At 59.0% G+C, this 56,894-nt stretch carries 51 protein-coding genes, 1 tRNA gene and 1 other annotated feature (1 of these 53 running past the window's edge); of the genes, 30 read left to right on the forward strand and 22 right to left on the reverse strand.

What is annotated here, in order from left to right; all coding sequences use genetic code 11:
* Positions 1-162: 162 nt before the first annotated feature.
* Positions 163-1,452: an O-acetylhomoserine aminocarboxypropyltransferase/cysteine synthase family protein gene (locus tag C4N23_RS11260; protein ID WP_112146113.1), complete on the reverse strand. Its 1,290-nt coding sequence runs from the start codon at positions 1,450-1,452 to the stop codon at positions 163-165.
* A 114-nt stretch (positions 1,453-1,566) separates the two neighbouring features.
* Positions 1,567-1,695: a hypothetical protein gene (locus C4N23_RS14330; RefSeq protein ID WP_275539593.1), complete on the reverse strand. Its 129-nt coding sequence runs from the start codon at positions 1,693-1,695 to the stop codon at positions 1,567-1,569.
* Between the two features lie 281 nt (positions 1,696-1,976).
* Between C4N23_RS14330 and C4N23_RS11265 the strand changes: the two genes are divergently transcribed.
* Positions 1,977-2,666, forward strand: a complete 690-nt coding sequence (locus C4N23_RS11265; RefSeq protein WP_112146116.1) for a vitamin B12 dependent-methionine synthase activation domain-containing protein — start codon at positions 1,977-1,979, stop codon at positions 2,664-2,666.
* On the forward strand, positions 2,653-5,079 hold the full coding sequence (locus C4N23_RS11270) for a homocysteine S-methyltransferase family protein (RefSeq protein ID WP_112146118.1): 2,427 nt from the start codon (positions 2,653-2,655) through the stop codon (positions 5,077-5,079). The genes C4N23_RS11265 and C4N23_RS11270 overlap by 14 nt, the downstream gene beginning before the upstream one ends.
* 252 nt (positions 5,080-5,331) lie before the next feature.
* Here C4N23_RS11270 and C4N23_RS11280 read toward each other — a convergent pair whose 3' ends face one another.
* The 8 genes from C4N23_RS11280 to C4N23_RS11325 all read right to left on the reverse strand — a co-directional run bounded on the left by C4N23_RS11280 (position 5,332) and on the right by C4N23_RS11325 (position 11,209).
* Positions 5,332-6,240 carry a radical SAM mobile pair protein B gene (locus tag C4N23_RS11280; protein ID WP_112146121.1) on the reverse strand — a complete coding sequence of 303 codons (909 nt, stop codon included), beginning with the start codon at positions 6,238-6,240 and terminating at the stop codon, positions 5,332-5,334.
* Positions 6,228-6,917 (reverse strand): radical SAM mobile pair protein A, encoded by a 690-nt coding sequence (locus tag C4N23_RS11285; RefSeq protein ID WP_112146123.1) that lies wholly within the window; start codon positions 6,915-6,917, stop codon positions 6,228-6,230. Before C4N23_RS11285 ends, C4N23_RS11280 begins: the two co-directional genes overlap by 13 nt.
* The gene (locus tag C4N23_RS11290) at positions 6,914-7,351 is read right to left on the reverse strand and encodes a radical SAM mobile pair system MarR family transcriptional regulator (protein ID WP_004844961.1); all 438 of its coding nucleotides are present in this window, start codon (positions 7,349-7,351) and stop codon (positions 6,914-6,916) included. The genes C4N23_RS11285 and C4N23_RS11290 overlap by 4 nt, the downstream gene beginning before the upstream one ends.
* Positions 7,352-7,470: 119 nt before the next feature.
* Complete coding sequence (locus tag C4N23_RS11295) at positions 7,471-7,629, reverse strand: hypothetical protein (protein WP_055186498.1); 159 nt, start codon at positions 7,627-7,629, stop codon at positions 7,471-7,473.
* Between the two features lie 253 nt (positions 7,630-7,882).
* Entirely contained in the window at positions 7,883-9,388 is a 1,506-nt protein-coding gene (locus C4N23_RS11300) for a recombinase family protein (RefSeq protein ID WP_112146125.1), read from the reverse strand.
* A 243-nt stretch (positions 9,389-9,631) separates the two neighbouring features.
* The gene (locus C4N23_RS11310; RefSeq protein WP_242983780.1) at positions 9,632-9,916 is read right to left on the reverse strand and encodes a hypothetical protein; all 285 of its coding nucleotides are present in this window, start codon (positions 9,914-9,916) and stop codon (positions 9,632-9,634) included.
* Between the two features lie 486 nt (positions 9,917-10,402).
* Positions 10,403-10,478 (reverse strand) — tRNA-Val (locus C4N23_RS11320).
* Between the two features lie 137 nt (positions 10,479-10,615).
* Positions 10,616-11,209 (reverse strand): TetR/AcrR family transcriptional regulator, encoded by a 594-nt coding sequence (locus tag C4N23_RS11325; RefSeq protein WP_112146133.1) that lies wholly within the window; start codon positions 11,207-11,209, stop codon positions 10,616-10,618.
* A 253-nt stretch (positions 11,210-11,462) separates the two neighbouring features.
* On the opposite strand from C4N23_RS11325, the gene C4N23_RS11330 reads away from it, so the two are divergent.
* The 12 genes from C4N23_RS11330 to C4N23_RS11385 all read left to right on the forward strand — a co-directional run bounded on the left by C4N23_RS11330 (position 11,463) and on the right by C4N23_RS11385 (position 28,663).
* On the forward strand, positions 11,463-13,562 hold the full coding sequence (locus tag C4N23_RS11330) for an efflux RND transporter permease subunit (RefSeq protein ID WP_112146135.1): 2,100 nt from the start codon (positions 11,463-11,465) through the stop codon (positions 13,560-13,562).
* A gap of 5 nt (positions 13,563-13,567) precedes the next feature.
* A complete protein-coding gene (locus tag C4N23_RS11335; protein WP_112146137.1) occupies positions 13,568-15,478 on the forward strand; it encodes a hypothetical protein in 1,911 nt (636 codons plus the stop codon).
* A 119-nt stretch (positions 15,479-15,597) separates the two neighbouring features.
* Entirely contained in the window at positions 15,598-16,602 is a 1,005-nt protein-coding gene (locus C4N23_RS11340; protein WP_112146139.1) for a D-2-hydroxyacid dehydrogenase, read from the forward strand.
* 280 nt (positions 16,603-16,882) lie between these two features.
* A complete protein-coding gene (locus C4N23_RS11345; RefSeq protein ID WP_146746486.1) occupies positions 16,883-18,661 on the forward strand; it encodes an NAD-dependent epimerase/dehydratase family protein in 1,779 nt (592 codons plus the stop codon).
* Positions 18,658-19,395 (forward strand): hypothetical protein, encoded by a 738-nt coding sequence (locus C4N23_RS11350; RefSeq protein ID WP_055187599.1) that lies wholly within the window; start codon positions 18,658-18,660, stop codon positions 19,393-19,395. Before C4N23_RS11345 ends, C4N23_RS11350 begins: the two co-directional genes overlap by 4 nt.
* Positions 19,392-21,239, forward strand: a complete 1,848-nt coding sequence (locus tag C4N23_RS11355) for a DUF2194 domain-containing protein (protein ID WP_112146144.1) — start codon at positions 19,392-19,394, stop codon at positions 21,237-21,239. The genes C4N23_RS11350 and C4N23_RS11355 overlap by 4 nt, the downstream gene beginning before the upstream one ends.
* A 3-nt stretch (positions 21,240-21,242) precedes the next feature.
* On the forward strand, positions 21,243-22,703 hold the full coding sequence (gene pelF / locus C4N23_RS11360) for a GT4 family glycosyltransferase PelF (RefSeq protein WP_112146147.1): 1,461 nt from the start codon (positions 21,243-21,245) through the stop codon (positions 22,701-22,703).
* Complete coding sequence (gene pelG / locus C4N23_RS11365) at positions 22,679-24,094, forward strand: exopolysaccharide Pel transporter PelG (protein WP_112146149.1); 1,416 nt, start codon at positions 22,679-22,681, stop codon at positions 24,092-24,094. Before pelF ends, pelG begins: the two co-directional genes overlap by 25 nt.
* Positions 24,095-24,097: 3 nt before the next feature.
* On the forward strand, positions 24,098-25,876 hold the full coding sequence (locus C4N23_RS11370; RefSeq protein WP_112146151.1) for a CotH kinase family protein: 1,779 nt from the start codon (positions 24,098-24,100) through the stop codon (positions 25,874-25,876).
* Complete coding sequence (locus tag C4N23_RS11375) at positions 25,869-26,639, forward strand: polyphosphate polymerase domain-containing protein (protein WP_112146153.1); 771 nt, start codon at positions 25,869-25,871, stop codon at positions 26,637-26,639. Before C4N23_RS11370 ends, C4N23_RS11375 begins: the two co-directional genes overlap by 8 nt.
* A gap of 19 nt (positions 26,640-26,658) precedes the next feature.
* Positions 26,659-27,324, forward strand: a complete 666-nt coding sequence (locus C4N23_RS11380; protein WP_055187589.1) for a DUF4956 domain-containing protein — start codon at positions 26,659-26,661, stop codon at positions 27,322-27,324.
* Complete coding sequence (locus tag C4N23_RS11385; protein ID WP_181567124.1) at positions 27,317-28,663, forward strand: DUF4832 domain-containing protein; 1,347 nt, start codon at positions 27,317-27,319, stop codon at positions 28,661-28,663. Before C4N23_RS11380 ends, C4N23_RS11385 begins: the two co-directional genes overlap by 8 nt.
* 96 nt (positions 28,664-28,759) lie before the next feature.
* Here C4N23_RS11385 and C4N23_RS11390 read toward each other — a convergent pair whose 3' ends face one another.
* Together C4N23_RS11390 and serC are read right to left on the reverse strand one after the other, a co-directional pair.
* Entirely contained in the window at positions 28,760-29,920 is a 1,161-nt protein-coding gene (locus C4N23_RS11390) for a phosphoglycerate dehydrogenase (protein ID WP_112146157.1), read from the reverse strand.
* Positions 29,920-31,002 (reverse strand): 3-phosphoserine/phosphohydroxythreonine transaminase, encoded by a 1,083-nt coding sequence (gene serC / locus C4N23_RS11395; protein ID WP_097839971.1) that lies wholly within the window; start codon positions 31,000-31,002, stop codon positions 29,920-29,922. The genes C4N23_RS11390 and serC overlap by 1 nt, the downstream gene beginning before the upstream one ends.
* A 310-nt stretch (positions 31,003-31,312) precedes the next feature.
* Here serC and C4N23_RS11400 point away from each other — a divergent pair, with 310 nt between their 5' ends.
* The 4 genes from C4N23_RS11400 to C4N23_RS11415 all read left to right on the forward strand — a co-directional run bounded on the left by C4N23_RS11400 (position 31,313) and on the right by C4N23_RS11415 (position 34,511).
* The gene (locus C4N23_RS11400) at positions 31,313-31,741 is read left to right on the forward strand and encodes a BlaI/MecI/CopY family transcriptional regulator (RefSeq protein ID WP_242983781.1); all 429 of its coding nucleotides are present in this window, start codon (positions 31,313-31,315) and stop codon (positions 31,739-31,741) included.
* 137 nt (positions 31,742-31,878) lie between these two features.
* Positions 31,879-33,054 carry a 23S rRNA (uracil(1939)-C(5))-methyltransferase RlmD gene (rlmD, locus tag C4N23_RS11405; protein WP_112146159.1) on the forward strand — a complete coding sequence of 392 codons (1,176 nt, stop codon included), beginning with the start codon at positions 31,879-31,881 and terminating at the stop codon, positions 33,052-33,054.
* Positions 33,055-33,188: 134 nt separating this feature from the next.
* On the forward strand, positions 33,189-34,292 hold the full coding sequence (locus C4N23_RS11410; protein ID WP_112146161.1) for a GGDEF domain-containing protein: 1,104 nt from the start codon (positions 33,189-33,191) through the stop codon (positions 34,290-34,292).
* A gap of 30 nt (positions 34,293-34,322) precedes the next feature.
* Positions 34,323-34,511, forward strand: coding sequence for a FadR/GntR family transcriptional regulator (locus C4N23_RS11415; protein WP_425349593.1), 189 nt, complete (start codon positions 34,323-34,325; stop codon positions 34,509-34,511).
* A 58-nt stretch (positions 34,512-34,569) separates the two neighbouring features.
* On the opposite strand, the gene C4N23_RS11420 is transcribed toward C4N23_RS11415, so the two are convergent.
* Both C4N23_RS11420 and C4N23_RS11425 read right to left on the reverse strand, forming a co-directional pair.
* A complete protein-coding gene (locus C4N23_RS11420) occupies positions 34,570-34,890 on the reverse strand; it encodes a type II toxin-antitoxin system RelE/ParE family toxin (RefSeq protein WP_015537812.1) in 321 nt (106 codons plus the stop codon).
* Entirely contained in the window at positions 34,887-35,180 is a 294-nt protein-coding gene (locus C4N23_RS11425) for a type II toxin-antitoxin system RelB/DinJ family antitoxin (protein ID WP_120120645.1), read from the reverse strand. Before C4N23_RS11425 ends, C4N23_RS11420 begins: the two co-directional genes overlap by 4 nt.
* Positions 35,181-35,615: 435 nt before the next feature.
* Here C4N23_RS11425 and C4N23_RS11430 point away from each other — a divergent pair, with 435 nt between their 5' ends.
* A complete protein-coding gene (locus C4N23_RS11430) occupies positions 35,616-36,590 on the forward strand; it encodes a ParA family protein (RefSeq protein ID WP_112146163.1) in 975 nt (324 codons plus the stop codon).
* Positions 36,591-36,737: 147 nt separating this feature from the next.
* On the opposite strand, the gene C4N23_RS11435 is transcribed toward C4N23_RS11430, so the two are convergent.
* Complete coding sequence (locus C4N23_RS11435) at positions 36,738-38,471, reverse strand: restriction endonuclease (protein ID WP_112146165.1); 1,734 nt, start codon at positions 38,469-38,471, stop codon at positions 36,738-36,740.
* 231 nt (positions 38,472-38,702) lie between these two features.
* Between C4N23_RS11435 and C4N23_RS11440 the strand changes: the two genes are divergently transcribed.
* Positions 38,703-39,056, forward strand: a complete 354-nt coding sequence (locus tag C4N23_RS11440; protein ID WP_112146167.1) for a hypothetical protein — start codon at positions 38,703-38,705, stop codon at positions 39,054-39,056.
* A gap of 347 nt (positions 39,057-39,403) precedes the next feature.
* On the opposite strand, the gene C4N23_RS11445 is transcribed toward C4N23_RS11440, so the two are convergent.
* Positions 39,404-39,931: a YcxB family protein gene (locus C4N23_RS11445; RefSeq protein ID WP_112146168.1), complete on the reverse strand. Its 528-nt coding sequence runs from the start codon at positions 39,929-39,931 to the stop codon at positions 39,404-39,406.
* Positions 39,932-40,064: 133 nt separating this feature from the next.
* Here C4N23_RS11445 and C4N23_RS11450 point away from each other — a divergent pair, with 133 nt between their 5' ends.
* The 6 genes from C4N23_RS11450 (at position 40,065) to C4N23_RS11475 (ending at position 46,709) form a co-directional block, all read left to right on the forward strand.
* The gene (locus C4N23_RS11450) at positions 40,065-41,597 is read left to right on the forward strand and encodes a sensor histidine kinase (RefSeq protein WP_242983782.1); all 1,533 of its coding nucleotides are present in this window, start codon (positions 40,065-40,067) and stop codon (positions 41,595-41,597) included.
* Positions 41,569-42,402: a response regulator transcription factor gene (locus tag C4N23_RS11455; protein WP_242983783.1), complete on the forward strand. Its 834-nt coding sequence runs from the start codon at positions 41,569-41,571 to the stop codon at positions 42,400-42,402. The genes C4N23_RS11450 and C4N23_RS11455 overlap by 29 nt, the downstream gene beginning before the upstream one ends.
* Complete coding sequence (locus C4N23_RS11460; RefSeq protein WP_242983784.1) at positions 42,399-43,412, forward strand: TRAP transporter substrate-binding protein; 1,014 nt, start codon at positions 42,399-42,401, stop codon at positions 43,410-43,412. The genes C4N23_RS11455 and C4N23_RS11460 overlap by 4 nt, the downstream gene beginning before the upstream one ends.
* 250 nt (positions 43,413-43,662) lie before the next feature.
* Positions 43,663-44,748 (forward strand): TRAP transporter substrate-binding protein, encoded by a 1,086-nt coding sequence (locus C4N23_RS11465; RefSeq protein WP_097839981.1) that lies wholly within the window; start codon positions 43,663-43,665, stop codon positions 44,746-44,748.
* 97 nt (positions 44,749-44,845) lie between these two features.
* Entirely contained in the window at positions 44,846-45,367 is a 522-nt protein-coding gene (locus tag C4N23_RS11470) for a TRAP transporter small permease (protein ID WP_055192031.1), read from the forward strand.
* A 1-nt stretch (position 45,368) separates the two neighbouring features.
* A complete protein-coding gene (locus tag C4N23_RS11475; RefSeq protein WP_097839982.1) occupies positions 45,369-46,709 on the forward strand; it encodes a TRAP transporter large permease in 1,341 nt (446 codons plus the stop codon).
* Between the two features lie 84 nt (positions 46,710-46,793).
* Here C4N23_RS11475 and C4N23_RS11480 read toward each other — a convergent pair whose 3' ends face one another.
* Positions 46,794-47,618, reverse strand: coding sequence for a PfkB family carbohydrate kinase (locus C4N23_RS11480; RefSeq protein WP_112146174.1), 825 nt, complete (start codon positions 47,616-47,618; stop codon positions 46,794-46,796).
* A gap of 144 nt (positions 47,619-47,762) precedes the next feature.
* Here C4N23_RS11480 and C4N23_RS11485 point away from each other — a divergent pair, with 144 nt between their 5' ends.
* Positions 47,763-49,067, forward strand: a complete 1,305-nt coding sequence (locus tag C4N23_RS11485) for an MATE family efflux transporter (RefSeq protein ID WP_112146176.1) — start codon at positions 47,763-47,765, stop codon at positions 49,065-49,067.
* 6 nt (positions 49,068-49,073) lie between these two features.
* On the opposite strand, the gene C4N23_RS11490 is transcribed toward C4N23_RS11485, so the two are convergent.
* Positions 49,074-49,931 carry a helix-turn-helix transcriptional regulator gene (locus C4N23_RS11490; RefSeq protein ID WP_112146178.1) on the reverse strand — a complete coding sequence of 286 codons (858 nt, stop codon included), beginning with the start codon at positions 49,929-49,931 and terminating at the stop codon, positions 49,074-49,076.
* 127 nt (positions 49,932-50,058) lie between these two features.
* Here C4N23_RS11490 and C4N23_RS11495 point away from each other — a divergent pair, with 127 nt between their 5' ends.
* Positions 50,059-51,174, forward strand: coding sequence for an ABC transporter ATP-binding protein (locus tag C4N23_RS11495; RefSeq protein ID WP_055192019.1), 1,116 nt, complete (start codon positions 50,059-50,061; stop codon positions 51,172-51,174).
* An 89-nt stretch (positions 51,175-51,263) separates the two neighbouring features.
* Here C4N23_RS11495 and hflX read toward each other — a convergent pair whose 3' ends face one another.
* From hflX to C4N23_RS11515, 4 genes are all read right to left on the reverse strand, one after another.
* Positions 51,264-52,529, reverse strand: coding sequence for a GTPase HflX (hflX, locus tag C4N23_RS11500; protein ID WP_112146180.1), 1,266 nt, complete (start codon positions 52,527-52,529; stop codon positions 51,264-51,266).
* 2 nt (positions 52,530-52,531) lie between these two features.
* The gene (locus C4N23_RS11505) at positions 52,532-53,134 is read right to left on the reverse strand and encodes a GNAT family N-acetyltransferase (protein ID WP_112146182.1); all 603 of its coding nucleotides are present in this window, start codon (positions 53,132-53,134) and stop codon (positions 52,532-52,534) included.
* A gap of 167 nt (positions 53,135-53,301) precedes the next feature.
* A complete protein-coding gene (locus tag C4N23_RS11510; RefSeq protein WP_055192013.1) occupies positions 53,302-53,634 on the reverse strand; it encodes a type II toxin-antitoxin system RelE/ParE family toxin in 333 nt (110 codons plus the stop codon).
* Positions 53,635-53,898, reverse strand: coding sequence for a type II toxin-antitoxin system prevent-host-death family antitoxin (locus C4N23_RS11515; protein WP_055192011.1), 264 nt, complete (start codon positions 53,896-53,898; stop codon positions 53,635-53,637).
* A gap of 80 nt (positions 53,899-53,978) precedes the next feature.
* On the opposite strand from C4N23_RS11515, the gene C4N23_RS11520 reads away from it, so the two are divergent.
* Both C4N23_RS11520 and C4N23_RS11525 read left to right on the forward strand, forming a co-directional pair.
* Complete coding sequence (locus tag C4N23_RS11520; RefSeq protein ID WP_112146184.1) at positions 53,979-55,772, forward strand: bifunctional homocysteine S-methyltransferase/methylenetetrahydrofolate reductase; 1,794 nt, start codon at positions 53,979-53,981, stop codon at positions 55,770-55,772.
* Positions 55,773-55,900: 128 nt separating this feature from the next.
* Positions 55,901-56,136, forward strand: a binding site (T-box leader).
* Positions 56,137-56,196: 60 nt separating this feature from the next.
* On the forward strand, positions 56,197-56,894 hold the 5' end (the start) of the coding sequence (locus C4N23_RS11525) for a valine--tRNA ligase (protein WP_112146186.1). The gene runs 2,008 nt beyond the window's last position; 698 of the gene's 2,706 nt are visible here — the first part of the coding sequence; the start codon lies at positions 56,197-56,199; its stop codon lies off the right edge, out of view.

Genomic DNA, 56,894 nt, shown 5'->3' on the forward strand with positions numbered 1-56,894 from the left:
GAGCCCTGTGCAGTACAGGATTCAGACCGTTGGGGCCGCTTAATTTGATTTTTGTCTAACTTTTGGGGTTCATTTCACTGGAGGGCAGAAGTTCTTCTGGTTTTTACACACACAGGAAGGAGAGTTGGTTGTCAGAGCATGGGGGTACGGAACCCGGCACGATCACTCGCCGCGGACGGCTGCGAAACCGGCTTCGAGGTCGGCGATGATATCGTCGATGTGCTCGGTGCCGATGGACAGGCGGATGGTGTTCTGATAGATCTGCTGCTCGGCCAGCTCCTCGTCGTTCAACTGGCTGTGGGTGGTGGAAGCCGGGTGGATGACAAGGCTCTTTACGTCGGCGACATTGGCCAGAAGGGAGAAGACCTTCAGGTTGTCGATGAACTGAAAGGCTTCCTCACGACCGCCCTTGATATTAAAGGTAAAGATGGAAGCGCCGCCGTTGGGGAAATACTTCTCGTACAGCGCGTGATCGGGGTGGTCGGGCAGGGACGGATGGTTGACCTTTTCGACCTGCGGATGGTTGGCGAGGAACTGGACGACCTTCTTGGTGTTCTCCACATGGCGCTCGATGCGGAGGCTCAGGGTCTCGGTGCCCTGCAGCAGCAGGAAGGCGTTGAACGGGGAGATGGTCGCACCGGTATCACGCAGCAGGATGGCGCGGATGTAGGTGACGAAGGCAGCGGGGCCGGCAGCCTCGGCGAAGGAAACGCCGTGGTAGCTGGGGTTGGGCGCGGCGATGTTGGGATAGCGGCCGCTGGCCTTCCAGTCGAAGTTGCCGCTGTCCACGATGATGCCGCCCAGCGTGGTGCCGTGGCCGCCAATGAACTTGGTAGCGGAGTGGACCACGATGTCTGCGCCGTGCTCGATGGGACGGATCAGGTACGGGGTGCCGAAGGTGTTATCAATGACCAACGGCAGACCGTGCTTATGGGCGAGGGCTGCAATGGCGTCGATGTCGGGGATGTCGCTGTTGGGGTTGCCCAGCGTCTCCAGATAGACGGCCTTGGTGTTGGGCTGGATGGCGTTCTCCACCTCGGCGAGGTCGTGTGCATTGACGAAGGTGGTGGTGACGCCGAACTGGGTCAGGGTGTGCTCCAGCAGGTTGTAGCTGCCGCCGTAGATGGTCTTTTGGGCAACGATGTGGTCACCAGCCTGTGCCAGCGCCTCGATGGTGTAGGTGATGGCTGCGGCACCGGAAGCAGTTGCCAGAGCGGCCACGCCGCCTTCCAGCGCGGCGATGCGCTTCTCGAAGACGTCCTGCGTGGAGTTGGTCAGGCGGCCGTAGATGTTGCCCGCGTCAGCCAGACCGAAGCGGTCTGCGGCGTGCTGGCTGTTGCGGAAGACGTAGGAAGTGGTCTGATAAATGGGCACTGCGCGGGAATCGGTGGCGGGGTCGGCCTGCTCCTGACCGACGTGGAGCTGAAGGGTCTCGAATTTATAGTTAGACATGTTATTTACCTCTCTATTTGTACTAATAGTATTATTTTTGCTTACAAAAAATCCCGGTCGCTGCGGTCTCAAGACAGCGTACCGGGCAAGAAGTTCGACATTGCGCTTGCAGCATTACACTTCGGGACACATTCGTCCACCGGAGGGCAAAGCACAGCAGCTCGTCAGATTTTCTGCCCGGCCTGAGTACATTCGCCCACAACGGAAGTTCGCGTGCAGCAGATTTTTCCAGATCAGCGTCATTGTAGTGCCCTCCTTTCTCTGAAATCCCACCAAGTTGGTGGATTGGATGGCTGCATTATATCCCTATTTACCTAGATTGTCAATAGGTTAATGAAAAAATGTTTGGAAAAATTTTGGAGAGGGGAAGGACGCTGGCGGCGAAGCAGGGCCTTTGTTTGGCACTGCGTAAGGTGGGGCCGGGTAAGCCCGGCATCGTGAAATGCGGAGGGCACTTTTCGTTGACGGAACTCTTTCCCTGTTGTATACTGATGCTATTATCGAAAAAAGAGGGGGGAGCGGCGATGTCCATCGGGCCAAGCCGGCCGCTGGCGCTGGAAAAGCCGGAGACCATTGATCTGAAACAGGCTGCGCGGTATTTCGGCCAGCGGGGCGAACCGGATGCGGCAACGGCCTCTTTGTTAGAGAGGTGTGCCGTGCCCATCTTGGCGGCGGCAGCGCCCCACGCCGTCTGGCTGGAAAGCGATGTGGACAGCCTTGCGGAAGCGGGCCTTTTGCAGGGGGAAGATGTGTACCGCCACCTGACCGGCTGTGACCGGGCCATCCTGCTGGCTGTGACCCTTGGCCCCGGCGTGGATGCACAGATCCGCCGGGCCGGGGTGGGGGACATCGCGGCGGGCGTGGCGTCGGATGCGCTGGGTTCCGCGCTGGCAGAGCAGATGGTCGATGCCGCCGAAGCCGAACTGCGCAATGCGGCAGCAGGGCAGGGCCGCTATCTGACCGGCCGCTACTCGCCGGGCTACGGCGATTGGCCCATCACGGTACAGCCGCTGGTGGCGGCGGCGCTGGATACTGCCCGGCGGGCCGGTCTGTGCGTGACGGACACCAACCTCATGACCCCCCGCAAGAGCGTCACCGCGCTGCTGGGCGTCAGCGAACACCCGGTCAAGGGCCATCTCGCAGGGTGCGGCCACTGTGTGCTGCACACCCGCTGCGAATATCGAAAGAGGGGGATCACCTGTGCAAGCGAATGAACTGTTTACCCAACCGAATACCATCCTGCTGGACGGCGGCATGGGCACCATGCTGCAGGCGGCGGGCCTGAAGCTGGGGGCCAAGCCGGAGGAGCTGAACATCACCGACCCGGCGCTCATCGAGGGCATCCACGCAAAATATGCCGCAGCGGGCAGCCGCATCATCAACGCCAACACCTTCGGCGCGTCGGCACACAAGCTGGCGGGCAGCGCCTATACGCTGGAAGAGATCATTGCGGCGGGCATTGCCAACTGCAAGCGGGCGTGCGCCCCCTACGGCGCACTGGCGGCGCTGGACGTCGGCCCGCTGGGGGAGCTGCTGGAGCCCAACGGCACGCTGGCCTTTGAGGACGCTGTGACCGAGTATGGCCGCATCGTCCGGGCCGGTGTGGCAGCGGGGGCTGACCTCATCTTCTTTGAAACGTTTACCGACCTGTACGAGCTGAAAGCGGCTCTGTTGGCGGCCAAGGAGAACAGCACCCTGCCCATTCTGGCCAGCATGAGCTTTGAGGCGGGGGGGCGCACCTTCACCGGCTGTACGGTGGAGAGCTTCGCCGCCACCGCGCGGGGTCTGGGTGCGGATGCCATCGGCATCAACTGCTCGCTGGGCCCCAAGGAGATCTTCCCGATGGCGAAGCGGCTGGCTGAGGCCGTGCCCGGCAGCTTCCCGGTCTTCGTCAAGCCCAACGCGGGTCTGCCCCGCGCCGACGGCTCCGGCTACGACATCACCCCGCAGCTCTATGCAATGCAGATGAAGCCTTACCGGGAGCTGAACCTGTTCGCGGCGGGCGGCTGCTGCGGCACCACGCCGGAGTTCATCCAACTGCTGAACGGTGTCTTTGCCGGCTGCAAGCCCGGCCGCCCCGACCACCCCATGAAGTCGGTCATCTGCTCGCCGGTGAGCTGCGTCAATGTGGACGGCATCACGGTGGTGGGCGAGCGGATCAACCCCACCGGCAAAAAGCGGTTCCAACAGGCCCTGCGGGAAAATGACATGAACTACGTCCTCGAACAGGCCGTCAGTCAGGTGGAAGCCGGGGCGCAGATCCTCGACGTCAACGTGGGTGCCCCCGGCGTGGACGAGCCCGCGCTGATGGAACAGGTGGTCAAAGCGCTGCAGAGCGTGGTCAGTCTGCCCTTGCAGCTGGATTCTTCCCACGCCGAGGCACTGGAGCGGGGTCTGCGGGTCTACAACGGCAAGCCCATCGTCAACTCGGTGAACGGCGAGCCGGAGGTGCTGGAAAAGATCCTGCCGCTGTGCAAAAAGTACGGCGCGGCCGTGGTCGGCCTTGCCATTGACAAGCGGGGCATCCAGCCCAAAGCCGAGGACCGCGTGGCCGTGGCCCGCCGCATCAAGGAAGCTGCGCTGGCCGTCGGCATCCCGCAGGAGGATATCTACATCGACTGCCTGACCCTGACCGCCAGCGCCCAGCAGCAGGACGTTCTGGCCACCGTGGAAGCCCTCCACACCTGCAAAACAGAACTGGGCGTCCGGACCATTCTGGGCGTGTCGAACATCAGCTTCGGCTTGCCCTGCCGCACCTACCTGAACACCACCTTCCTCACCATGGCCATGTACGCGGGGCTGGATCTCGCCATCATGAACCCGTCCAGCGAGGAGATGATGGCGGCGGTCTACGCCTACAATGTACTCATCAACCGCGACCCCCAGAGCACGAAGTACATCGAGCGGTACGCGAACCGGGTGCCCGCCTCCGCCGCGCTGGCCAAGGCTGCCCAAGCGGCCACGGTGGCCCAGTCCGGCGGCGAAGCGGAGTTGTCCGGCCCTTATGCCCCCCTGATGAAGGCCGTGGAAAAGGGCCTGAAGGGCGAAGCTGCGGCCCAGACCCGCGCCCTGCTGGAAACGAAGGAGCCGCTGGAACTAGTGGATGAAGCCCTCATCCCGGCGCTGGACATCGTGGGCAGCAAGTACGAAAAGGGCACCCTCTTCCTGCCCCAGCTGCTCCAAGCAGCCAGCGCCGCCCAGAGCGCCTTTGAGGAGATCAAGACCGCCATCGCAAAGAAGGGCGCGGCCAACGAGAGCAAGGGCCGCATCGTCATCGCGACGGTGAAGGGCGATGTCCACGACATCGGCAAGAACATCGTGAAGGTCATCCTCGAAAACTACGGCTTTGAGGTCATCGACCTTGGCCGCGACGTGCCGGTGGAGACGGTGGTGAACACGGTGCGGGAGAAGAATGTGCATCTGGTGGGCCTCTCCGCCCTGATGACCACCACCCTCAAGAGCATGGAGGAGACCATCGCGGCCCTCCACGAAGCAAAGCTCGACTGCAAGATCATGGTCGGCGGTGCAGTGCTCACCCCCGAATACGCAAAGAAGATCGGCGCGGACTGGTATGCGAAGGATGCCAAGCGCAGCGCAGATATCGCAAAAGAATTTTTTGGGGTATAAATAAAAAGCCGGAGTTGCTCCCCCAGTCGCCTGACGGCGCCAGCCCCCTCGGAGAGGGAGGCGGCGCTTGATCGCCCTATTCCGCCCTTGCGTTATACGCGCTTATAAACAATGGGTTCGTCATGTTTTTTACCTCCGCAAACGGGAACTTGTCGGGGCGAGGCCCCTCCATCTTGCTGCCGCAAGACCGTTCTGTCGCTTAAAAGCCCCACTGGGGCTTTCATTGCTGCGCTGCGCTCCGCAAACGCGAAGTTAGCGATTTCTTTTTCCGGTATTCTCTGTCCCACGGATTTCCTCATGATAGAAATAATCTACGATCACCGGATGCCCCTGCGGGACTCTGCCATAAGGCATTTCATTATCCACAAAGGCACAATCGTACTTTTTAGCCATTTTCTCAGCTTTTACTTCAAGTGCTTCAAAGTAGCTGCGGTTATGCTTGTTATAGATCTCGTCGTAAAGTGGTACAAGATCAGGATGTTTTTCGGCAATATAATCCATAATTGTCTTTTTGAAACCGCCTCGAAGATTGAGATTTTCGAGCCAGAACAGATCGCACTGATCCTTTACCCGCTCAAAGATTGCTTCAAAATCCGTGATACCGGGGAATACCGGGGATACGAAACAGACTGTACGGATACCTGCTTCGTATACCTGCTTCATAGCAGAGATACGGCGCTCAATGCTCGAAGCAGAGTCCATATCGTTCTTGAAATTTTCATCCAGTGTGTTGATCGACCATGAAACGGTTACACGTCCAAGCTTCTTCAGCAGATCAATATCCCGTACCACAAGATCCGACTTTGTGCAGATCAGAATATCTGCGTCACTGCCGATCAGTTGCTCCAGAAGTTTTCTGGTATTCCCGAATTGCTCCTCCTGTGGATTGTAGCCATCTGTCACAGAACCGATGACCACCCGCTGTCCGGCATATTTCTTCGGATTCTTAATTTCCGGCCAATGCTTCACATCAAGGAAAGTGCCCCATTCTTCCGTGTGCCCGGTAAAGCGCTTCATAAAAGAAGCATAGCAATACTTGCAGGCATGTGTACAGCCCACATAGGGATTGACCGAGTAACCGCCTACCGGCAGACTGGACTTGGTCATGATGTTCTTTGTTTCCACCTCACGAATGAGGATTCCATTTATTACTTCTTCCATGATTTCTGTGCCTCTAACACTTTATTAAATTCTTCCGGCATTTCCTGAATCATATTTTCATCCCCTATGATAGGGACAAGGTCTTCCTTCATAAACACCGGAATGCCGAGCTTATGGGCTTGGTCCGCCAGAGACCATGCCCATTCCGGCTCCGTATGAATCTTCCTGCTCTGAGCTCCGGTCATGGTGCCCACAACGATCCAGTTGATTCCGGAAAGGTCAACTGTGCCGGGATCGTCGAATAACGGCTCAAAGGTAACATGGTAATGTTTTGCTCTGACGTTTTTCCGAAGGGCGTCGATACGCCACAGGTCTGCTTTCCTCGTCACCGTAACGCCAAACCATGCGTTTTCCAGATCGGTATCAAAATCCAGCAGATCGGGGCGCTTGGTAAGGAACAGGAACTGATGCTGTGGATTTTCACGGATCTTTGCAAATACCTCGTCTCTCCATTCCGGCTTCCATCCGGAGAGATCGCTCATGCCGGTAAGAAGAAAGTTCTGTGGACGTTTCTTTTCCATCATCTTGAGCTTACTCGGAAAGAATTCAGGGTCAGCGAAGTCATCCATCATATGCCAGCGTTTCACGTTGTTGCGGGCATAGCAATATGTACACCCCACTGTGCAGCCAATGACGATATTCATGTTCTGAATCTGATCCTTGATACAAATACTCATGACTTCTGCCACTCCTCAAGATTCTTTCTGATGCGGTCGAGGCATTCCTCAAACCGGGTAATTTCTTCCTCTGAAAAACCTTTGTAGTAAATACTGCCCATCTCATCAGATACAGAATCGTACTCGCCTTTTAAGGCATGTGCTTTCTCAGTCAGAAACAAGAGTGTTTTCCTTTTGTCCGTTTCAGACTGAACACGGCTTATCAGCCCTTGATTTTCCATTCTTTCCAGCATCGTAGTAAGAGATGTTATCGCTAATCCGCATTTAGTCGAGAGTGACCTGATTGAAATACCATCCTTCTGCCACAGCACATAAAGAATACGCCCTTGGGCTCCATTAAACGCATCAATATTCTTTTCACTGAGAATCTTCTCGAAAATCCGGTCTCCAAGCTGTTTTATTTTGGTGACAAGAAATCCTCCATTCATTTCCATGCAAAAACTCCTATATAGTAGTTTATTAAAAACATACTATATAGGAGTTTTATTGTCAAGAGTTTATATGTCTTGATAGGTAAATTCCGCTTTTTTCAATTCTCCAAACGGGAATCGTCTTACTTCTTGTCATTGAAGTAGATGATAAAAGCACCCATTACTGCAATAGCAATGAGCAATCCAAACTCAACCCAATTACCTAAAAGTTCAAGTCCTACGACCATACCTAAATAACCAACAATCAATGTAACGATTGCTGCCAAAATCGCTTTACCCATATAATCACACTCCTTACGCGGTTAAAAATAGCAAAAGGCAGGATACCATCGCTATGATGATACCCTGCCTTTGGTCATTATTGTTCGGGTTCGACGCTCTGACTGGTGTCGGTTGGAAAGGTGCTCCGGCAGCGGCATCTTTCTTGGTAGACATTCCTAGGGGTCTAGGAACCGCGCACTAATCAAAGCCCCACTGGGGCTTTGATTGCCTTCGCTGCGCTTCGGCACGTGCTTTTCGAGTCCTGTACCGCCACTAACAAAAAATCCCCAGACGAATGTCTGAGGATTTTTGTGGTGGAGCATTGTCCACAGCACTCGAACCCAACACTTCCTCACGGGTGACCGTTTTGGCATCATCCGTGAAGTTGAAATTGAGTACGACCCGGTCATCAAAGACGTAGACCGAGTTGACAAAGGTATCAATGATCTGCCGCTGGTGCTCCGTGCTGCCCACGTCACCCTTGCGGAATTTTTCAAGCCAGAACCGAATCCACTCACGGGTCAGGACGGGCTTTTTCAGCTCTTCTTCCAGAATGCTGGTGTTCAGGGCTTCTTTCCGGGCTTCCAGCTCGTCCAACCGCTGCTTGGTAGTCGGGGTCAGGATGCCCTGTTCAATGGCTTCCAGAAGGTTTGCCAGCCGCTTCTCCGTGTCCCGGAGCTGCTCTTTCAGGACAGGCAGCCGGGTGTTCTCCTTCTGCTGGGCATCCATGACCAAATCTATCAGCCGTTCGATGATTTCATCGCTGAAAATCACCTTAATGGCGGTATCCACCACGAACCGTTCCAGCGGCTCCTTGCGGATGGCTTTCAGGTCGCAGTGCGCCTTGCCGTGGCGTTTGGCGTTGCCGCACTTATAATAATAGTAGGTGTTCCCCATGTGGCTGGTGCCGCTTTCGCCACCCATCAGGGTACCGCACTTGCCACAGAACAGCTTGGTGGTCAACAAATAGCTCACATCCTCTTTTGCAGGCCGACCATGGGCGATCCTGTTCTGCTCAAAACGCTGCTGCACCCGGTCAAACAGATCCTGGTCAACAATGGCCGGAATGCCGCCCGGCGTCACAATGTCCTTGTAGCGGTATTCGCCGATGTAGCGGCGGTTGCGGAAGATCTGGAAGAAGCTGTTCTTCACGAACGGCTTCCCGGTGCGGGTACGCAGGCCGCGCTCGTTCAGGGAGGCGGCAATCTTCTCAGCCGGTTCGCCGTCGGCATACCGGGTGAAGATCTCTTGCACGATGGGAGCCGTTTCCGGGTCGATATGGTACAGCCTGTCCTCCTTGCCGATGGTGAAGCCCAGCGGCACCACACCGCCGTTGTACTTGCACTGGAGGGCGTTTTCGCGCTCACCGCGCGCCACTTTCAGGGCGAGTTCGGCGGAATAGTATTCCGCCATGCCAATCAGCATACTCTCCACCATAATGCCTTCAGGCCCCTGCGAGATGGGTTCCATGGCAGACACCAGATGGACACCGTTCTTTTCCAGCTGGTACTTGTAGTTCACGGCATCGAACCGATTCCGGGCAAAGCGGTCGAGTTTCCAGACCAGAACCACATCGAAGATTTTCTTTGCGCTGTCCTTAATCATCCGCTGGAAGTCCGGGCGGTCATCCGTCTTGGCAGAGTAGGCACGGTCGATGTAGGTGCCGACCACGGTGATACCGTTCTTCTCGGCGTAGTCCTTGCAGTCGTGCAGCTGTCCTTCAATGGACGCTTCTCTCTGGCTGTCGGATGAATAGCGGGCATAAATCACGGCGGTCATAGTTGCACCTCCTTGGCAGCGTGTTCGGGTTGTCTTTATAGTATCGGGGCAAGCGCAGCTTGTCAACAATCTGCGAACAGATTGAAATGTGAAAATTGCGAAACGCAGCGAAAAAGGTGAGAGCAAGAATCGTCCCGTGGCCACAAATTTTCAATTCTTGAAAATTTTCTGCCCCTTGGGACAGCTTCTTGTTGGGGCGTGCCTGCCCCAAACCCTGCTGGAACGAGTACGGCAAACTGGAATTTATATCCGGTACTTGTCTCGATTTATAGTCATATCAACCAAATGAAATACAAGTAAGATAATAAAAAAAACGGAAACTATTATTATTCCTGCGCCCGGCTTGATAAAATCAATTATACCGCCAAGACAAAAGAGCATTGCCCATGTCTTAATCCGTTTTCCAGTAACTCTGCATATTTTCTCTGTGTTTAATCCAGTATAATCTCCTGATAAAAACAGCACACTTCTTTCTGTATTCCTTGATTTGATAAAAAATCTTCCAACAAAAAAGAGAACAGTTGCCATCAGTAAATCAATAAATATAATTATTATTTTCATTTTCAACACCTCTAATTCTAAGTTCACAACTTCCAATTTACTGGGCTAAGCCGAGTATACCACACTCCTCCATGAAAGAACACCCCGATATAGTGAAATTTTTCCATTTTTCTGCGTACGTGCGTACACGCTCCGCAGGGATTCTAAGGGGGCTGCCCCCTTAGCACACGGACTTTGGAACAAAGTCTAGTGTGTTACACCTTGTCAGAGGTGTACAGGCTCCCGGTATGCACGTATGCAGCGACTACCCCCAAACGCGCCATATAGGGGGACGACCAAGTTCGCACAAAGCGAACTTGATTCCGCAAAGCAAAAGGCAGGATACCACCGTTATAGTGATACCCTGCCTTTGCTCGTTTAACGCTCTGTGTAGTCCTTCCGCAGAATCTCCGATAAACAAAAAACGTACCCGAACCCTTTTTCATAAAGAATCGGGTTCGAGTACGAACTGTATGGTGGACGGTACAGGACTCGAACCTGTGACCTCCTGCACGTCAAGCAGATGCTCTACCAGCTGAGCTAACCGTCCAGATGTCGTATCGACTCAGATATCTTACCACATCTTCCGGGAAAAAGCAAGCTCTTTTTTGCAAAAAACAAATTTTTTCGCAGGGGGCAGCAAATCAGGAAAAATCGAGCGGTCCTTTTTGCCGCGTCTGCGGCTTTTCAGCCGAACGCTTTCCGTATAATATCGTACAGCACCGGCTTCATGGCATCGATGTTGTCGGGTTTGCCTTCGAGGATGGACGAATAGCACACCGACATGCACATGCTGCCGAGGGAGGTGATGCGCTGGTAGATCTCCCGCTCGGTGCGGCCGGCCATTTCGGGGCTGGCGAGGATGGTGTGGAACAGTTTGCGCATCAGCGGCTCGGCCTCGCCGGAGGCTTCGATCTGGTCCAGCCCCGGCCAGACGAAGCTGCGCTCCAGAAAGCGGAGCAGCAGGGTGTCCTTCCGCAGGGCCTCGATGATGTGATCGATCACGAAGATCATCTTGTCCGGGAAGCTGTCCAGCCCGGCGGTGTGCTCACAGGCGGTCACAGCGTCGTCCAGCAGCTGATAGCTCACCCGCGCCAGCAGCGCTTGGGTCACCGCGCCCTTGTCGGCAAAGTAGAGATAGAACGTGCCCTTGCCGACCTTTGCGCGGGAGGTGATCTCCTCTACGCTGGTCTTGGCGGCACCCCGCTCCAAAAACAGCTCATATGCGGCGTCCAGAAGCGCCCGGCGCTTCTCCTGTTTTTTGCCTTCCACAGTGCTCATGCTTTGAGTCGATTCCTCTTTTCTTCGATGTTCTGTCGTGTACACCATATTTTAGCAATGGTCACGCCGCGGCGCAAGCCCCTAAATGGCCGGAAGCACTATACAATTTTGGCTCGGTGATAAAAAAACTGACGTTTGGTCAGTTTTTGGCTTGACAGTTTTTTCCGGGTTGCTATAATAGTGCTTGCTCAGAAGTGACCGTGAGTCACTTTTCCGCACACCATTCCAATCCAACATCCAATGGAGGGTTTTCATGAAAAAGATCGCACAGGGCATCGTGCGTCTGCGCAAGCTGATCTTAACAGTAGCAATCCTGCTGTTGATCCCTTCCGCCATCGGCGCCATTGCCACCCGCATCAACTATGACGTCCTCACCTATCTGCCGCAGGAGCTGGACTCCATGATCGGCGAGCAGATCCTTGAGAACGACTTCCATCTGGCTTCGACCGGTATGATCACGGTCGAGGGCCTCCCCACCAACGAGCTCATCGCCATGAAGAAGGACATCGAGGCCGTTCCCGGCGTCACCCAAGCGTTCTGGCTGAGCGATGTGCTGGACCCCAGCGTGCCGAAGGAAATGCTCCCGGCGGACGTCCAGCAGTTCATGTTCGGCAAAAATGATTCCACCATGCTCATCGTCCGGTTCGACGGCCCCAGCGCCAGCGATGAGACGATGAACGCCGTTGGGCAGATCAAGAAGGTGCTCCGGAAGGACTGCTTCTTCGGCGGCATGAGCGTCATTTTGCAGGACACCAAGACCCTGATCAATCAGGAAATGCCGCTGTACGTCCTCTGCGCTGTAGGTGCAAGCTTGCTGGTGCTCTTCCTCTCGCTGGAAAGCACCATCACGCCGCTGCTGTTCATGCTGGGCCTTTTGTTCCCCATCGTGTACAACTTCGGCACCAACATCTTCCTTGGTCAGATCAGTTACATCACACAGGCCCTTTCCACGGTGCTGCAGCTGGGTGTCACGATGGACTTCTCCATCTTCCTGCTCCACCGCTATCAGGAGGAAAAAGAGCTCCGCTCCTCCAATGAGGAAGCCATGGTCAGCGCCATCTGCAAGACCATGACCTCCATCTCCGCTTCCTCCCTGACCACCATCGCGGGCTTCCTTGCCCTGTGCGCCATGCGCCTGACGCTGGGCCGCGATATCGGCCTTGTCATGGCAAAGGGCGTGGCGCTGGGTGTCATCTGCACCGTCGTCGTCCTGCCCGCGCTGATCCTCACTTTTGATAAGTGGGTCGAGAAGTACAAGCACCGCACCGTCATTCCCCGGCTCACCAAGCTGAGCTACTTCGTCTCGAAGCACGCAGCGCCCATCGTGGCCATCTTCCTTGTGCTGCTGGTCCCCTTTGCCGTTGCGCAGAACAAGACAGAAGTCTACTACACCCTGTTCGACTCCCTGCCCCAAGACCTGACCGGCATTGTCGGCACCAACAAGCTGGGCGAGGACTTTGGCATGACCACCTCCCACTTCATCCTCGTTCACGACGACCTGAGTGCCTCCCAAGTCTCTGACCTGTGCGACGAACTCAAGGACATCGACGGCATCACGCAGGTGGTCAGCCTCGATTCCATCACCGGCCCCGGCTTCGATACCAGTCTGCTGCCCGACAGCGTGACCGAGATCCTGCAGTCCGGCGGGTACAAGCTGATCCTTGCCAACAGCTCCTATAAGACCGGCACCGACGCCATCAACGCCCAAGTGGATGAGATGAACGCCGCCATCAAGGCGGTGGACCCCGAAGGCGTCATGACCGGCGAGGGTGCCATGACCAAAGACCTGATCGAGGTCGCGGATGTGGACTTCAAGAACGTCAACGTCTGGTCCATCATGGCCGTTGCCGTCATCATCCTGATCTCCTTCCGCAGCCTGTCCATCCCGGTGCTGCTGGTCGCCAGCATTGAAGCCGCCATCGCCATCAACATGGGCATCCCGTACTTCACCGGTACCCAGCTGCCCTTTATCGCCAGCATCGTCATCGGCACCATCCAGCTGGGCGCAACGGTGGACTACTCCATCCTGATGACCACCCGCTACCACGAGGAGCGCGCCTACGGCCGCACCCCGCAGGAGGCAGCGCAGCAGTCTCTGGAGCATTGCAGCCAGTCCATCCTGACCAGCGGCCTGACCTTCTTCGCGGCCACGGTCGGCGTGGCTGCCATCAGCAAGATGGAGCTGCTGCAGAGCATCTGTCGGCTCATCTCCCGCGGTGCTCTGATCAGTATGGTTGTCATTCTGGTGGTCCTGCCCGCCGCCCTGATGCTGCTGGACTGGATCATCCGCCACACCACGATGCACTGGCTCGTGCCCGAATACGCCAACGCCAAGAAGTCTGAGAAGGAGTAACTACCATGAAAAAATCGCTTCGTATCGCCAGTGCGGCGCTGGCGCTGACTCTCGCCGCCGGTATGACGATGCCTGCCTTTGCGGCAAGTTCGTCTTCCTTTACCAAATCCGAAAATGTCTATGTTGTGATGAACGCCGACGGCTCGGTCCAGAGCACCACCGTCAGCGAACACCTGTACAACGCCGGGGGGCTGTCCTCCGTCACCGATGTGTCCAGCCTGACCAACATCCAGAACACCGAGAGCGACGCCGCCTTTACGCAGGACGGCGAGAAGCTGGTCTGGAACACCGACGATACCGATGTTTACTACAAGGGTGACACCGACCGGGCCCTGCCCATCGGTGCCAAGGTGACCTACACGCTGGACGGCACCACCGACAGCCTTGAGAACCTGATCGGCAAGAGCGGCCACCTGAAGATCACCGTGGATCTGACCAACTACGAGACCGGCACCGTGACCGTCAACGGCAAGGAGCGCACCATCGTGACCCCGCTGGTCACGGCGGTGGGCGTCATCTTCGGGGAAGACGCCTCCAACCTGAACGCAGACCACGGCATCGTTGAGTCCGCCGCTAAGAGCAACGTGGCTGCCTTTGTCTGCCTCCCCGGCGTCAAGGATTCCCTGAGCGGTCTGCTGCCCGATGACCTGTCCGCTGTGGAAGATTATTTGCAGGACAGCGTGACCGTGGAAGCCGATGTGGAGAACCTCGCCGCGCCCCAGATCATGCTGGCCGCTGCCACCAGCCCCGATGCCCTTGGCACCGACAATGTCTTCGACCTTGACAGCATCAACGAGCTGACCGACGGCATCCAGCAGCTCAACGACGCCATGAGTCAGCTGATGGACGGTGCTTCTCAATTGGAGGACGGCGTGAGCCAACTGGCCGACGGTACGCTGGCCCTGCTGGACGGTGCTTCTCAGTTGAACACCGGTGCCGCTGCCCTGAATGACGGCCTTGGCCAACTGACCAACGGCCTCGATACCCTGACCTCCAACAACGACGCCCTGAACAGCGCCGCCCAGCAGGTCGCTGACGGCGTGCTGGCTTCGGCCAACAGCAGCCTGATGGAGGGCGGCCTCATCGATACCCCGATGACATGGGACAACTACCAGTCCGTCATCGACGAAGTGCTGACCATGAACGCAAAGACGCTGGCCGCTGCCCGCAAGAAGATGGTTCGCACCATCTGGGAGCAGGAACCCAGCTTCAAGGACAGCCAGCTCAATCTGGCCCTCTACCTCTCCGCCACCAAGACCAACCACGACCTTGAGGCTGCTCTGCGCCTGATGCAGAAGTACGACCCCTCGATGATCTGCGGCCTGATCGACCTGCTGACCAGCGCCGAGGCCAAGCAGACCGTGCAGGATGAGCTGAAGCTTCAGGCCGAGAACAGCGAGGATATCGCCAATGTCCGCGCTTTGAAGACCAGCCTTTCTCAGATCCAGCTCTTCGTTTCCAGCGTTGGCCAGTACACCGGCGGCGTGGCCGCTGCGGCGGACGGTGCCCACTCCGCTAAGGACGGCAGCGCCCAACTGGCCGATGGCACCAAGACCCTTTACGACGGTGTGACCACCCTGAACAATGGTGTGGGGCAGCTTGCCGACGGTTCCACTCGGTTGGCGGACGGCCTGAACCAGTTCAACGAGGAGGGCATCTCCAAGCTGACCGGCTCCCTCGACACCGACCAGATCCACGCCCTCAAGACCGTGCTGGACGCCATGACCGACCGTCTGGAGAGCTACACCAGCTTTGCCGGTGCCCCGGAGGAGGCTTCCTCCAACGTGAAGTTCGTCTATAAGACCGGCGAGACCGTGGCCGCTGCCACCAACACCGCCGAGACCGAGACCACCACCCAGTCCGGCAACTTCTTCACCCGCCTGTGGGAGCGGATCGTGAACCTGTTCAAGTTCTGATCGTTTTCGAAAAACAGCCCCAAAGCCGCTGAGCAGCACCCGCTGCCCGGCGGCTTTGACTTTTTTCCCCGGCGGGCGTACAATAAAGCCAAAAACTGAACCACTGGGAGGAAGATACCATGTCGAAACAGATCCTTGTCTGTCTGCCGCTCCGTGAAGAGCAGAAACGGGCGATGCAGCAAGCGGCCCCGGAAGCGGAGTTTCGCTTCACCGTCCCTGCGGACGTGACGGCGGAGGACGTCCGCTGGGCCGATGCCGTACTGGGCAATGTGCCGGTGGAACTCATCCGGCAGAACGACCGTCTGGAATGGTTCCAGTCCAATACGGCCGGGCCGGACGCTTATCTGGCCCCCGGTGTGCTGCCGGAACGCTGTGTGGTCACCAATGCCACCGGGGCTTACGGTCTTGCCATCAGCGAGTGGATGCTGGGCATGTGGCTGGGGCTGCAGAAGGACCTCTTCCTCTACCGTGACCGCCAGAACCGCAGCGAATGGGCCCCCACCGGCCACTCCGTCCGCAGCGTGTACGGTTCGCGGGTGCTCTGCGTCGGCATGGGGGACATCGGTTCGAACTTTGCCCGCCGGGCGCACGCATTGGGGGCCGAGGTGGTGGGCGTCCGCCGCACGGTCCACCCGGACACCCCCTGCCCCGATTACTGTCTGCGGGTGGTGCCCCAAAGCCAGATGGACGCTGAGCTGCCCGAAGCCGACCTTGTGGCCCTGAGTCTGCCCGGCACGCCGGAGACGAAGCATCTGTTCCACCGGGAGCGGATCGCCAAGTGCAAGCCCGGTGCCATCCTGATGAATGTGGGCCGGGGCAGCGTGGTGGACCACATGGCGCTGTATGAGGCTGTCCACAGCGGCCGGCTCTTCGGCGCGGCGCTGGATGTGACCGAGCCGGAACCCCTGCCCAGAGACCACCCGCTCTGGCGTGAGCCGGGGGTGATCATCACGCCCCATGTGTCCGGCGGGTTCAGTCTGCCCAAGACGCTGGACAACATCGCGGACATCTTTGTCCACAACCTGAAGAAATACGCAGCCGGTCAGCCGCTGGATAATCAGGTCAGCCGCAAAACGCTGTACGTCAGTGGCGGGGCCGGGGAGCGGCTGCTCAGCACCTTTTAAGAAACGATCATAGGATACTACCTTCCCGCAAAGCTGGAGCTTGCAGCCAGCTTTGCGGGAATTTTTTTGCCCGATTTTTGCGCAGAAAAGCGGTCGAACGGTCATGAACAAGCTGGCAAAAACTGGCAAACGATCGAATGACCTTACAAAAACGAACGATTTGTCGCACGATTTTCGTTGACCTGCGGTACGATTCTGCTTATAATTGCCCTAACGGAACACCCGGACCGGAGACCGGGCGGGCCGGGGAAATTTTGGGAGGAACGCGGAGGAGCTGGAAGTGGAGATTCTATTGACCGGGAACACCTGTTTTGTGACGAAGGCATGGGTCGAGATGGCGTTCCCTGAGGACCATGTGCTCATCACCTGTGGGCGGGGGCAGCCCCACCCGCCCAAGCTGCGGGCCATCACGCTGGACAACAAGGAGCGGATCGGGCAACTGGTGGACAGCTACGAATTTGACCGCATCGTCTACTTTTCGGAATACTTGACGCCCCACAGCGAGCAGGAGGGCGAGCTGGATCGTTTGCGGCGGGTGCTGCAAGCCAACCGCGACCGGGAAAGCCAGTTGCTCTATCTGGCGGGGCCGGAGGCGGTGCTGACCCCGGCCATCGGCAAAACGGTGGTAGCACAGGCGGCGGAAGCACTCTGCCGCCACTACGCCGAAACGAGCAAGGTGCAGATCAAGGTGCTGCACCTGCCCTACTTATATGGCTGCGACGGCACCGGGGCCCCGGCGGGCATCGCCGGGCTGCTGACCCGGATGCGGGACGGTGAGCTGCACTTCGATGAACAGGCGCTGGCCCCGGTGTTCGCCCTCTGCATGGAGGATCTTTCCGAGCTGGTGCTGCGGGTGTTCGACAACTGGACGCCGGAGTGGGAGAGCTTCACCGCACCGGTGGTCTTTGCGCTGAACTACGAGCAACTGGGGGAGGCGTGGAAGGCGCTGCATCCGGGCCTGAAGATGACCTACGGCACCGACCTCATCCGCACCTACCCGCCCGACGACGGGGTGCTGCGCTGCCGTTACGGGTGGTTCCCCCGGTACTCGCTGGAGGAGGATCTGCCCCGGCTGTTCCGGACCGAGACCCACGCCCGCCACAGCCGGACATGGGGCCAGCGGCTCGGCGGTCTGTGGGAGCGGCACCGGCATCTGCTGGAAGCAGCCGAGATCGTGGCATCCTTCGGATTTACGGAATTGCTGGTGCAGCTGACCGGCTCACAGGCGCAGTTCCGGGTGGTGGACTTCCGGCTGGCCTTCATCGTGCTGGCAGCCAATGTCTACGGGCTGAATGCCGGGGTGGCTGCGGCACTTCTGGCGTCGGCGTCGCTGGCGGTCGGCTACTGGGAGCAGGGGGCTTCGCCGCTGCTACTCTTCTACGAGCCTTCCAACTGGCTGGCTTTCCTCGTCTACTTTGTGGTGGGGGCGGTCTGCGGCTATGTGCAGCTGCGCAGCGCCGAAAATGTCCGCTTCGCCGAGGAGCAATGCCGTCTGCTGGAAGAGCGGCTGCGGTTCGTGCGGCAGCTCTATCAGGACGTCATGGAGGACAAGCGCTCCCTTCGGCGGCAGATCTTGGGCCGCCGGGACAGCTTCGGCAAGGTGTACGCCGTGACGCGGGCACTGAACGAGACACCGCCGGACAAGCTGCCCGCAAAGACCGTGGAGCTGCTGGAAGATGTGTTCCAAAACCGCAGCGCCGCATTCTATTTCGTGGACGCGGCGGGCCGCACCGCCAAGCGGGCCGCGTGCAGCGAAGGGGCCGAGGCTCCGCGTTTTTTGGAAGGCCCGGCCCTCGCCGCGCTGGTGCAGACGCTGGAACAGGAAGAGGTCTGGGTCAACCGGACCCTGACGCCGGGGCTGCCGATGTTCGGCGCGGCGGTGCGGGTGGACGGGAAGCTCCGGGCCCTTGTGCTGCTGTATGATGCGGGCGGGGAGCAGCTCTCGCTCCACTACCAGAACCTATTCCGCATCCTGTGCGGGCTGGTGGAGACCGCGATGACACGGGCGGCTCAGCCGCTGCCCGAAAAGCGGCCCCGGCGGCAGGAGGTGCGGGCATGAGCCGGAGGGAGAAGACACCGTTCCGGATGGAACCCTTCCGGGTGGACGATGAACTGCATCGGAGCATCCGGGTGGAGAACCGGGAGGATGCGGCCTCGACCGTGCCGCTGGAAGAGGCGCTGCTGCTGGACTCTGCCGAGCAGCGGCGGAAGCTGATCCTCTCGGTCTTGACGGATGACCCGGTGCAGTATTACGACCTGTTGGAACAGGCCCGCCTCAACGACGACAGCGAGGTGGTCCACTACGCGGCCACCGCCATGGCCCAGATCTCGAAACAGGCGGATGCGGCGCTGCAGCGGCACGCGGCCCGGTTCGCCGCCGACCCGAAGGACCCGGCGGTGCTGGCGGAATACGCCGCCGCGCTGGAAGCCTCCCTTGCGCTGGGGCTGGCGCAGGGCCGGGCGGCACAGCTGCAGCGCCAGCAGCTCGAACGTCTGCTGAAGATGCAGCTGGCCGATCAGCCGAAGGAAGAACAGTACGGGCTGGGGTGCCGCTTGGCCAAGGTGCAGTTGGAACTGGCGGAGTACGCCGCCGCCGAGCAGACCTTGGCGGAACTGACCGCCCGCTGGCCGGTGCGGGAGACCCCGTGGCTGCTGCGGCTGCGCAGCGCCGCCGCCCGGAAGGACGGGGCCGAGCTGGCCCGCTGGCTGGCCGAGATGGAGCGCGCGCAGGTCTACCTGAGCGCCGCCGGGCGGCGGGAGGTGGATTTCTGGAAGGGAGGGGGACAGCCATGAGGCGGCTGCAAAGCTGGTTTTTGCGGTTCCGGTGGCAGAAGCTGCTGGTGGTCTGGCTCGTGTTCGGGCTGATGGCGGCGGCGTTATTTGCTGAGCGCAGCGGCGTGCAGTACACCGGCACCCATCTTCGGCTCAACCTGCTGGATACTGGGCTGACCAAGGAGGAGGCAGCCACCGGTGAGACGCCGACCTGCCTTCTCCTCTGCGACAGCACGGTGGACGGCGGGGACGAGGCGCGGGCGCAGTTCCAGCAGATGCTGCTGGACATGAAAGTGCCCACCGCCGTGGCCGACCTCGCCGAAGAGGAGGTGCTTCCGGCGTTTGAAAACTACCAGACCGTCGTGGTGCTGGCCGCAGACCTCGACACGCTGGGTCTGCGGCTGCTGGACCTGATGGACTGGGTGGAGCAGGGCGGAAACGTCCTCTTTGCTATGACGCTGGAAAAATCCGGCGCGTTCGACACCGTGGCGCAGAAACTGGGGGTGCTGTCCTCTTCATGGAGCAACAAGGTGGCCGAGAGCATCGTTCCCGCCGCGGGCTTCATGCTGGGCGGCGGGCAGCGGTATGAACTCAGCGACCCATTCGAATCGGCGCTGGGGGTCCAGCTGCGGGACGATGCCACGGTCTATGCCGTCACCGGGGACGAGGGCGTGCCGCTGGTGTGGAGCACGGAACTGGGCAAGGGCCGGATCGTGGTGGACAACATCGGCGTCTATGACAAGGTGATGCGGGGCTTTTACGCGGCCTCCTACAGTCTGCTGGGGAATGCGTGCGCCTACCCGGTGCTCAACAGCGCGGTCTTCTTTTTGGACGACTTCCCGTCCCCAGTGCCGGAGGGTGACGGCCAGTACATCCGCCAGCAATACGGGCTGAGCATCGCGGAATTTTACGCAAAAGTCTGGTGGCCGGATCTTGTCCGGCTGGCGGAACGGTACGGCATCCGGTACACCGGCGTCATGATCGAAAACTACGGCGACGACACCGAGGCCCCGCCCACCCGCCAGCGCAATATCCGGCAGTTCCAGTATTATGGCGGGCTGCTGCTGCGGCAGGGCGGGGAGCTGGGCTTCCACGGCTACAACCATCAGCCGCTGGTGCTGCCGGAGACGGACTACGGCGATCGGTACGATTATCGGCAGTGGCCCAGCGCCGACGCCATCGTGGCGGCCATGGACGAGCTGACGAGCTTCCAGAAAGCCGTGCTGCCCTATGCGTCCGGGTCGGTGTATGTGCCGCCGTCCAATATCCTGTCGGCGTCTGGCCGCGCGATCTTGGGCAGCCGGGTGCCGCAGGTGCGCACCATTGCCAGCTCCTATCTGGAGGACGGCACCGACCTGCCCTATGTGCAGGAGTTCGGCGTGGCCGAGGACGGTGTCGTGGAGGAGCCGCGCATCGTTTCGGGCAGCATGGTGGGGGATACCTACATGCGCACCGCCGCGCTGAGCGAGTTGAACCTCCACTTCGTCAGCACCCACTTCATGCACCCGGACGACCTGTTGGACGTGGATCGGGGCGCGGCGGAAGGCTGGGAAGTGTACAAGACCGGGCTGGAAGACTATCTGGAGTGGCTCACCGCCGCCGCGTCTGCCCTGCGGATGCAGACGGCGACCGAGTGCGCCGGGGCCATCCAGCGGTTTTCGGCCCTGACCGTCCGCTTGGAGAGTGGGGCCGATGCTTGGACGCTCCGTCTTGGCAACTTTGCGGATGAGGCGTGGCTGCTGTTCCGGGCCAACGGCGGCACCCCCGGCAGCGTGTCCGGTGGGAAGCTGACCCACCTGACCGGAAATCTCTACCTGCTGCGGGCCGACGGGCCCATCGTGACTATGGAACGAAAGGAGAAATGAAGGATGCGGGTCTGTCTGGTGCTGGAAGGGTCCTATCCTTATGTATATGGCGGCGTGTCCACATGGATGCACGGCTGCATCCGCGCGATGCCGGAGCACGAATTCATCCTCTGGGTCATCGGGGCAAAAGCGGCCGACCGCGGGAAATTCGTCTACGAGCTGCCCGCCAATGTGGCCGAGGTGCACGAAGTCTTTCTGGACGACGCGCTGCGGCTGCGCGGCGGTGCCCCGCCGGTGCACTTCACGCCCGAAGAATGCGCGGCCCTGCGGGAGCTGGTGCGGCTGGGGGCGCCGGATTGGGAGGTTCTGTTCCGCCTGTTCCACGAAAAGCGGGCCCACCCGCTTGCCGTTTTGCAGAGCCGGGAGTTTATGGCGCTGTTCACCAAGCTGTGCGAGGAGGAGTACCCCTACACGGCCTTTGCGGATGCGTTCCACACCGTCCGCTCCATGCTGCTGCCGGTGCTCTGGCTGATGACGGGCGAGGTGCCCGAAGCGGACTGCTACCACGCCATCTGCACCGGGTACGGCGGGCTGCTGGCGTGCCTTGGCGGCAGCGTCCGCCACCGCCCCGTCCTGCTCACGGAACACGGCATCTACACCCGTGAGCGGGAGGAGGAAATCATCCGGGCCGAGTGGGTGGCCCCGGATTTCAAGGCCCGGTGGACGCGGTTCTTCTATATGCTGTCGGAACAAATTTACCGGCAGGCGGACCGGGTCACGAGCCTGTTCCCCCGCGCCCGCAGCATCCAGATCGGGATGGGGTGCGAACCGGGAAAGTGCATCGTGATCCCGAACGGGGTGGACTACGAGAAATTCTGCGCCATCCCGCCCAAAGCCGAAGACGGATGGGTGGACATCGGGGCCGTGGTGCGGCTGGCCCCCATCAAGGACATCAAGACCCTGCTCTACGCTTTTCTGGAACTGAGCGCCCGGTGCAAAAATGTCCGGCTGCACATTCTGGGCGGCGTGGACGACGAGGAATACGCGCGGGAGTGCTACGCGCTGGCCGAACAATTGGGGCTGGAGAACGTCCGCTTCACCGGGCGGGTGGACATTGCGGCCTACCTGCAAAAGCTGGACTTTACCATCCTGACCAGCATTTCGGAAGGGCAGCCCCTCTCGGTGCTGGAATCGCTGGCGGCGCGCCGCCCCTGCGTGACCACCGATGTGGGCTGCTGCCGGGAGCTGCTGGAAGGAACCCCCGGCGACACCCTTGGTGCGGCAGGGTTCTGCGTGCCGCCCATGTACCGGCAGGGGCTGGCTGACGCCATGGAGAAGCTCTGCGTCAGCCGCCCGCTGCGGCAGCGGATGGGGGCCATCGGCCAGCAGCGGGTGGCGCAGAGCTACCGCCACGAGCAGATGCTGGCGCGGTATCGGGCTCTCTACGCCGAAACGGCAGCCACGGCGCAGAAAGAGAAGGAAACGGAATCGGAGGAACTATGGCTGGAATTGGGTTCGAACTGAAAAAGCTGTTCCGGCGCAAGGGGATGCTGGCGGGGCTGCGGGCCTACGGCTACGCGGGCATCATCTGCACCGGGCCCATGCTGCTGGGGGTGCTGCTCCAAGGGGGGCTGCTGCTGCTCTGCGGCTGGGCGGGGGCACCCCGCGCTGCGCGGGATCTCCTCGTCTGTATGGTGACCTACACCCTCCTCGCCTCGCTGACGGTGACGAGCTTTTTCTCGATGCCGGTCACCCGGTTCGTGGCCGACCAGCTGTACGAAGAGCGGGCCGAGCGGGTGCTGCCCTCCTTTGCGGGGGCGTGCGCGGTGCAGCTTGCGCTGGGCTGTGGGGGGTACGGGGCGTTTTTGCTGGCATCCGGCGCGACTTTTTGCCAAGGGCTGCTCTGTCTGTGGCTTTTTGCGGAGCTTGTCGTCTGCTGGACTGCCATGAGCTACCTGACCGCCCTGAAGGAGTACCGCGGCATCCTCATCGCCTTTGCGGCGGCGGTGGGCGCGGCCTTTGGGGCCGGGTGGGTGCTGGTGTTTTGGCTCGGCGTGCCGGTGGTGGAGGGCTTCCTCGCGGCCACGGCGCTGGGTTACGGCGTCATGCTGGGGCTGGATGTGCGGCTGCTGTGCCGCTTTTTCCCGGAGCGGGAGGGCAGCCCGTGGCGGTTTCTGCGCTGGGTAAAGCGCTACCGCACCTTGGCGCTGACCGGTCTTTTGCTGGATCTCGGCCTGTTTGCCCACCTTGTGATCGTCTGGCTGGGGCCCCTCGGCGTGCAGGTGAAGGGGCTGTTCTATGGTGCCCCTTATTACGATGTGCCCGCTCTGCTGGCCTTCCTGAGCATCCTCACCACTACGGTGAACTTCGTCGTCTCGGTGGAGGTGCAGTTCTACCCGCGCTACCGCACCTACTACAGCCTGTTCAACGACGGCGGCGTGGTGGGGGATATCAAGGCGGCGGAGGAAGAAATGCTGGCCGTGCTGAACCGGGAACTGTACTATACGGCCCTCAAGCAGCTCTTTACGACGGCGGCGGTCATCTCGCTGGAAACGCTGGTGCTGGGGTATCTGCCGCTGGGCTTCAATGACCTGATGCACGGCTGTCTCCGCACCCTCTGCGCGGGGTATGGGCTGTATGCGGTGGGAAACACCGTCCTGCTCATCCTGCTCTACTTTACCGATTATAAGGGCGCGCTGGGCGCGGCGGCAGCCTTTGCGGTGCTGGCCGGGGGCGGCACCGCGCTTTCGCTCCGGTTCGACCCGGCGTTTTACGGCTTTGGCTTTCTGGCCGGGGCGGCGGTGCTGTTTCTGGCCGCGCTGCTGCGGCTGGACTGGTTCACCCGGAACCTGCCCTACCGCATTCTGGGCCAGCAGCCCCTCGCGGCTGCGGAGGAAAAGGACAAGGAGGCTTGAAAAATGCAAGAACGGAAACTCCCCCGCCGCACGGTGCTGCTGCTGGGGGCCGCGCTGGCGGGGTGGTGCGCCGGGTGCAGCGTGCTCCCGGCGGAGGAAACGGCGTCTTCCAATGGATTTTCCACCGCCAAGGCAGAACCGGTGGAAAAAATGGCGGACACCGGCTTCCATCTGCGGGATAACGACGCGCTGTACACCGTCTACGACGACAGCGGCGTGGTGACCATGTACCTCACCGTGACCCGCGGCACTGAGGCCGAAAACACCGACCACACATGGGAACAGATCAATTCCTACTCTGCTTACGATTACGAGGCCATGCAGGTGCCCCGCTATCAGGTGGAGGGGCTGCTCCAAGTGGGGGATGAAAGCGGCCCGGCGGCTTCGGAGGTGGGTTACGGCGAAACGGTCCCCAACGCCACGGTGCAGATCCGGGGCCAGACTTCCAGCCGGAATGCCCAGAAAAACTACAAGATCAAGCTGAAAAAGAATAAGGGGAGCTGGCGGGGCCAGCGGACCGTGGCGCTGAACAAGCATCAGGGCGACGGGCTGCGCTTCCGCAACAAGATGGCCTATGACCTCATCCGGGGCATCCCGCAGATGATGGGGCTGCGCACCCAGTTCGTCCACCTCTACGTCAAGGACAAGACCCAGACCGCTGGGGCCTCCTTCGTGGATCACGGGCTGTACACCCAAGTGGAGCAGCTCAACAAAACGACCCTCCGGGCGCACGGGCTGGATGAGAACGGCCAGCTTTATAAGGTGAACTTCTTTGAGTTCCTGCGCTATGGGGATGTGATCCGGCTCAAGACCGACCCGGCCTATGACAAAACGGCCTTTGAGCAGCTTCTGGAGATCAAGGGCAGCGACGACCACCAGAAGCTCATCGAGATGCTGGACGTGCTGAACGACGAGACCTCCCCGATGGAAGACCTCTTCGAAACGACCTTCGACACCGAGAACATCGCCTACTGGATGGCGTTCCAGATCCTGCTGGGCAACACCGACACCCAGAGCCGGAATATGTACCTCTACAGCCCGCTGAACAGCAAGCGGTGGTACATCCTCGACTGGGACAACGACGCCATGCTCTCCCGCACCGAGTGGGAGTACCGCAATTACTCCGACAGCCTGAGCTGGGAGCGGGGCGTCAGCAATTACTGGGGCAATGTGCTCTTCCGCCGTTGTCTGCAGACAAAGCGCTTCCGGCAGGAGCTGGACGCCGCCATCGAAGAATTGTTCCGGTACTTCAGCGCGGACCGCATCGGGGAGATGACGGCGCGCTACCGCAGCCTTGTGGAGCCTTTCGTCTGGCAGCAGCCGGATCTTCTCCACGAGCCGCTGAGCCGGGAGGAATACGACAGGGTGGCGAACAGTCTGCACAAGGAGATCACCGAGAACCGGGAAGCGTACCGGGAAAGCCTGAAAAAGCCCATGCCTTTTTACATCGGGGTGCCGGAGCCGCAGGGCGACGAGCTGCGCCTGATGTGGGACGCCTCCTTCGACTTTGCCGCCGAGGACATCACCTATACGGCGGAGCTGGCGAAGGACTACCGGTTCACCACGACCTTCTGGACCGAGGAGAACATCCGGCTGCCGGAAACGGTGGTCTATGCCCTCCCGGCGGGGCATTACTTCCTGCGGGTGCGGGCCGCAAACGAGTCCGGCTATACACAGGATGCTTTCGACTACTACGTGATGGAGACCGGCAAAGCCTACGGCATGAAGAGCTTCTTCGTGGAGGCCGACGGCAGCGTGACGGAGGATTTTTACGATGAGTGAACCGCACGCAGCCGCCGTTTTGCAGCGGGCCGCTCCGCCGAAAACACGCCGGAGCGAAGTGTACCGCCACGAGCTGAAGTACCGCATCTCGTATGCCGAAAAGGCGGCGCTGGAACTGCGGCTGGCCCCGCTGCTGCGCCGGGATGCCCACGCAAAGCCCGGCGGCTACCGGATCCGGAGCCTCTACTTCGACGACTGGTGGAACTCCGCCTATGGGGAGAAGGAGGCCGGGGTCTTCCTGCGCAAAAAGTACCGCATCCGCATCTACGACGGCAGCGATGCCGTCATTAAGCTGGAGCGAAAAAAGAAGGTGGGCAGCTACATCTATAAGGAAGATGCCGCCCTCACCCGCGAGGAAACGGAGCGCATCCTGCGGGGGGACTACGGCGTTCTCCTCGCGTCGCCCCAGAACCTCTGCCGGGAGTTCTATGTGGAGTGCGTCTCCCATGTCCTGCGTCCCCGCGTCCTCGTGGATTACGAGCGGGAGGCGTGGGTGCTGGACGAGGGAACCGTGCGCATCACCTTTGACCAGAACGTCCGGGCCGCTGTGGGCGGCTGGAATCTGTTTGACCCAAAGCTCCCCACCCTGCCGGTGCTGGACCCCGGCACGCTGGTGCTGGAAGTAAAGTTCACCGAGTTTCTGCCGGAAGTTCTCCGCCAGCTCCTGCCGCCCAAGGCGCAGGAGTGGACGGCAGTGTCCAAATATGTCCTCTGTGCGGACAAAACGGCCTACCGCCACGGGTTTTCCGGCTGGAACGACTAGAAGGGAAAGGAACGCAGCTATGAGTGTCAAGGACTTTATCAAGAAATCGGTGCTGGAAGGCTTCAGCCCGTACAATGTGCCCCAGATGGCGGGGGCCCTGCTGGCGGCGCTGGCCATGGGGGTGCTGATCTACTGGGTGTACCAGCGGTTCTACGCGGGGGTCATCTTTTCCCGCAGTTTCGCCATGACCTTGGTGGGCATGTCCGTCCTCACATGTATGGTCACGCTGGCCATCAGCTCCAATGTGGTCATCTCGCTGGGCATGGTGGGTGCACTGTCCATCGTGCGGTTCCGCACGGCGGTCAAGGACCCGCTGGACCTGCTCTATCTGTTCTGGTCCATCACGGCGGGCATCACCACCGGCGCGGGGATGTACCTGCTGGCCGTGGCGGCGTCGGCGGTGATGATCGGGGTGGTGGTCTTCCTCTCCCGCTGGCAGACGGCGGGCCGCAGCTATGTGGCGGTGCTCCACTATCAGGGCGAAAAGCCCGGCGACGAGATCGTCCGGGCGCTGGGGCGGAACAAGTTCGCCGTCAAATCGAAGACCCTCCGGGCCGAGGGCACCGAGCTGGCCGTGGAGGTCTGCTGCCGGGACAACGCCAGTGAGGTCACCGACCGGCTGCGCAGCATTGAGGGCGTGGAGGACGTGACCATGATCCAGTACAATGGCGAGTACCATGGCTGAGCGCCGGACCGCGGCGGCCGCAGCCTGTCTGCTGCTGGCGGGGTGTCTGCTCTGGGCCGGGCGGAAGCACACGGCGGTGTACCAGCCGGACGAAACGGCCTTCCCCAATGCGCAGATCGGCTATGCGCCCGGTGTGCTGGATACAGGCCCGGACGAGCCGGCTGTGACCCTGCGCTACCTCGGCCTGACGTGGCGGGAGCTGGAGCCGGAAGAGGGCGTCTATGCGTGGGAGGCCATCCAGCAGACCTGCCACCTCGATGCCCTGCGGCAGCAAGGGGTGCATCTGGTCCTCCGCATTCTCTGCGACGAGCCGGGGGCGGAAGCCCACCTCGACATCCCGGATTGGCTCTACGAAAAAACCGGGAACGGCAGCTGGTACGATCTCTCCTACGGCAAAGGCTACTCGCCCGATTACGCCGACCCGGCCTTCTTTGCGGCCCACGCGGCGCTGCTGCGGGCGGTGGGGGAGTGGTTCGGGGCCGATGGCTTTGTCAGCTATGTGGAGCTGGGCAGCCTCGGCCACTGGGGCGAGTGGCACGTAAAGTCCGGCGAGGGGCTGGTGCCCCTGCCGGAGGAAGCGGTCCGTGACCGGTATATGGCCCTGTATCGGGAAGCCTTCCCGGCGGCAAAGCTGCTGGTGCGCCGCCCCTTCCGCGGGGCGGCGGGGCAGGGCTTCGGCCTGTACAACGACATGACCGGCCACGCCGGGGACACCGCCGAGTGGCTGGGCTGGATCGAAAACGGCGGCTGGTATGAGGGCGACCCGGCGGGCCTTTCGCCCATGCCGGATGCGTGGCAGACCGCCCCCATCGGCGGGGAACTTACCAGCCGCATCTCCATGGAACAGCTTCTGGAGACCGGCCTTGACCAGACTCTTTCCCTCGTGAAAAGATCCCACATGAGCTTCCTCGGCCCCAAAACGGCGGATGCCGCTTACCGGACCGGGTACGACGCGGTGCTGTCGGCCCTCGGCTACCGGCTGCGGGTGACGGAAGCGGCGTGGCGGCGGGTGCCGGGCGGCATGGAGCTGACCGTTACCCTTGCGAACGAGGGCAGCGCCCCCTTTTACTGGGACTGGCCGGTGAACCTCTACGCGGAAACGGCAGAGGGCACCACGCTGGAAAAGGTTCCGCTGGGCATCTCGCTGCCGGAACTGCTGCCGGGACAGACCCGGACGGCAAAGGCCAAACTCACCGCCCTGCCCGCACCCTTCTGGGAAGAGCGGGACCGGCGGGTGACCATGGGCATCGTGGACCCCATGACGGGCCGGGATGCCGTCCGCTTCGCGATGCAGACGGCGCAGGAAAACGGCCGCGCTGTCCTCTTTGCGGGGGTCTGAACACAAAAAAGCCTGAGACTTGTGAGGCAGGTCTCAGGCTTTTTTGCTGCCTTGCGGCAGCGATTCAGGAATATAGGAAATGGAGAGTGTCAGAGATCAAAGGATGCGCACCCGGATGACGGCGGGGATGGCGGAAAGCTTTTCGGCCAGCGCCGCATTTACGGCACCGGTGGCATCCAGCATGGTGTAGGCCATGTTCTTTTTGCTCTTATTCACCATGTTTTCGATGTTCAGGCCCGCTTCGGTGGTCAGCGCGGTGATCTGGCTGATCATGCCGGGCTCGTTTTTGTGGATGATGCAGATGCGCTTGCCGCCGGCGCGGGGCTGGACCACCTCCGGCAGGTTCACCGAGTGGGTGATGTTGCCGTTCTTGAGGTAATCGCTGATCTCCAGCGCGGCCATGACGGCGCAGTTGTCCTCGGCTTCCGGGGTGGAAGCGCCCAGATGGGGGGTGCAGATGACGCCCGCCTTGCCCAGCAGGGCTTCGGTGGGGAAGTCGGTCATGTAGCCGGAGACTTTGCCGGCCTCCAGCGCGTCCAGCAGGGCGGGGGTGTTCACCAGCTCGCCGCGGGCATAGTTCAGGATCTTCACGCCGTCCTTGCACAGGGCAAGGGTCTGGGCGTTGATGGTGTCCTTGGTGGTGGGCAGGTAGGGCACATGGATGGTGAGGTAGTCGCACAGCGGGAGCATGTCGTTCAGGTTCACGCAGTGGTGCACTTGGCTGCTCAGGTTCCATGCGGCGTCGATGGAGATGTAGGGGTCGTAGCCGTAGACCTCCATGCCCAGCGCAATGGCGCAGTTGGCCACACGGGAGCCGATGGCGCCCAGACCGATGACGCCCAGCGTCTTGCCCTTGATCTCGTTGCCGACGAACTGCTTTTTGCCCTTTTCCACGCTCTTGGCCATGGCGGCATCCCCCGCAAGGCCCTGCGTCCACTGGGCGGCGGCGGGCACATTGCGGCTGCCCGCGATCAGCATCCCGATGACCAGCTCGGCCACGGCGTTGGCGTTGGCACCGGGGGTATTAAAGACCACGATGCCCTGCTCGCTGCAGCGGTCCAGCGGGATGTTGTTCACACCGGCACCGGCGCGGGCAATGGCCAGCAGGTTGTCGTTGAAGGCGGTGTTCAGCAGGTCGGCGCTGCGCACAAGGATGCCGTCCGGCGTGTCGGTGTCCACCGAGACGTCGAAGAGATTTTTATTCAGCTTTGCCAGCCCCACCGGGCTGATGGCGTTGAGCGTTTTGACGGTATACATTAGGCGTTCTCCTTCCGGAATTTCTCCATGAAATCGACCAGCTTGTCAATGCCTTCGGGGGGCATCGCGTTGTAAATGGAAGCGCGCATACCGCCCACAAGGCGGTGACCCTTCAGGTTGACGAACCCGGCCTCCGCAGCCTCGGCGCAGAACTTTTTGTCCATGTCGGGGTCGGGGCTGGTGAAGGTCACGTTCATGGTGCTGCGGTAGCGGTGCTCCACGGGGTTTTGGAAGAAGTCCTGCCCGTCGAGATAATCGTACAGCACCTTGGCCTTGGCCTCGTTGATCTTCTGCATATTGGCAAGGCCGCCGATGTCGTTTTCGAGGTACTTCAGCACCAGACCGGTCATGTAGATGCACCAGCAGGGGGGCGTGTTGTACATGCTGTCCTTCGCCAGCAGGGTGGTGTAATTCATCATGGTGGGCACGGTGTCCGCCGCGTGGCCCAGCAGGTCGTCCCGCACGATGGCGATGGCCATGCCGGCGGGGGCAACGTTCTTCTGGACGCCGAAGTAGATGCAGCCGTACTTGGTCACATCCACAGGCTTCGAGAGGATCATGGAACTCATGTCCGCCACCAGCGGCACACCCTCCACCTGCGGCACCTCGACGTACTGGGTGCCGAAAATGGTGTTGTTCTGGCAGATGTGGATGTAGCTGGCATCCTTGTCGTAGTCGATGGCGTTGACGTCCGGGATGTAGGTGAAGTTCTTGTCCTTGCTGGAAGCAACGATCTTCACCTCCCCGAACTTGGCGGCTTCCTTGGCGGCCAAGTTCGAGAAGTTGCCGGTAACGAGGTAATCGGCCTTGCCGGTGGTCATGAAGTTCAGCGGCACCATGGCGAACTGCTGGGTCGCACCGCCCTGAAAGAAACCGACCTTGTAGTTGTCCGGGATGTTCATCACCCGGCGCAGGGTGGCTTCGGTCTCGGTGATGATGGCGTCGAACCACTTGCTGCGGTGGCTCATCTCCATCACGCTCTGGCCGCTGCCGCCGTATTCGAGCAGCTCGGCCTGTGCCTGTTTCAGGACTTTTTCGGGCAGCATGCTGGGCCCTGCGCTGAAGTTGTAAACTCGTGCCATAATGAACTCTCCCTTTCCTATCAAGTGCCGCCCGGATGGTCGGCGGCATTGTGCTCTGGATTTGTCCGTAGTATAATGGTTTTGGGGGTGCGAAAACAAGAGCATCTTTGCACAAAGATGTGGCATCTGGCCGCACCCTGAAAGCACAGAACACACAAATGTCCTTAATATAAATACAAAAATAAAGACATTTGTAAAAATATGCTGAAAGACCCGCATTCTGCCTGAAAAGCGCGGCTTGCGGGAAACGGAAAAAACTGCTATACTGGTCAAAACAAAGACGAATGTAAAATCAAAAAAGGAAGAGGTGATGGCAGTGTATGGCCTCTCGGACAGCCTGAAACCGCTCTCGGCAGCGGAGGAACAGGTGCTTCTGGCCGTGTGGAGCTGCAAACCGCCCGCATCCCGGCGGGACATCGGGGAGCGTCTGGCCGAAAAAGGATGGAAACCGGCCACGGTGCTCAATTTTCTCTACCGGCTGGAAGCGAAGGGCTGGGTGAAGAGCGGCAAGGACCAGAACCGCAACATCTACACGCCCACCATCACGAAACGCGCCTACAGCGTCTGGATTATGCGGGAGCGGCTGGACGCCGTTTTCGGCGGGGATGTCGCCGCCGCCGTCCGTGCCCTCGTCAGCGAGAGCGGCTGCTCCCAAAGCCAGCTCGAACAGGCCATCGCCGTGCTCGAAGAAAAACACGCCGAGGCCGAGGAATATGATCTGTATGACCCCTACGGCTAAACCTCTCAGTCTCGCCTCTGGCGAAACCGAACACTTTGCGGGGAATGCCAAGGCCTCCCCTACTAGGGGAGGTGGCAATGCGAAGCATTGACGGAGAGGTTGTACGAAGGAAGACGTAAGATGAGGAGAGATAGAGTATGACCTGCAAAAATCGCGCCAAAAACTGCGGCGGGTGCCCGCTGCTGGAAGTTCCATACCCGGAACAACTGAAACAAAAAGAGGCAAAAGTCCGCGCCCTGCTGGGCAAGTATGGCCCGGTGCACCCCATCCGGGGGATGGAAACGCCGACCCATTACCGCAACAAAGTGATCTCCACCTTTGCAATGGGTTTTGGTGGAAAACTGGTCTCCGGCATCTACGCCACCAAGACCCACAAAGTGCTGCCGGTAGAGCGCTGTCTGCTGGAAGACGAGGTGCTGGACACGGTCATGGAAGCCGTCCGCGCAGCGGCAGCGGCCTGCAAATACCAGCCTTACCATGAGGACAAAGGCACCGGGCTGCTCCGGCACTGTCTGCTGCGCCGGGGCGTCGCCACCGGGCAGGTGATGGTGGTGCTGGTCACAGCCCAGCCGGTGCTGCCGGGCGCAAAAAACTTCGTCCGCGCCCTCCTCGCCGAGGCGGAAAAGCGCAGCGTCCCCGTGACGACCGTGGTCCAGAACTACAACCCCCGCCGCACCAGCGTCGTGTTGGGCGAGCAGGAAAAGGTGCTATACGGCAAGGGCTTCATTCTGGATACCCTCTGCGGCAAGACCTACGCCCTCAGCCCCCGCAGCTTTTATCAGGTGAACCCGGTGCAGACGGCGGTGCTGTACGGCCTTGCCGTAGATGCCGCCAAGCTGACCGGAAACGAAGTGGTACTGGACGCCTACTGCGGCATCGGCACCATCGGACTGACCGCTGCCGACAAGGCAAAGCAGGTGGTGGGCGTGGAGCTGAACCGCGACGCGGTGCACGACGCCATCGGCAATGCCAAGCACAACGGCGTGAAGAACGCCCGCTTCTTCGCCGCCGACGCGACGGAGTGGATCAGCACCGCCGCGGCTGCCGGGGAGCGGGCCGACGTCATCTTCATGGACCCGCCCCGCGAGGGCTCGACCCCGCAGTTCATCGAGAGCGTCGCCCGCATGGCCCCGAAGCGGGTGGTCTACGTCAGCTGCAACCCGGAAACCATGGCCCGGGACCTCGCCCTCCTGACGAAAAAAGGCTACCACGCGGAAGGCTTCACCCCGGTCGATATGTTCCCGAACAGTGAGCATATCGAGGTGGTCTGCGCCCTGTCCCGACAGGAACAACGGAAGCAAAGCCGCCGATGAAGCGTTCCGGGGGCCTTTGGCCGCGAAAATGTGAGAGAACGCGGACCATGGTTGAGAAAGGCACTGCAACGTGATATACTAAAACAGCATATACGTGCCTTGATTACAGAAATCCAAAGGTGAAATGTCTTACAATGAACGGTTATTTTTATGTATTGACGGCCATTGACCTTTTTGTGCTGAGCTTCATGTGCATCCTCACAAAGTTCAGCGAGTCCCTGAACAAGAAGCAGAAACGGGGATTTTTTCTGGCCTTTGCGCTGATCGCGGGGATCTCGGTGCTGGAGGTGGTGACGCTGGCGGTGGATGGCGCACCGGCGGGCTACCGTTGGCTGAACATCCTGTCCAACTATCTGGGGTTCGGCCTCTCCCCAGCGGTGTCCCTCTGCCTAGTGTACGTCATGGACCGAAAAAAGATGGTGAACTTCTGGTTCCGGGCGGCCGTGTGCTGCGAGGGGGGCTACCTGCTGTTCCTTGCCCTGTCCATCCCTGCCGGGCTGGTGTTCTCCGTTAGCGAAGACAACGTCTATTCCCGCGGGCCTTGCTTTTGCATTTACATCCTGATGTACCTTGCGGCCATCGTGTACCTTTCGGCGTCCACCATCGTCACGGCGCGGGAGTTTCAGAACCGCAGCCGGGCGCTGATCTACCCCCTGATGCTCTTTCTGACCATCGAGACCATCATTCAGGTGGCCTTGCCGAGCCTCCACGTTACATGGCTGTGCGTTACCCTGCTGTCGGTGTTGTACTTTATTTATTGCAGTGAGATGTGGAACCAGCTGGACGCCCTCACCGGGCTGCTGAACCAGAACAGCTACCTGAACCGCACCGCAGAGATGCGCCGCAGCGGCGGGGTGCTGGTGGTGTTCGATGTGGACGACTTCAAGCAGGTCAACGACCGCTACGGCCACTTACAGGGGGACGTCTGCCTAGCCGAGATCGCCCGCTGCATCAAAAAAGCCTATGCCCACTGCGGCTACTGTTACCGCATCGGCGGCGACGAGTTCTGTGTGCTGCTGAAAAACGCAGACCGGGAGGCCCGGTGCGCGCAGGAATTTGAGCGTCAGCTGGCACTGCGGCGCGAGGTCGTGCATTGTCTGCCCAGAGTGTCCATGGGGTCGGCACCCATTTCGGGGGAGGATCTGCTGGCTGTGAAAGACCAAGCCGACCGGGAGATGTACCGCTGCAAAAAGGCCCGGAAGGCTGCGATGGAAAGGGCCGGAAGCGGAAGGCCCTGACCCATAGGCTGTACAAAAGGGGAGAAAGCCATGAACGATTTTTCACACTTGAAAAACAAGCTTCTGGCCGAACAGATCGAAGATCAGATCTATCACTACATTCTGGATACCCCCATCGAACCGGGGGCAAAGCTGCCCAATGAATTCGAATTGGGCGAAAAGTTCGGCGTGGGCCGTAGCACCATCCGGGAAGCACTGAAGCATTTTAAGATGATATAAGAAAACGTGGGGAAGTATCTGTAAAAGGTACCGCCCCACGTTTTTTGGTTGTTGGGATTCACTTCATTCTTCGCAGGCGGCGCACAAGGTCAGATGCACTGTACAGCACACGAGCCACCGACACGGCATCCTCGCCCACGATGTAGAATACCGAGTAGTTGTCCACCAACATCTGCCGCAGCCCTTGGGTGCGCTCCGGCTCGCTTTCCACCAGCGCACAGCGTTCCGGCAGGATGTTCAGCGACTGGATGGCTTCCGCAATGCGGTTATACTGCCCCATAGCCGTGTCAGGCTCCAGCAGACGGTCGGCAATATAGCTGTAGATCTGCTCCATATCGCTGAGGGCTGCATGGGAAATTTTTACGTCATACTGCTTCATCTGTGCTGTTCCCTGAACTGTGCGAATGCGCTTGCAGCATCCACAGTATCACCGTTCTGAATCTCCTTAATGCCCACCTGCAAAGCTGCATGAAGCTGGTCATCGGTCATGGTGTCAGCGTTCAGAGCCGCAGGAGCTTTCGGCAGGGACAGCGAGAAGGGGATGCCGCCAGTCAGGGTGATCTGGCGCAGGTACATATCAATGGCGGTTGCCATCGGGATACCGAGCTGCTTCAACACATCTTCGGCCTGCTGCTTGACAGTAGGGTTGACACGAAGATTCAGTGTCATCGTTTTTTCCATGGTTATCACCTCGGCTTTATTGTAACGTATTTTGCGTTGCGAATCAACGAATGTGCCATATATACGGAAAAATCTCCAGATTACACAAAAACGATCTGGAGATTTTGGTAAAGCATTCAAGAATCTTCGGCTGATTTATTGTTTTCTCACGTTATAGACTAGATAAAAATAGTCATATCACAGTGTCGTGCAAATTCTATAGGGGTTTGCTATCTTGACAGACTTTCCTGTGATGATTCCAACATCTTCGGCCTATAACGAATTCGAGATACCATTTTAGTTAATCAAACATAATTTTTTCTTCTTTTTCGAAAAATCATTGCAATTTCACGAAGAAAGCTGTATTATCAATTAGAATTGATGTACTATCATTTCCTGAATTTCAATCATATTTTTCATTCAATCCCACAAAAGGAGGCCTGTATGGTTAGTATCGCTATTTTCAACAACAAAGGTGGTGTCGGAAAAACGACTTATCTTTACCACCTTTCAAATCTTCTCGCTGATGCTGGAAAGAAAGTTTTGATGGTTGACTGTGATAGCCAATGTAATTTAACAGCTTATGCGTTAACTGATGAGCAAATCAGCCAATCTTGGAGTTCTTCCGGAAATAGTATTTATCAAGCTATAAAGCCAATCGCTACAGGTACTGGTGATTATATTGATTGCACTCCTACCTTTGTAAGCAGCAATCTCTACCTCGTTCCCGGAGACATTGATTTAAGCGTTTTTGAGGATCGTTTGGGGGATACATGGTCAAGCGCTGCTACGCAAGAAATTTCTTTGCGCACGCAGGTTGCTATCTATCGTTATGTTAACTTCGAAGCTAAAAAATTATCTGCCGATTTCGTATTATTCGATTTGGGGCCCAATTTAGGTGCTCTTAATCGTTCTGTCTTAGGTGGATGCGATTATTTTATCACACCACTTTCACCGGATTTATTTTCTATTAAGGGTACACAAAATCTTGGAAATAAATTCGTTACATGGAATGAAGAATGGAACCCCATCCTTTCTCGCTGGAGAACCAAGGGATTCAAGGAACTACCTACAGCCAAGCCGAAATTTTTGGGATATGTTATGCAGCAGCATAACCTGCGAACCAATTCGACAGGTATGACGCAGGGCTGGAAAATCTTCGGTGATCAAGTCAACACAGCCGTAATGGAAAATATTGTCGATCGTCTGGCACCTTTGCATCAAGTTGTTTCCCGCGATAATTACTGCTTGGGTGCTATTCCGAACCTTCATAGTTTAATTCCTTATTCTCTTAATGCCAGAAAGCCTGTATATAAATGCACTGGGGCAGATGGATTGAAGGGGGCACACATTAGTAAAGCAAAGTCAAGCGCACAAGATTACTCCCAAATGGTTGATTTCCTCCTTAGTCTTGTTTAGATTTTATATGGAGCCTTAGGGGTGAAAACCAGTTTTATCATTTTCAACTGACTTTTCCTTTGCCAAGCTATTATTGACATTTTCGGCGTAAATCTCGGAATTATGAAAAAGGAATTGACTACTTTATAAATTATGATAATAATAGTTTCACCTAATCATTTTTTCTAAATCTTCTGTTGCACCGATTTGCTCTGCTCTGTGTAAAGCATATTCTTTTAATCCCTTGATTTTTCTCTGTGCTTCTTGTTCGCATTCCTCAGTATCACTTGCAAGGTTTGCCTTTACTTGCTCAACATACCGTTCGATAGTGGCAATCGTTGCATCTATTTTTGCATCACGTTCTTTTCTGAAAAAGGTAAACGACTGTTTTTTCTTCAAAAGATCAGCAATCTGCTGTTGTGTTTGACTTATTGCTACCTGCGCTTTATTTTCAAGTTCCTTTTTTCGGTTTGACATTTCTGCGTTTATCTTTTTACACCCGTCATTGTATACAGTAACTATCGACTGTATTAAAAGTTCTTTTTCCTGTTGTTGCTTAAGCAGCCTTTCCTCTTCCTGCTGCTTTTCAAAAAGACTTTCCCTCTCTCTTCTTTCTTTCTCCTTGAGTATTCTTTCTTTTTCTTGTTGTTCTTTGCATTTTTGCTCTAGTTCTCGGCGTCGTTCCTGTTCAACCATTGACTTAAACTCAATCACACTATCAAACACACTCGCCATTTTTGATTTGTGTTCTTCGATTTTCTTTTTCACCTCCGCATTTCCCTCCCATGGTCTCCAAATCGTGTAAAAATACTCCTCACGCCCAATATATCGCTTCCATTCTTCAAATGTTCCCTTTACAGAGTTTTTAAGAGTATCAAATGCGCGTGCTTCCGGTGTATCTGGCTCATACCAAAAATCCGATGCCATTCCTGAAATCTGAAACAACTCATCTCTTTCCAAGGAATCGAATACTCTTCCAATCAGTGAAAGTGCTATTTGATATTGCTCAGCCCAATAGCTATTTTCCCAGCATTGCAATTCAAAGCCATTAAAACCGTAATCTGTTACTCTTTGGGATTCAGCAAATTTTAGTGCATCGTTCATGCGCTCACAGTTGAACTGAAACTGACTCCCAATCAATGCTCCATACATAACTTTTTGGAGCGTACTCATATATTGTAGTTTTCCCAAAAGAAGATCTGATTTTAACACAGTTTTATTGATGTTTTCCAATTCATCACAATAGCACTGAATTGAACGAACAATTTTTCTGCAACCATTTTTCATTGAGACGCTTAGCCATGCTGTTGCCTTAGTAAATCTATGATATCGATACACTGGCTTCATCATCATTGCAACGCCATGAGAACACGATTTTCGTGATTTTTTCGATGATGACCGCAGCTTCTTTCGAACTTCTTCTTCGCACTCATCCTCCAACAATTTTTGATTTTGAAGATATTCCTGATAGTTTCTAGGCTCATCCGACTGCTGAAACAATTGAGATGTTTTTATTTTTTCCGCATTACTAACCTTATGGGATGGATTTTCAAGTTTTTTATCATCCTTAGGAACATAATCTGCAATGTCCCAGAATTTCACTCGGAGCTTTTGAGCTTTATCCTTTGCCTGTTTCGTTAATTCCGAATTGCTCATAATAACAGCAACGTCGCAGTCATAGTAGGATGCCCCTGTATACGCTTCCTGCACAGCTTTATTGGGAATCTGCCCCTGATAGAGCTTGCATTGAATGCCAAATCGAATTCCGTTCTGTTCTGCAATAATATCAACACCATGGTCGCCGGAACCAGAAGTTACCTCTGCCTTGGTAAAACCTTTTTTCAGCAGACAGTCTGCACAGTAACGCTCAAAGTCCCAACCGCTCATCGAAGAAAAATCCATGATTGACCTCCCGAATCGTTGACATATTTTAAGCTGAGTATAGCACAATTATCCCTAGTGCGCTATACTTCCACCGTATTCTCTTGGGTTTCCAAAGGGACCGCAACACCCCTTTGGCACACGACTTTGCTTGCAAAGTCTAGTGTGTTATACCTTTGCTTCCGGCTGACGCGGGAAAGGGGTTGCGAGAGGCTCCGGCAAGCACCTGTTCTGTGGCAGAAGGATGCGCGGATGGGCGTGGCAGTTGACGGTCTTTGCCCACCCAGCGCAGACTTGCGGAGGAACCAATGGTGTACGTTCTCCTTCCTGCCGCAGCAGTGGTGTTGTACAATAAAAGTTGACACAGGGAACTCAAAGAGCCAATATATAGAAAAGGAGAAACAGGAGGCAAGAAGAGATGGCTCGGAATCACGAGTTGATCGTCTGGAGGAACTTGAACCATACGATGCGGGCAATATGGCGCTTTCACTGGGAGGCGACCTTGGTTCATGTTTTATACAGCCGGATCGGAAGTATATGGAGAACGATATGCAATCCATTATGAATGCCGAACTTGATTTGAGGGCAATCCAGACGATATTCTGAGATATGGTGGAGCGGCTGCTTGCGGCTGGCTGGTGTCTGCGCAATTAGACCATCAAGTGTTTATTTTCAAATTGTTCAAAAACCTCACAAAGAAACTCCATTTTTATCCGGTACAATGTAGACGTACTTAAGAAGACACTGTCCCCCGCGAATGCGAGGCAATAGCCAATGCGGCGGGCAGACTACCAACCATCTCCTGACAGCCGCAAATGTTTGGGAGTTCTCATATACAGGCAGCGCCGCTTTCTCCTCCTTTCCACGGCGCTGCCTGTTTTAGATTCTGCGCAGCAAAAAGCTCTCCGTTTCAACCGAAGCGGAGAGCTTTTTGCATGTTCGGGATCTGGTGTTCAGCGCAGGTCCCGCAGACGGGCGGCGGGGAGGGTGGAACTCAAAAACGTCCACACAGCGTCCTGACTGTCGTTCACGAGGTAGGCTTGGGTCTGCTGGACATAGAGGTAAACGGCATCGGGGGTGCGGTAGGCGATGTGGAGGTCCTGCCACGGGTACTGATGGCTTGGCTCCGGGCGGTCCTGCTCGCCCGCCATCCAGACGGCAAGGCCGGCGTCATCGAACCGGAGGCGGTAGAACGGGCGGGGGAGGCCCAGCTTTTTGATGGTGGTGCGCAGGTCGCGGAAGAAGGTGTAGAAGTACACGGCCGGGAGCCCCAGCGCCACTACGGCCAGCACCACAGCCAGCAGGGCGGCACCTTCCCGCACGCCCACCTGCGACAGGCAGATACAGGAAAACACCAGCAAGATGGCCGTAAAGGCCAGCGGGCGCCGCCAGCGCTTCTGGTGGCGGAACAAGTCGAAGGAGCGGAACTTGTGGAACGATGCGGCGTCCATGGTGATGGAAACGCTGATGGGCTGCAACATGGATAACATCTCCTTTTTTAGGCATAGTACCATATTTTTTTTCGCGAGGCAAGCGCAATCTTGCGCAAATGGCAGAAAACGTGGTAGAATAAGACGATTCATGGTTTGAAAATTTTGCCGGGAGGGGAAGAAAGTGCATCGACAAAGTACGCTCAAGCAGCGGATGATCCTGTGTCTGGCAGCTTTTTTTGTGGCCTTGGCGGCCCAGATCGTGCTGAGCTTTTACCAGTCCGGCACGGTGCTGCGGGAGCTGGACGACCAGATGGGCAACTTCAATGCCATCAGCCGCTTTCAGAACGGCGTGGAGCGCAGCCTGACGGCGCTGGACGAATACCGCTGGGAGTACGGCGACACGGATGCCTTCTTGACAGAGCTGGACAGCGCTTTCTCTACGATGAACGCATGGCTGTGGCGGATTGACGGCAGCCTTGACACCGTGAGCGAGGAGCAGTATCTGCTCTACAGCGCCGTCTGCACCACCTATAAAAGCTACGCAGCCCTCATCGACGAGGTGAAGGCGGATGTTGCCGCCGGGGCCGACGCCCAAGCGGCCCAGCTCTATTATAGTAAAGTCTCGCCCTGCGGCGGATATCTGCGGCAGTATGCCCAGCAGCTATTGAACACCGCCATCTCGGACGCGCAGGGCACCTACATGACCGTCTCGGAACTGAGCAGCCGGGTCAAGTGGGCCCAGACCGTCGTGGTGGGGCTCTGCCTTGCGCTGGGCCTTGTGATGGCGTGGTCGCTGATGCGGCTGCTGACGCCGGTGCAGGAGATGATCGGGGCCTCACAGGCCGTCGTCCGGGGCGAGCTGGACACGCCGGACATCCCGGTGCCCCGGCAGGACGAGATGGGCCGGTTGATCGACGCGTTCAACCGGATGAAACACTCGATGGCCCAGCAGGTGAACACCCTGCGGGAGAAAAACGAGATGGAACAGGCGCTGCACCAGCAGAAGACACAGGCGCTGGAACTGCAGAACCGGATGGAGCGGAGCCGTTTGCAGCAGCTGCGCAGCCAGATCGACCCGCATTTCCTGTTCAACACCCTGAACGTCATCCTGCAGACGGCAGGGCAGGAGACGGCCTACCGCACCCAAGCGCTCATCACGGCGCTGAGCCATCTATTGCGGTACAGCCTGATGAGCAACGACGAGCAGGTGCCCCTCTCCCGCGAGGTACGGATCGTGGACGAGTATTACTCCATCTACCACGTCCGCTTCGGCGAGCGGGTGCAGATGGAATGGCGCATCTCGGACTCCATCGACCTGACCGAGACGCTGGTGCCCTCGTTTATTTTGCAGCCCATCGTGGAAAACGCCTTCAAGCACGGCATCGCCCCCAAGGAAGAGGGCGGCCGGGTCCGCATCCGGGTCAACCCGCTGCGGGACAAGGGGCTGCTGTATATCAGCGTCTGCGACAACGGTGTGGGCATTGCGCCCGAACAACTGCACGAATTGCAGACGGCGCTGGAATCCCCCGACGAGCGGTGGGAGCATATTGGTGTGTACAACGTAGCGGCGCGGCTGCGGCTGCTGGATCCGCGCTGTGCGTTGAAAGTTCGTTCCCATCCGGGGCGGGGCACGGCGGTGAGCCTGTACCTGCCCCTTGTGGAACCCACAGAAGAGGAGGACTTGGATGATGATTCGCTTGTTGATCGCGGATGATGAGCGGCTGGAGCGCGAAGCTCTGGCGGAGATGGTGACGCGGCGGTTCGTGGAGCACGAGATCGTGCTGGAAGAAGCCGAGAATGGCCGCAAGGCAGCAGATACGGCGATCCTGTGGGGGGCGGACCTCATCCTGATGGACATCGAGATGCCGGGCATGAACGGCCTTGATGCGGCCCGCGCTGTGCTGGCTCAGCGGCCCGGCTGCAGGGTCATCTTCGTAACGGCCTACAGCTTGTTCCAGTACGCCCACGAGGCGGTGCATCTGGGGGCGTGCGACTATCTGCTCAAGCCGGTAGACCCGGACGAGCTGGAAGCGTCCATCCGCCGGGCCATCCGGCAGATCGAGACCGAACGCAAGCTGGAAGCGCTGGCCCCCGTCCAGCAGGAGCAGGAGCCTGAAGCGCCCGCCGCGCCGCAGGAGGAAGGCGGGGACGAGAGCAGCCAGAACGCCCTTGTCATGGCGCACGTGCGGCGGTATCTCGAAGACAACTATATGTTCGACATCTCGCTGGACAGCGTGGGCGAGATTTTGCACATCAGCCCGGCCTACCTTTCGGCTCAGTTCAAGAAATACCAGAAGATGAACTTCCTCGACTGCCTGACCGAACTGCGGATCAACGCGGCCAAGGAGCTGCTGAACGACCCCTTCCGCTCCTCGGCGGAGGTGGCCTCCATGGTGGGCTACGAGGACGCCAGCTATTTTGCCCGCGCCTTCAAAAAGCGGACGGGCGTCACCCCCACCCAGTACCGCCGCCAAGCCGCCAAGGCTGCGAAGGGCGAAAAACAGGGGGCGCTGCTGTGAACCGGAAGCTGACCCGGCGGCAGGTGCTGACCGCCGCGGCCGCCGGGGCGGCGCTGACGCTCTGCGGCTGCAGGCAGCAGGAGCCGGAAGAGGCCAAGCCGGAGCTGATCCTGCGCTACGCCGAGAACCAGCCGGAGGACTACCCCACCACACAGGCGGCGCTGGCCTTTGCGGGGCTGATGGCCGACCAGACGGACGGCCGGGTGAAGGTGGCCGTGTACAGCGGCGGAGAGCTGGGAGCCGAGCAGAGTGTCATCCAGCAGATGCAGTTCGGCGGCATCGACTTTGCCCGCGTCTCCCTGAGCCAGCTGGCCGAATACGTCCCGGCGCTGAGCGTATTGCAGCTGCCCTACCTTTACGAAGACGCCAGCCAGATGTGGCGGGTGCTGGACGGCAGCATCGGCGACGATTTTCTGGCCATGCTGGACGAGATGGATCTTGTAGGCCTGTCGTGGTTCGATGCGGGCGTCCGCAGCTTCTACACCCGCGAAAAGGTCACGGATCTGGAACAATTGCAGGGGCTGACCCTCCGGGTGCAGGAGTCGGACATGATGAGCGAGATGATCACCGACCTTGGCGCAGAGCCGGTGCAGGTGGTGTACAGTCAGGTCTATGCGGCCCTCCGCAACGGTCAGATCGACGGGGCCGAGAACAACTGGCCCAGCTACGACGCCATGGGCCATTACGAGGTCGCGCCCTACTTTTTGCAGGACGAGCACACCCGCGTGCCGGAGATCCAACTGGCCAGCACGGCCGCCATCGAAAAGCTGGAAGCCCTTGACCCCTCTTACCCGGAGGTGCTGCGCACCTGCGCGCGGGAGTCCGCCCGCACCGAGCGGCGGCTCTGGGCCGAGCGGGAGGCCCGCAGTGAAAAGGAACTGCGGGAGTGGGGTGTGGAAGTGACCACCCTGCCCGATGCCGAAAAGCAGAAATTCCGCGCCGCCGTCCAGCCTCTCTATGACCGGTTCGCCGATCAGGCGGAGCTGCTGGAGAGAATCAAGGAAAGTTGAGATAAAAGCTTGGAAAATCGAAATGAATTTTATGTTGCATCCTACTCCTTGTCGAGAACGTCAAATTAAACTATAAAAACTTGTGCATATCATCCAAAAGTAATTTTCACATTCTTTCGAAAATCAGGACATTTTTTGAAATCCCTTGTCCCGGCTTAAAAAATTTGCTAAAGTGTGAACAGCGAATGAACGACGGCGCGGGCCCTGTGCAGGACGTGCCGTCCGGAGAAAATTTTAGGAGGATTTACTTATGAAAAAGATCACTCGTCGCAGCTTCCTCGCAGCAGCCGGTGTTTCCGCCGCTGCTCTGGCTCTGACCGCTTGCGGTGGCTCTTCCAACAGCACCACCAGCACCGCTGCTTCTTCCGCTGCAGCTTCTACCACCGCCGGTGATGCAGCCGCTGCTGCTTCCGACCCGAAGGTGACTCTGGTTTACGCCGAGGTCAACCCGCTGGACACCATCGTTGGCCAGACCGCTACCCACTTCAAGGAGAAGGTCGAGGAGCTGACCGGCGGTTCCGTGGTCATCGACGTGCAGGCTTCCGGTGTTCTGGGTTCTGAGAACGACGTTCTGGACGCCATTCTGGGCGGCTCCACTTCCATCGATATGAGCCGTATCTCCGCTTTCGCACTGACCAGCTACGGCTGCAACAAGTCCAAGCTGCTGAGCATCCCCTTCACCTTTGAGAACCGTGCACACTTCTGGAACTTCGCAAACAGCGACCTCGCTCCGGAGTTCCTGAACGAGCCGCAGGAGCTGGGTCTGCCCGTTCGCGGCATCTTCTACGGCGAGGAGGGCTTCCGCCACTTCTTCACCGTCAACCCCGTTTCCGGCATTGAGGACTTCAAGGGCCTGAAGCTGCGTGTGTCCAACGACCCCGTCATGAACGGCATGGTCGAGGGTCTGGGCGCGAACCCCACCGTCGTTTCCTTCGGTGAACTGTACAGCGCACTGCAGACCGGCGTTGTGGATGGCGCTGAGCAGCCCATCGCAAACTACAAGTCCAACGCATTCCCCGAAGTTGCAAACAACCTGATCCTCGACGGTCACACGCTGGGTGCCATTCAGGCTGTTATCACCGATAACGCTTGGGGCAAGCTGACCGAGAACCAGCAGGCTGCCATCATGGAGGCCGGTGCGGATACGCAGGCCTTCAACGCAGATCTGTCTGAGAGCGCTGAGAACAAGGTCCTCGACGAGCTGAAGTCTTCCGGCTGCAATGTCGTCGACGTCCCCGATAAGACTCCTTGGCAGGAAGCTTGCCAGAAGGTCATCAGCGAGAACACTTCGGATCAGGCAGAGCTGTATCAGCAGCTGCTGGACATGAAGGGCTGAGCCTGAGCGTCCGCTCCTAAAGTTGTAAGACGCCCGGCGGGTGGTGACGGGATCTTCCCCGCCGCACCCGCCGGGCTTTTTGTAAGGAGGAATGAACATGCCGAAAATCTTTGACACACTGGATAAGATCAAGCCGGCCTATGACATTACCTACAAAGTGGTGCTTTTCATCTGCAAGATCCTGCTGATCGCGGATATCGCCATCACCACGATGTCGGTCATCGGCCGCTACGTTCCCTTTATCCCGGACCCCGCATGGTCGGAAGAGGTCGTGCTGACCTGCATGAGCTACATGGCCGTTCTGAGCGCTGCGCTGGCCATCCGCCGCGGTGCCCACATCCGCATGACCGCATTTGATGTCTACCTGCCCAAGACCGTGCTGAAGTGCCTTGAGATCCTGTCCGATGTGGCCGTCTTTGCACTGGGCGTCATCATGATGGTGGTCGGCTGGAACTACGCCACCACGCTGGGCGGCCGCGGTTTCTACGTCTCGATGCCTTGGCTGAGCCGCTTCTGGATGTACTTCCCGGTGCCTCTGGCCGGTGTTGCCATGATCATCTTTGAGATCGAGGCCGTCTACAACCACATCAAGAGCTTTTTTGTAAAGGAGGAGAACTGATATGACAGTACAGACACTGGCAATTGTTGTCCTTCTGGTCAGCTTCTTCGTAATGATCTTCCTGCGCTTCCCCATCGCGTATGCGGTCGGCCTGTCCAGCGTGTTCTGCATGTTGGTGCAGGGTCAGGCGCTGACCGATGTCTGCCGCCTGATGGTCAAGGGCATCTCGTCCTTCAGCCTGATGGCTGTGCCGTTCTTCATCACCATGGGCGTGCTCATGGGCTCCGGCGGTATTTCCGAAAAGCTGATCGCGCTGGCTGACGCCTGCGTCGGCTGGATGCGCGGCGGCATGGCCATGGTCAACATCGTGGCTTCCTACTTCTTCGGCGGCATTTCCGGTTCTGCTTCGGCCGATACCGCTTCCATCGGTTCCATCATGATCCCCATGATGGTCGATCAGGGTTACGACGCCGACTTCTCCACGGCTGTTACCATCACCTCCTCCTGCGAGGGTCTGCTGGTCCCGCCGAGTCATAACATGGTCATCTACGCAACCACCGCGGGTGGTATCTCCGTCGGCAGCCTGTTCCTCGCGGGCTACCTGCCCGGCGCTCTGCTGGCCATCGTCCTGATGGTCGGCTCCTACATCATCTCCGTCAAGGAGAATTACCCCAAGGGCTCTCCGTTCAGCATCAAGGGCTTTATCAAGCAGATGGGCACCTCCGTCTGGGCACTGGCCGCTGTCATCATCGTCGTGGTCGGCGTCGTCGGCGGCGCGTTCACTGCCACCGAGTCCGCTGCAATCGCAGTTATCTACTCGCTGTTCGTTTCCGTCTTCGTCTACAAGGGCCTTGACTGGAAGGGCGTCTGGCACGCTCTGGACGAGTGCGTGAACACCCTGTCCATCGTCCTGATCCTGATCGCCACCTCTGCGGTGTTCGGCAACTGCCTGACCATGCTGCACGTGCCCGATCTGGCTGCAAACGCCATCACCAGCGTGACCGATAACCCCTACATCATCGCTCTGCTGATCGACCTGATCATTCTGATTCTGGGCTGCATTATGGATATGGCCCCCATCATCCTGATCGCAACCCCGATCCTGCTGCCCATCGCAACGTCCATCGGCATCGATCCCATCCAGTTCGGTATCATCGTGGTCCTGAACTGCGGCATCGGTCTGCTGACTCCCCCTGTCGGTGCGGTCCTGTTCATCGGCTCTGCCGTGGCGAAGCGCCCGATGGAGAAGGTCGTCAAGGCCACCCTGCCGTTCTACCTGTGCATGTTCATCGCCCTGCTGCTGCTGACGTTCATCCCCGATATCAGCCTTGCCATCCCCAAGCTGCTCGGCGGCTACGTCAGCCCCATCGCAAACCCGCTGGGCCCGGTGTTCATCCACTAAACAAGTCATTCTCTCCTTCTTCTCCACAATTGTATAGAATGCGGAACAAGACCCCCGGCGTAAGCCGGGGGTCTTGTTCTTTTGTCAGAGCAGCTTTTTCAGCGTCGTTTCCCGCAGACCCGCCAGCTTATCGGGCCATGTGTTCAGGCGGGCAAGATCGCGGAGGAACTGGGCTTCGGTGAGGTCGGAAGTTGCCGCTTGCAGCAGTACATTCCGTGTAAAAAGAAAAACATTGTCCGAACTGGAATAAAAAATCAGCTCGACATGACCGGAGAAGAGGGAAAACAGCGCCGTGCGCAGCTCGTGGGAGCCGAACAGAGGAACGAGGTCGGAATCTTTCAACAACAGCACGTCTGCTTGTGGAAAAAATTGCAGGGCCGTTTCGCGCAGGGCGGCGGCGTCCGGCCAGCAGGGAGCGGCTTCCGCCATCCGGGGCGCATAGCAGACGAAGGCTCCGGCGTCCCGCGCGGCGGCAATGGCCTTGAGGTGGGTCAACCGGGCGGGGGAGTCCAGCAGACAGCCGGAGGAAAAGCAGAGGGCGAAGGCGCCCCGCAGGGCGGCGGCATCCAACTGTTCCGGCGCATACAGCAGTTCGGCGGAAGGGGCGCGGTAGGGGAGAAGCTTCCCCGCGCCGGAGAAGACCACCGGCGTGCGGGCCGCGTCCGTGAAGCAGAGGTGGGTGCAGTCGATGCCGTCGGCGGCAAGCTGGGCTGCCGCCTTGCGGCCGAAGGGGTCGGCCCCCAGTTGGGAGAGGAGCGCGGCGTGCCCGCCCGCGCGGACATAGGCGCGGCAGAACGCAGCGCCCCATCCGCCGACCGAAACGCGGAACGTCTCGGCCAGCTCCGGCACCGTGTCCGCGCCCAGCTCCACCCATGCCTCGCCAAGGCAGAAAAGCGGCTTTTCCGGCATCTGTGCTCCCTCCTCTCCCGGTAAAATCGGGTTTCAGTATACACCCACAAAAAGTGGTTCGTCAACGGGATCTTCCCTTGACAATGATGGGAAGACTATGCTAAACTTGCGAACTGGTGTAAGAAAAAACAGAAAGGACGTTCCATGGACCTCACAAAGCAGTTTGTTAAGTACGTATCCCAGAACATTTTCGGCTTGCTGGGCACTTCGTGCTATATTCTGGCGGACACCTATTTCATCGCACAGGCGGCGGGCACCGACGGCGTGACCCTGCTGAACCTTTGTCTGCCGATCTACAACTTCATCTTTGCCATCGGCTCGATGATCGGCCTCGGCGCGGCGACCCGCTACGCCATCCTGCGGGCGCAGGGCGACGAGAAGGCTCAGCGGTATTTTTCCAACGCTATCTTCTGCGCCTGCATTCTGGCGGTGCCCTTTGTTCTGGCGGGCATCTTCTGCCCGGACGGGCTGCTGCGGCTGATGGGCGGCGACGCGGGCATCGTGGCGCTGGGCGAGAACTACGCCCGCATCTTCCTGCTCTTTACGCCCTTCTTCATGTGCAACTATGTGGTGGCGTCCTTCGTCCGCAACGACGGCGACCCTTCGCTGGCCATGGTGGCGACGCTGAGCGGCAGCCTGTTCAATGTGGTGTTTGACTACATCTTCATCTTCCCCATGGGGCTGGGGCTGCCCGGCGCGGCGCTGGCAACGGCCATTTCGCCGATGCTCAGCATTGCCATTTGCAGCACCCACTTTTTGAAAAAGAGCAACACCGTCGCCTTTGTACGGAAGGCACCGTCCCTCCGGCTGCTGGCCCAGAGCTGCCAGCTTGGCATCTCCGGTTTCGTCGGGGAGCTGTCGTCGGGCGTGACCACCACCGTCTTCAACTTCCTGCTGCTTCGGCTGGCGGGCAATGTGGCCGTGGCGGCCTATGGCGTCGTGGCAAACTTCGCGCTGGTGGCGACGGCCATCTTCAACGGTGTGGCGCAGGGCGCACAGCCGCTGGTCAGCCAGTGCTACGGCAGGAATGAGATGGCCGGGGCCAAGAAGCTCCTGCTGCTGGGCTGCGGCACGGCGCTGGGGCTGGCGGCGGTGCTGTACGGCGTCGTGTTCGGCTTTACCGATTCGCTGGTGGCCCTGTTCAACAGCGAAAATTCGGCCCTTATGGCGGAGTTTGCCCACAGTGGGATGCGCCTCTACTTCGCGGGTTACTTCTTCGCGGGGTGCAACATCGTGGCGGCGGGCTACCTCGGCGCGGTGGACCGCCCGACGGAAGCTTCCATCACCTCGCTCTGCCGGGGCATGGCGGCCATCGTGGTCTGTTCGCTGGTGCTGAGCGCCCTGTTCGGGATGGCCGGCGTCTGGGCGGCCTTCCCGGCGTCGGAGGCCATCACCTTTGCGCTGACGCTCTACCTGCTCAAGCGGGGGGAGCGGACCGCCAAGGCGTAGACCTTATTAAATATAGAGCTCCTGCTCCCGCCGGTTCTCTGCCGGCGAGAGGGGACGCACTGCCTGACCGGCCATTGCCCGCCACTGCGCGGGGGATTGGCCGGTCTCTTTTTTGAAGACGCGGCAGAGGTAGTTGGCTCCCGAAAAACCGCAGAGGCTGGCGATGACGTCCAGCGTGTACTCCCGGTGGAGCAGCAGCCGCATGGCCGCTTCGATCCGGACCGTGGTGAGGTAGCGCCCCGGCGGCACCCCCACCGCAGCGGTGAAGGTGCGGACGAGGTGGCTCTTGGAGACGCCCAGCCGCTCGCTGAGCTCTTCCACGCCGTAGAGGCCCGCGTAGTTCTGGCGGATGTCCTCGATGGCGGCGGTGACGAGGGGCGGCAGCGCAGGGGCAGCGCTGTCCGCGCCCGAAAGCTCGCACAGCAGGGCAAAGACCAGCTGGCTCGTCATCCGGCCGTGGTGGTCCGGCGGCTCGTCCCCGGCGGCTGCGGCAAGGCGGCCCATCAGCTCGGCGGCGGCAGGGCAGGTCTCGCCGCGGGCAAGGAAGGGCAGCTCGGTAAGCCCGGCGAGGAACTGGGCGGCGGCTTGGCCGGTGAGCTGGACGCAGAGCAGGTGGCAGCTTCCTTCCGGGGCGAGGGCCAGCGGCGCGCGGCTCAAGATCAGGTGTCCGGCGGGGACGCTTTGGGGCGGCAGGATGAGAGCCGACCCCGCCGCCGACGGCCCCATGGCGGGGAGAGAGGCGGTGCATTTTCCGCTGGAGACAAGGCAGACCCACAGCCCCTCGCCGCTCAGGGTGAAGGGGGCATCGGGCTGGATATCCTGCACCGAAGCAAGCGCGGCGGTGGTGCTCCAATCGTAAATCAATATCTGACACCTCAAATCAATAAAATGCTATTTTATATCATAAAATAATCTGTTATTATAATACCAACGAGAACGAGCACCGTCAAGGTGCCGTAACATAGAAAAATTTTTATGGAGGAAATGACCTATGGCTTCGATCAGCTGCCAGCATATCTACAAGATCTATCCGGGCGCTACCGCTCCTTCTGTTACCGACTTCAACCTTGAGATTCAGGACAAGGAGTTCATCATCTTCGTCGGCCCCTCTGGCTGCGGTAAGTCCACCACCCTGCGCATGATCGCCGGTCTGGAGGAGATCTCCAAGGGCGAGATGTACATCGGCGGCCGCCTGATCAACGATGTCCCCCCGAAGGACCGCGATATCGCAATGGTGTTCCAGAGCTACGCTCTGTACCCCCACATGACCGTTTACAAGAACATTGCATTCGGTCTGGAGCTGCGCAAGACCCCGAAGGACGAGATCGACCGCCGCGTCCACGAAGCTGCTAAGATCCTTGAGATCGAGCATCTGCTGGATCGTAAGCCGAAGGCTCTGTCCGGCGGCCAGCGCCAGCGTGTTGCTCTGGGCCGTGCAATGGTCCGTAACCCGGCCGTCTTCCTGCTGGACGAGCCTCTGTCCAACTTGGACGCTAAGCTCCGTACCAGCATGCGTACCGAGATCATCAAGCTGCACAAGAAGCTGGCTACCACCTTCATCTACGTTACCCACGACCAGACCGAGGCTATGACCATGGGCGATCGTATCGTCGTTATGAAGGACGGTATCATCCAGCAGGTCGATACCCCGCAGAACCTGTACGATATGCCTTGCAACATGTTCGTTGCAGGCTTCATCGGCAGCCCCCAGATGAACTTCCTCGACGGCACCGTGACCAAGAGCGGCGACCAGTACGCCATTGATCTGGGCGGCGACACCATCCCCCTGCCCAAGGAGAAGACCGCTGACGGCAAGCTGGATTCTTACGTCGGCAAGAAGGTCAAGATGGGCATCCGTCCTGAGGATATCGATGATGAGCCCGAATTCATGGCAAAGCATCCGGACTGCCATCTGGAAACTCAGGTCGATGTCTCTGAGATGATGGGCGCTGAGATCTACCTGTATCTGGAGTACAAGGGCAATAAGATGACCGCCCGCGTCGCTCCCACCTCCAAGGCCCGCAACGGAGATACCGTTAGGGTCGCCTTCGATCCGCACAAGGTCCATGTCTTCGATGTGGAGACCGAGCAGACCATCCTGAACTGATTATCCAAGGATCGTTTTTGGTCCTCCTAATAGCAAAAGCCGCTGGGAAGAGATTCCCGGCGGCTTTTGTTGTTATATAGATCGAAAAATCAGACCAGATACCCTTCGAAGCAGTGGAGGTCCTCGGTCTTGACGATGCCTTCCAGATAGAGGCCGTCCTCGCGGTATTCCTCCACCTGCACGCTGCCGCGCTCCCGCATGGGGGCGGCGAGGCCGAGCTTGTCGTAGGGGAGCAGCACCTTCAGGGTGTGCACCCGGTCGCTGAGGATCCCGTCCAGCTTTTGCAGCAGCTTGTCCAGCCCGTAGCCGGTCTTGGCGCTGGTGAGCAGGATGTCCGGGTCAAAGTTCAGGGCGTTGGGCTTATCGCACTTGTTGTAGACGGTCAGGCGGGGGATGTCGGCGCAGTCCAGCCCGTCCAGAACCTCGTCGGTCACGGCGAGCTGTTCCTCGCGCTGTTCATCGCCCGCGTCGGCAACCCGGACGATGACGTCCGACCACGCGGCTTCTTCCAGCGTAGATTTGAAGGCTTCCACTAGATTGTGCGGCAGACGGGACACGAAACCGACCGTGTCCACCAGCAGCACGGCCATGCCGCTGGGGAGCACCAGCTTCCGGCTGGTGGGGTCCAGCGTGGCAAAGAGCATGTCGGCCTCGGCGACGCTGGGGCCGCAGAGGGCGTTCATCAGGCTGGATTTGCCCACGTTGGTATAACCCACCAAGCTGACCACCGGCATTCCGGTCTTGGCGCGGGCCTTCCGGCTCTCGCCGCGGCGCTTCTCCATCTCGGCCAGCTTTTCGGCCAGCGCGTCGATGCGGGCGTGGACATGGCGGCGGTCCAGTTCCAGCTTGGTCTCACCGGCACCACGGCGGGCACCCCCGCCGCCGCCGCCACCGCCGCCTTGGCGGCTCAGGCTCTCGCCCATGCCCTGCAAGCGGGGCAGCCGGTAGCGCAGCAGGGCCAGCTCGGTCTGGAGCTTGCCCTCGTTGGTCACGGCGCGGCTGCGGAAGATCTCCAAGATCAGCATGGTGCGGTCGATGACTTCCAGCCCACCCAGCGCGGTGGAGATGTTGCGGATCTGGCTGCCGGTCAGTTCGCCGTCAAACACGGCGCACTGGGCCCCCAGCTCCTCGGCGGCGAGGTGGGCTTCCTCCAGTTTGCCGCTGCCCAGCACGATGCCGGTCTCCGGCGTCTGGCGCTTCTGGGTCACCTCGGCCACGGCCTCCATGTGGTTGGCTTCGCACAGGGCCGAAAGCTCGGCAAGGCTGCGCTCACAGTCCCAAAGGCCCTGATCCAGCGCCAATAAGATTACCTTCGTCGGGGGTGTTTCCACTAAAATATCGTAAAGTTCGCTCAAAATTAACCTCTCAGTAATATATTGTGATGTTCTCTTGTCAGTGCGTAGCATTTGCAGGGGACCGGGGTGCCGTCGAATTTGTGGTATACGGAATCGTGGTCGTAGACGAAGCCGGCCTTCTGCTGTACCCGGCCGCTGGCGGGGTTTTCGACCGCATGGCAGCAGGCCAGCCAGTTGCTATCTGTATTTTTGAACCAGTATTCTACAACGGCGTTCAGCGCTTCGGTGGTAAAGCCTTTGTTCCACCAGCTCCGGCCGATGCAGTAGCCCACTTCCCACACACCGTTGGTATGGTCAAAACCGGGCCACGGGTCCCGCTCCGGTTCGGCGGAACTGGAGGTGAAAACACTGATAGACCCGAACACCTGCCCGGTGGCCTTTTCCACAATGCCCCACTGGTAGTAATCTCCGTTGGGGTAGAGCAGTGCCCATGCGGTCAGCAGCTCGCGGGTCTCGTCCGCGTTTTTGTGCGGCTCCCACCGCAGATATTTTGTCACCTGTGGGTCGTTGGCCCAATTCTGGTACATCATCCCGGCGTCCTCCGGGGTCAGGCGGCGCAAAACCAGCCGCTCGGTCTTGATCTCCTGCGTTCCTGCATGGCGCATGATGCTCACGCTCCTCATCCTGTAAAGTTACGCATAGGATAGCACAAAATCCGCCCCCGCGCAAGCAAAACCGCGCCGATGAAGGAAAAAATGCTTGACAAGGAGAGAAACTTCATTAAACTGAAGAAGAGGAGAATAAAAACTCCCCGCCAACGCGGGGAGAAAGATCAGTTGGGGTGAAAATCGGTTTTCAGGATAGAAGCCCAGTTGCTCTGGCCGTACAAAAAACGAAGAATGTGTACGGTTTGGGTAACTTCATTGACCTGATAAAAGGCGAGATAACCCTGCACGGGGACGAAGCGAATGGAAAGGCTTGCTAAGAAAGGGTCTCGTACAACGGAAAACCGAGCCGGGAGTTCTTCCAGCGAGTCAATGGAGCCGAATGCTCGGCGAACAAGATTCTGTGCGGCAGAAGGATTTTTAAGCTGATACGCAATATAACAAGCAGCATCTTCAATATCCTGATGTGCCCGGTGGGAAATGTCGATTTGGTAGAGCATTCAGACCTCCCAGCGTTTTGCCAATTCGGCTTTGACTTCTGCCCACGGACGGGTCCGCCCGGCGGCTACATCGTCGAGGCCTTCCTGAAGCTTCCCGTACAGCTCGAAGCGGCCGACCATTTCCTCGTAAGTTTCAATGCTCATCACAGCGAGGTCACCCTTGCCGTTTTTGGTGATGAACACCGGTTCAGCGTAAGTGTGGCAGAACGTGGAGATATCATTGTAATTGTTGCGCAGGTCTGCGCTGGAACGAATCTTAGGCATCCGATACACCTCCTTATAACAAAATTATACCTGAATTCTTGTATAAAGGCAAGCGCAATCAAAGGAAAAGGAGCTTTATCATGGACGATATCCGTGCATTTTTATCCCGCAAGCCGCTGCTGTTTGACGGCGGCATGGGCACCTATTATAAAGCGGCCCCCGGAACGGACTGCGAGCAGGCGAATCTGACCGACCCGGCGGGGGTGCGGAAGGTCCACGCCGAGTATCTGGCCGCCGGGGCGGACGCCATCAAGACGAATACCTTCAGTCTACCCCGGCTGGCGGCGGGTCATGTCCCCGGCTGGGAGAAGCTGGCGGATGCGGGCTGGAAGCTGGCTGCAGAGGCGGCGGCGGAGACCGGCGCGGCGGTCTTTGCGGACCTCGGCCCGGCCCCGGATACCGAGGCGGTTCCGGCGGCGCAGGTGTATACTGCTGTGGCCGAACGTTTTGCGGCGCTGGGGGCCAAAAACTTTTTGTTCGAGACCCTGAGCTCCGACGTGGGGATTCTGGAGGCTGTCCGTGCCGTGAAGGCGCAGGTGCCGGAGGCCTTTGTGCTGGTGTCTTTCGCGGTGCTGCCGGACGGCTACACCCGCGAGGGCGTCTACTGCAAGGACCTTGTCCGCCGGATGACCGAGAGCGGCTGCGTGGATGCGGTGGGCCTGAACTGCGTGTCGGCCCCCGGCGCGATGCGTACGCTGGCAAGAGGGCTGGCGGGCGGGGCGCTGCCCCTTTCCGTGATGCCGAACGCGGGCTACCCGGTGGTGACCCGGACGCAGGTGCGGTATCAGGGCAAGCCGGAATACTTTGCGCGGGAGCTGAGCGGGATGGCGGCAGAGGGCGCAGTGCGCATCCTCGGCGGCTGCTGCGGCACCACCCCCGCCCACATTGCGGCCCTGCGGGCGGCGCTGGATGCCCTGCCGGAGAGGAAGCTGTCGGCGGAACCGGCAAAACTTTCCACAACGGAAGTAAAACCGGTGGAAAACGATGACGCTTTCCTGCGCAAGCTGAACGCGGGCGAAAAGGTCATTGCCATTGAGCTGGACTCCCCCCGCAACGCCGACCTGACCGGTTATCTGGAGGGAGCACGAAAATTGCAGGCGGCGGGGGCTGACCTGCTGACCATCGCCGACTGCCCCATTGCGCAGGCGCGGATGGATTCCTCCCTTGTGGCGTGCCGGGTCCACCGGGAGCTGGGAATGTGCACCCTGCCCCACATGACCTGCCGGGACCGCAACCTGAACGCCACCAAGGCGCTGCTGCTGGGCCTGTACGCCGAGGGCGTGCGGGAGGTGCTGGCCATCACGGGGGACCCCATCCCCACCGCTGAGCGGGACGAGGTGAAGAACGTCTACCAGTTCAACTCCCGCAAACTGGCTCAGTACATCGTCTCGCTGGCCGGAGAGGACCGGGAGATGCCCACCCCCATGACGGTCTTCGGGGCGCTGAACCTGAACGCCCGCAACTTTGATGTGGAGCTGCGCCGGGCGGGCGAAAAGCTGGAAAACGGGATGTCCGGTTTCCTGACCCAGCCGGTGCTGTCCGAACAGGCGGTGGAGAACCTCCGCCGCACGCGGGAGACGCTGGGCAGCCGGGCCAAGATCTTGGCGGGCATCATGCCGGTGGTCAGCCAGCGGAACGCCATCTTTATGGAAAACGAGATCAACGGCATCCATGTGGACGAAGAGATCATTCAGAAGTTCGCCGGGCTGGATCGGACCGGGGGCGAGGAACTGGGCCTTGCCATCTCGCTGGAGATGGCCCGGAAAGCCCTGCCCTACGCGGACGGCTTCTATCTGATGACCCCCTTCAACCGGGTGGCTCTGATGGAGCGGCTCATCGCGCAGCTCCGCACCGAGGTGTTGCAGGAGTCCTGACGGGCTGTTCCTGCTTTCGCCCGAAGTCTACCGTAAGGCCCAGATGCTGAAGGCCCGCCTGAAAGGCTGACACGGCTTTTTTGAAAAAAGAGATTGACAAAACGCACAAAAACGGCTATATTCTTTGTATAAATGCAATGAAAAAGAGTGCGCATCGCGGGCAGCTTTCCAGAGAGCCGGGGCAGGTGAAAGCCGGTAAGGACGCAGCGGTGTGCTGTCGCTTTTGAGCAGGGGCGGGGAATCCAGTAGTCGCCTCCGGGGCTGCCCCACGTTATCGGGGCATCAAGGGGCACAAAAAAGCCAGACGCTTTTTGTGCAATTTGGGTGGTACCGCGGTGTAATAAAAGTTACAGCCGTCCCATGGAACGTTCCGTGGGGCGGCTTTTTTCGTCCCACTTCACAAACAGTTTGGGAGGAGATTCGGATGAAAGAACTCGCAAAACAGTACGATCCCAGTCAGGTGGAAGACCGCATCTACCAGTTCTGGCTGGACGGCGGCTACTTCCACACGGAAGCAGACCCCGACAAGAAACCCTACACCATCGTGATGCCGCCGCCGAACGTCACCGGCCAGCTGCACATGGGTCATGCACTGGATAACACCATGCAGGACGTGCTCATCCGCACCAAGCGGATGCAGGGCTACGCGGCCCTGTGGGTGCCCGGCACCGACCACGCATCCATCGCCACCGAGGCCAAGGTCGTGGAGGCCATGCGTGCCGAGGGCCTGACCAAGGAGATGGTGGGCCGCGACGGCTTCTTGGAGCGCGCTTGGGAGTGGAAGACCAAGTATGGCAACCGCATCGTCAGCCAGCTCAAGAAGCTGGGCACCAGCTGCGACTGGCAGCGCGAGCGCTTTACCATGGATGAGGGCTGCTCCGATGCCGTCAAGGAAGTGTTCGTCCGCCTGTACGACAAGGGCCTGATCTACCGCGGCAACCGGATGGTCAACTGGTGCCCCCACTGCAACACCTCCATCTCGGATGCGGAAGTGGAGTACGAGGAGAAGGACGGCAATTTCTGGCACCTGCTCTACCCGGTCAAGGAGACCGGCGAGATGCTGGAGCTGGCCACCACCCGCCCGGAGACCATGCTGGGCGATACCGCTGTCGCCATCAACGG

The organism is Faecalibacterium hattorii (assembly GCF_003287455.1).
GTDB lineage: Bacteria > Bacillota > Clostridia > Oscillospirales > Ruminococcaceae > Faecalibacterium > Faecalibacterium hattorii.

What these genes read in the sequence shown, in the direction of transcription:
- C4N23_RS11260 (WP_112146113.1), bottom strand. Translation starts at nt 1,452, where the DNA reads ATGTCTAACTATAAATTCGAGACCCTTCAGCTCCACGTCGGTCAGGAG.
- C4N23_RS14330 (WP_275539593.1), bottom strand. Translation starts at nt 1,695, where the DNA reads ATGACGCTGATCTGGAAAAATCTGCTGCACGCGAACTTCCGTTGTGGG.
- C4N23_RS11265 (WP_112146116.1), top strand. Translation starts at nt 1,977, where the DNA reads ATGTCCATCGGGCCAAGCCGGCCGCTGGCGCTGGAAAAGCCGGAGACC.
- C4N23_RS11280 (WP_112146121.1), bottom strand. Translation starts at nt 6,240, where the DNA reads ATGGAAGAAGTAATAAATGGAATCCTCATTCGTGAGGTGGAAACAAAG.
- C4N23_RS11285 (WP_112146123.1), bottom strand. Translation starts at nt 6,917, where the DNA reads ATGAGTATTTGTATCAAGGATCAGATTCAGAACATGAATATCGTCATT.
- C4N23_RS11290 (WP_004844961.1), bottom strand. Translation starts at nt 7,351, where the DNA reads ATGGAAATGAATGGAGGATTTCTTGTCACCAAAATAAAACAGCTTGGA.
- C4N23_RS11295 (WP_055186498.1), bottom strand. Translation starts at nt 7,629, where the DNA reads ATGGGTAAAGCGATTTTGGCAGCAATCGTTACATTGATTGTTGGTTAT.
- C4N23_RS11300 (WP_112146125.1), bottom strand. Translation starts at nt 9,388, where the DNA reads ATGACCGCCGTGATTTATGCCCGCTATTCATCCGACAGCCAGAGAGAA.
- C4N23_RS11310 (WP_242983780.1), bottom strand. Translation starts at nt 9,916, where the DNA reads ATGGCAACTGTTCTCTTTTTTGTTGGAAGATTTTTTATCAAATCAAGG.
- C4N23_RS11325 (WP_112146133.1), bottom strand. Translation starts at nt 11,209, where the DNA reads ATGAGCACTGTGGAAGGCAAAAAACAGGAGAAGCGCCGGGCGCTTCTG.
- C4N23_RS11330 (WP_112146135.1), top strand. Translation starts at nt 11,463, where the DNA reads ATGAAAAAGATCGCACAGGGCATCGTGCGTCTGCGCAAGCTGATCTTA.
- C4N23_RS11335 (WP_112146137.1), top strand. Translation starts at nt 13,568, where the DNA reads ATGAAAAAATCGCTTCGTATCGCCAGTGCGGCGCTGGCGCTGACTCTC.
- C4N23_RS11340 (WP_112146139.1), top strand. Translation starts at nt 15,598, where the DNA reads ATGTCGAAACAGATCCTTGTCTGTCTGCCGCTCCGTGAAGAGCAGAAA.
- C4N23_RS11350 (WP_055187599.1), top strand. Translation starts at nt 18,658, where the DNA reads ATGAGCCGGAGGGAGAAGACACCGTTCCGGATGGAACCCTTCCGGGTG.
- C4N23_RS11355 (WP_112146144.1), top strand. Translation starts at nt 19,392, where the DNA reads ATGAGGCGGCTGCAAAGCTGGTTTTTGCGGTTCCGGTGGCAGAAGCTG.
- pelF (WP_112146147.1), top strand. Translation starts at nt 21,243, where the DNA reads ATGCGGGTCTGTCTGGTGCTGGAAGGGTCCTATCCTTATGTATATGGC.
- pelG (WP_112146149.1), top strand. Translation starts at nt 22,679, where the DNA reads ATGGCTGGAATTGGGTTCGAACTGAAAAAGCTGTTCCGGCGCAAGGGG.
- C4N23_RS11370 (WP_112146151.1), top strand. Translation starts at nt 24,098, where the DNA reads ATGCAAGAACGGAAACTCCCCCGCCGCACGGTGCTGCTGCTGGGGGCC.
- C4N23_RS11375 (WP_112146153.1), top strand. Translation starts at nt 25,869, where the DNA reads ATGAGTGAACCGCACGCAGCCGCCGTTTTGCAGCGGGCCGCTCCGCCG.
- C4N23_RS11380 (WP_055187589.1), top strand. Translation starts at nt 26,659, where the DNA reads ATGAGTGTCAAGGACTTTATCAAGAAATCGGTGCTGGAAGGCTTCAGC.
- C4N23_RS11385 (WP_181567124.1), top strand. Translation starts at nt 27,317, where the DNA reads ATGGCTGAGCGCCGGACCGCGGCGGCCGCAGCCTGTCTGCTGCTGGCG.
- C4N23_RS11390 (WP_112146157.1), bottom strand. Translation starts at nt 29,920, where the DNA reads ATGTATACCGTCAAAACGCTCAACGCCATCAGCCCGGTGGGGCTGGCA.
- serC (WP_097839971.1), bottom strand. Translation starts at nt 31,002, where the DNA reads ATGGCACGAGTTTACAACTTCAGCGCAGGGCCCAGCATGCTGCCCGAA.
- C4N23_RS11400 (WP_242983781.1), top strand. Translation starts at nt 31,313, where the DNA reads ATGGCAGTGTATGGCCTCTCGGACAGCCTGAAACCGCTCTCGGCAGCG.
- rlmD (WP_112146159.1), top strand. Translation starts at nt 31,879, where the DNA reads ATGACCTGCAAAAATCGCGCCAAAAACTGCGGCGGGTGCCCGCTGCTG.
- C4N23_RS11410 (WP_112146161.1), top strand. Translation starts at nt 33,189, where the DNA reads ATGAACGGTTATTTTTATGTATTGACGGCCATTGACCTTTTTGTGCTG.
- C4N23_RS11415 (WP_425349593.1), top strand. Translation starts at nt 34,323, where the DNA reads ATGAACGATTTTTCACACTTGAAAAACAAGCTTCTGGCCGAACAGATC.
- C4N23_RS11420 (WP_015537812.1), bottom strand. Translation starts at nt 34,890, where the DNA reads ATGAAGCAGTATGACGTAAAAATTTCCCATGCAGCCCTCAGCGATATG.
- C4N23_RS11425 (WP_120120645.1), bottom strand. Translation starts at nt 35,180, where the DNA reads ATGACACTGAATCTTCGTGTCAACCCTACTGTCAAGCAGCAGGCCGAA.
- C4N23_RS11430 (WP_112146163.1), top strand. Translation starts at nt 35,616, where the DNA reads ATGGTTAGTATCGCTATTTTCAACAACAAAGGTGGTGTCGGAAAAACG.
- C4N23_RS11435 (WP_112146165.1), bottom strand. Translation starts at nt 38,471, where the DNA reads ATGGATTTTTCTTCGATGAGCGGTTGGGACTTTGAGCGTTACTGTGCA.
- C4N23_RS11440 (WP_112146167.1), top strand. Translation starts at nt 38,703, where the DNA reads ATGGGCGTGGCAGTTGACGGTCTTTGCCCACCCAGCGCAGACTTGCGG.
- C4N23_RS11445 (WP_112146168.1), bottom strand. Translation starts at nt 39,931, where the DNA reads ATGTTGCAGCCCATCAGCGTTTCCATCACCATGGACGCCGCATCGTTC.
- C4N23_RS11455 (WP_242983783.1), top strand. Translation starts at nt 41,569, where the DNA reads ATGATGATTCGCTTGTTGATCGCGGATGATGAGCGGCTGGAGCGCGAA.
- C4N23_RS11465 (WP_097839981.1), top strand. Translation starts at nt 43,663, where the DNA reads ATGAAAAAGATCACTCGTCGCAGCTTCCTCGCAGCAGCCGGTGTTTCC.
- C4N23_RS11470 (WP_055192031.1), top strand. Translation starts at nt 44,846, where the DNA reads ATGCCGAAAATCTTTGACACACTGGATAAGATCAAGCCGGCCTATGAC.
- C4N23_RS11475 (WP_097839982.1), top strand. Translation starts at nt 45,369, where the DNA reads ATGACAGTACAGACACTGGCAATTGTTGTCCTTCTGGTCAGCTTCTTC.
- C4N23_RS11480 (WP_112146174.1), bottom strand. Translation starts at nt 47,618, where the DNA reads ATGCCGGAAAAGCCGCTTTTCTGCCTTGGCGAGGCATGGGTGGAGCTG.
- C4N23_RS11485 (WP_112146176.1), top strand. Translation starts at nt 47,763, where the DNA reads ATGGACCTCACAAAGCAGTTTGTTAAGTACGTATCCCAGAACATTTTC.
- C4N23_RS11495 (WP_055192019.1), top strand. Translation starts at nt 50,059, where the DNA reads ATGGCTTCGATCAGCTGCCAGCATATCTACAAGATCTATCCGGGCGCT.
- C4N23_RS11505 (WP_112146182.1), bottom strand. Translation starts at nt 53,134, where the DNA reads ATGCGCCATGCAGGAACGCAGGAGATCAAGACCGAGCGGCTGGTTTTG.
- C4N23_RS11510 (WP_055192013.1), bottom strand. Translation starts at nt 53,634, where the DNA reads ATGCTCTACCAAATCGACATTTCCCACCGGGCACATCAGGATATTGAA.
- C4N23_RS11515 (WP_055192011.1), bottom strand. Translation starts at nt 53,898, where the DNA reads ATGCCTAAGATTCGTTCCAGCGCAGACCTGCGCAACAATTACAATGAT.
- C4N23_RS11520 (WP_112146184.1), top strand. Translation starts at nt 53,979, where the DNA reads ATGGACGATATCCGTGCATTTTTATCCCGCAAGCCGCTGCTGTTTGAC.